General features: G+C 60.6%; 52 protein-coding genes and 3 pseudogenes (2 of these 55 cut by a window edge). 31 read left to right on the top strand and 24 right to left on the bottom strand.

What is annotated here, in order from left to right:
* From ACSFA5_RS24345 to ACSFA5_RS24355, 3 genes are all read left to right on the top strand, one after another.
* Positions 1 to 1,553 carry the 3' portion of a molybdopterin cofactor-binding domain-containing protein gene (locus ACSFA5_RS24345; RefSeq protein WP_435446621.1) on the top strand. 2,218 nt of this gene lie to the left of the window's left edge, so only the last 1,553 of its 3,771 coding nucleotides appear in the window; the start codon falls outside the window, past its left edge; it ends in the stop codon at positions 1,551 to 1,553.
* 108 nt (positions 1,554 to 1,661) lie between these two features.
* A complete protein-coding gene (locus ACSFA5_RS24350; protein ID WP_435446622.1) occupies positions 1,662 to 2,843 on the top strand; it encodes a fumarylacetoacetate hydrolase family protein in 1,182 nt (393 codons plus the stop codon).
* Positions 2,844 to 2,999: 156 nt separating this feature from the next.
* Positions 3,000 to 5,582: a hypothetical protein gene (locus tag ACSFA5_RS24355; protein ID WP_435446623.1), complete on the top strand. Its 2,583-nt coding sequence runs from the start codon at positions 3,000 to 3,002 to the stop codon at positions 5,580 to 5,582.
* Between the two features lie 12 nt (positions 5,583 to 5,594).
* On the opposite strand, the pseudogene ACSFA5_RS24360 reads toward ACSFA5_RS24355, so the two are convergent.
* Positions 5,595 to 6,014: pseudogene (locus ACSFA5_RS24360) on the bottom strand (magnesium chelatase subunit ChlI family protein); the annotation flags it as partial.
* Between the two features lie 453 nt (positions 6,015 to 6,467).
* Here ACSFA5_RS24360 and ACSFA5_RS24365 point away from each other — a divergent pair.
* Positions 6,468 to 7,634 carry a hypothetical protein gene (locus ACSFA5_RS24365; RefSeq protein ID WP_435446624.1) on the top strand — a complete coding sequence of 389 codons (1,167 nt, stop codon included), beginning with the start codon at positions 6,468 to 6,470 and terminating at the stop codon, positions 7,632 to 7,634.
* The gene (locus ACSFA5_RS24370) at positions 7,631 to 9,958 is read left to right on the top strand and encodes a hypothetical protein (RefSeq protein WP_435446625.1); all 2,328 of its coding nucleotides are present in this window, start codon (positions 7,631 to 7,633) and stop codon (positions 9,956 to 9,958) included. The genes ACSFA5_RS24365 and ACSFA5_RS24370 overlap by 4 nt, the downstream gene beginning before the upstream one ends.
* A gap of 389 nt (positions 9,959 to 10,347) precedes the next feature.
* Here the strand turns inward: ACSFA5_RS24370 and ACSFA5_RS24375 are convergent, their stop codons facing one another.
* Both ACSFA5_RS24375 and ACSFA5_RS24380 read right to left on the bottom strand, forming a co-directional pair.
* Positions 10,348 to 11,622, bottom strand: a complete 1,275-nt coding sequence (locus tag ACSFA5_RS24375) for a nucleoside triphosphate pyrophosphohydrolase family protein (protein ID WP_435446626.1) — start codon at positions 11,620 to 11,622, stop codon at positions 10,348 to 10,350.
* 129 nt (positions 11,623 to 11,751) lie between these two features.
* The gene (locus ACSFA5_RS24380; RefSeq protein WP_435446627.1) at positions 11,752 to 12,090 is read right to left on the bottom strand and encodes a helix-turn-helix domain-containing protein; all 339 of its coding nucleotides are present in this window, start codon (positions 12,088 to 12,090) and stop codon (positions 11,752 to 11,754) included.
* A gap of 29 nt (positions 12,091 to 12,119) precedes the next feature.
* Between ACSFA5_RS24380 and ACSFA5_RS24385 the strand changes: the two genes are divergently transcribed.
* Together ACSFA5_RS24385 and ACSFA5_RS24390 are read left to right on the top strand one after the other, a co-directional pair.
* On the top strand, positions 12,120 to 12,449 hold the full coding sequence (locus tag ACSFA5_RS24385) for a DUF4031 domain-containing protein (protein WP_435446628.1): 330 nt from the start codon (positions 12,120 to 12,122) through the stop codon (positions 12,447 to 12,449).
* A 16-nt stretch (positions 12,450 to 12,465) separates the two neighbouring features.
* A complete protein-coding gene (locus ACSFA5_RS24390; protein ID WP_435446629.1) occupies positions 12,466 to 13,137 on the top strand; it encodes a uracil-DNA glycosylase in 672 nt (223 codons plus the stop codon).
* Here the strand turns inward: ACSFA5_RS24390 and ACSFA5_RS24395 are convergent.
* The 5 genes from ACSFA5_RS24395 to ACSFA5_RS24415 are packed head-to-tail and all read right to left on the bottom strand — an operon-like array spanning position 13,134 to position 16,225.
* Positions 13,134 to 13,934 (bottom strand): thymidylate synthase family protein, encoded by an 801-nt coding sequence (locus tag ACSFA5_RS24395; RefSeq protein ID WP_435446630.1) that lies wholly within the window; start codon positions 13,932 to 13,934, stop codon positions 13,134 to 13,136. The two genes, ACSFA5_RS24390 and ACSFA5_RS24395, sit on opposite strands and share 4 nt — an antisense overlap.
* A gap of 11 nt (positions 13,935 to 13,945) precedes the next feature.
* Positions 13,946 to 14,581: a C1 family peptidase gene (locus tag ACSFA5_RS24400; protein ID WP_435446631.1), complete on the bottom strand. Its 636-nt coding sequence runs from the start codon at positions 14,579 to 14,581 to the stop codon at positions 13,946 to 13,948.
* Complete coding sequence (locus tag ACSFA5_RS24405) at positions 14,578 to 15,594, bottom strand: ImmA/IrrE family metallo-endopeptidase (RefSeq protein WP_435446632.1); 1,017 nt, start codon at positions 15,592 to 15,594, stop codon at positions 14,578 to 14,580. The genes ACSFA5_RS24400 and ACSFA5_RS24405 overlap by 4 nt, the downstream gene beginning before the upstream one ends.
* A complete protein-coding gene (locus tag ACSFA5_RS24410) occupies positions 15,591 to 15,956 on the bottom strand; it encodes a helix-turn-helix domain-containing protein (protein WP_435446633.1) in 366 nt (121 codons plus the stop codon). The genes ACSFA5_RS24405 and ACSFA5_RS24410 overlap by 4 nt, the downstream gene beginning before the upstream one ends.
* Positions 15,953 to 16,225, bottom strand: coding sequence for a PH domain-containing protein (locus ACSFA5_RS24415; protein ID WP_435446634.1), 273 nt, complete (start codon positions 16,223 to 16,225; stop codon positions 15,953 to 15,955). The genes ACSFA5_RS24410 and ACSFA5_RS24415 overlap by 4 nt, the downstream gene beginning before the upstream one ends.
* Before the next feature lie 130 nt (positions 16,226 to 16,355).
* Between ACSFA5_RS24415 and ACSFA5_RS24420 the strand changes: the two genes are divergently transcribed.
* The 8 genes from ACSFA5_RS24420 (at position 16,356) to ACSFA5_RS24455 (ending at position 28,876) form a co-directional block, all read left to right on the top strand.
* Positions 16,356 to 18,755 (top strand): tetratricopeptide repeat protein, encoded by a 2,400-nt coding sequence (locus ACSFA5_RS24420; protein ID WP_435446635.1) that lies wholly within the window; start codon positions 16,356 to 16,358, stop codon positions 18,753 to 18,755.
* A 214-nt stretch (positions 18,756 to 18,969) separates the two neighbouring features.
* Positions 18,970 to 19,944 (top strand): hypothetical protein, encoded by a 975-nt coding sequence (locus tag ACSFA5_RS24425; protein WP_435446636.1) that lies wholly within the window; start codon positions 18,970 to 18,972, stop codon positions 19,942 to 19,944.
* A gap of 367 nt (positions 19,945 to 20,311) precedes the next feature.
* Positions 20,312 to 20,686 (top strand): DUF5623 domain-containing protein, encoded by a 375-nt coding sequence (locus tag ACSFA5_RS24430; RefSeq protein WP_435446637.1) that lies wholly within the window; start codon positions 20,312 to 20,314, stop codon positions 20,684 to 20,686.
* Between the two features lie 387 nt (positions 20,687 to 21,073).
* On the top strand, positions 21,074 to 22,921 hold the full coding sequence (locus ACSFA5_RS24435; protein WP_435446638.1) for an ATP-dependent nuclease: 1,848 nt from the start codon (positions 21,074 to 21,076) through the stop codon (positions 22,919 to 22,921).
* The gene (locus ACSFA5_RS24440) at positions 22,918 to 24,636 is read left to right on the top strand and encodes a UvrD-helicase domain-containing protein (protein ID WP_435446639.1); all 1,719 of its coding nucleotides are present in this window, start codon (positions 22,918 to 22,920) and stop codon (positions 24,634 to 24,636) included. The genes ACSFA5_RS24435 and ACSFA5_RS24440 overlap by 4 nt, the downstream gene beginning before the upstream one ends.
* An 89-nt stretch (positions 24,637 to 24,725) precedes the next feature.
* On the top strand, positions 24,726 to 25,577 hold the full coding sequence (locus tag ACSFA5_RS24445; RefSeq protein ID WP_435446640.1) for a hypothetical protein: 852 nt from the start codon (positions 24,726 to 24,728) through the stop codon (positions 25,575 to 25,577).
* 368 nt (positions 25,578 to 25,945) lie between these two features.
* Positions 25,946 to 27,403 (top strand): toll/interleukin-1 receptor domain-containing protein, encoded by a 1,458-nt coding sequence (locus tag ACSFA5_RS24450; protein ID WP_435446641.1) that lies wholly within the window; start codon positions 25,946 to 25,948, stop codon positions 27,401 to 27,403.
* A 414-nt stretch (positions 27,404 to 27,817) separates the two neighbouring features.
* Complete coding sequence (locus ACSFA5_RS24455; protein ID WP_435446642.1) at positions 27,818 to 28,876, top strand: hypothetical protein; 1,059 nt, start codon at positions 27,818 to 27,820, stop codon at positions 28,874 to 28,876.
* Positions 28,877 to 29,044: 168 nt separating this feature from the next.
* Here the strand turns inward: ACSFA5_RS24455 and ACSFA5_RS24460 are convergent, their stop codons facing one another.
* The 8 genes and pseudogenes from ACSFA5_RS24460 to ACSFA5_RS24495 all read right to left on the bottom strand — a co-directional run bounded on the left by ACSFA5_RS24460 (position 29,045) and on the right by ACSFA5_RS24495 (position 35,766).
* Complete coding sequence (locus ACSFA5_RS24460; protein ID WP_435447070.1) at positions 29,045 to 30,046, bottom strand: hypothetical protein; 1,002 nt, start codon at positions 30,044 to 30,046, stop codon at positions 29,045 to 29,047.
* Between the two features lie 138 nt (positions 30,047 to 30,184).
* A pseudogene (locus ACSFA5_RS24465) lies at positions 30,185 to 30,619 on the bottom strand (TniQ family protein); the annotation flags it as partial.
* Complete coding sequence (locus tag ACSFA5_RS24470) at positions 30,561 to 31,685, bottom strand: TniQ family protein (RefSeq protein ID WP_435446643.1); 1,125 nt, start codon at positions 31,683 to 31,685, stop codon at positions 30,561 to 30,563. The gene ACSFA5_RS24470 and the pseudogene ACSFA5_RS24465, both read right to left, overlap by 59 nt.
* Entirely contained in the window at positions 31,672 to 32,592 is a 921-nt protein-coding gene (locus ACSFA5_RS24475) for a TniB family NTP-binding protein (protein ID WP_435446644.1), read from the bottom strand. Before ACSFA5_RS24475 ends, ACSFA5_RS24470 begins: the two co-directional genes overlap by 14 nt.
* Complete coding sequence (locus tag ACSFA5_RS24480) at positions 32,589 to 33,239, bottom strand: hypothetical protein (RefSeq protein ID WP_435446645.1); 651 nt, start codon at positions 33,237 to 33,239, stop codon at positions 32,589 to 32,591. Before ACSFA5_RS24480 ends, ACSFA5_RS24475 begins: the two co-directional genes overlap by 4 nt.
* 53 nt (positions 33,240 to 33,292) lie before the next feature.
* Positions 33,293 to 34,651: a DDE-type integrase/transposase/recombinase gene (locus tag ACSFA5_RS24485; protein WP_435446646.1), complete on the bottom strand. Its 1,359-nt coding sequence runs from the start codon at positions 34,649 to 34,651 to the stop codon at positions 33,293 to 33,295.
* Positions 34,626 to 35,327, bottom strand: coding sequence for a hypothetical protein (locus ACSFA5_RS24490; protein ID WP_435446647.1), 702 nt, complete (start codon positions 35,325 to 35,327; stop codon positions 34,626 to 34,628). Before ACSFA5_RS24490 ends, ACSFA5_RS24485 begins: the two co-directional genes overlap by 26 nt.
* 214 nt (positions 35,328 to 35,541) lie before the next feature.
* A complete protein-coding gene (locus ACSFA5_RS24495; protein ID WP_435446648.1) occupies positions 35,542 to 35,766 on the bottom strand; it encodes a hypothetical protein in 225 nt (74 codons plus the stop codon).
* Positions 35,767 to 36,955: 1,189 nt separating this feature from the next.
* On the opposite strand from ACSFA5_RS24495, the gene ACSFA5_RS24500 reads away from it, so the two are divergent.
* Together ACSFA5_RS24500 and ACSFA5_RS24505 are read left to right on the top strand one after the other, a co-directional pair.
* A complete protein-coding gene (locus ACSFA5_RS24500; RefSeq protein WP_435446649.1) occupies positions 36,956 to 37,201 on the top strand; it encodes a helix-turn-helix domain-containing protein in 246 nt (81 codons plus the stop codon).
* A 622-nt stretch (positions 37,202 to 37,823) separates the two neighbouring features.
* Positions 37,824 to 38,135 (top strand): hypothetical protein, encoded by a 312-nt coding sequence (locus ACSFA5_RS24505; RefSeq protein ID WP_435446650.1) that lies wholly within the window; start codon positions 37,824 to 37,826, stop codon positions 38,133 to 38,135.
* A gap of 149 nt (positions 38,136 to 38,284) precedes the next feature.
* On the opposite strand, the gene ACSFA5_RS24510 is transcribed toward ACSFA5_RS24505, so the two are convergent.
* Positions 38,285 to 38,929: a hypothetical protein gene (locus tag ACSFA5_RS24510; protein ID WP_435446651.1), complete on the bottom strand. Its 645-nt coding sequence runs from the start codon at positions 38,927 to 38,929 to the stop codon at positions 38,285 to 38,287.
* A gap of 582 nt (positions 38,930 to 39,511) precedes the next feature.
* Here ACSFA5_RS24510 and ACSFA5_RS24515 point away from each other — a divergent pair.
* Together ACSFA5_RS24515 and ACSFA5_RS24520 are read left to right on the top strand one after the other, a co-directional pair.
* Positions 39,512 to 40,231 (top strand): glycosyltransferase family 2 protein, encoded by a 720-nt coding sequence (locus ACSFA5_RS24515; protein ID WP_435446652.1) that lies wholly within the window; start codon positions 39,512 to 39,514, stop codon positions 40,229 to 40,231.
* 86 nt (positions 40,232 to 40,317) lie between these two features.
* On the top strand, positions 40,318 to 40,503 hold the full coding sequence (locus tag ACSFA5_RS24520) for a DUF3606 domain-containing protein (protein WP_435446653.1): 186 nt from the start codon (positions 40,318 to 40,320) through the stop codon (positions 40,501 to 40,503).
* A 158-nt stretch (positions 40,504 to 40,661) separates the two neighbouring features.
* Here ACSFA5_RS24520 and ACSFA5_RS24525 read toward each other — a convergent pair whose 3' ends face one another.
* Together ACSFA5_RS24525 and ACSFA5_RS24530 are read right to left on the bottom strand one after the other, a co-directional pair.
* Complete coding sequence (locus ACSFA5_RS24525) at positions 40,662 to 41,921, bottom strand: DUF2252 family protein (RefSeq protein WP_435446654.1); 1,260 nt, start codon at positions 41,919 to 41,921, stop codon at positions 40,662 to 40,664.
* Between the two features lie 175 nt (positions 41,922 to 42,096).
* Complete coding sequence (locus ACSFA5_RS24530; protein ID WP_435446655.1) at positions 42,097 to 42,468, bottom strand: response regulator; 372 nt, start codon at positions 42,466 to 42,468, stop codon at positions 42,097 to 42,099.
* Between the two features lie 70 nt (positions 42,469 to 42,538).
* Here ACSFA5_RS24530 and ACSFA5_RS24535 point away from each other — a divergent pair, with 70 nt between their 5' ends.
* From ACSFA5_RS24535 to ACSFA5_RS24550, 4 genes are all read left to right on the top strand, one after another.
* On the top strand, positions 42,539 to 43,669 hold the full coding sequence (locus ACSFA5_RS24535) for a sensor histidine kinase (RefSeq protein ID WP_435446656.1): 1,131 nt from the start codon (positions 42,539 to 42,541) through the stop codon (positions 43,667 to 43,669).
* Positions 43,670 to 43,924: 255 nt separating this feature from the next.
* A complete protein-coding gene (locus ACSFA5_RS24540; protein WP_435446657.1) occupies positions 43,925 to 44,467 on the top strand; it encodes a hypothetical protein in 543 nt (180 codons plus the stop codon).
* A gap of 172 nt (positions 44,468 to 44,639) precedes the next feature.
* A complete protein-coding gene (locus ACSFA5_RS24545) occupies positions 44,640 to 45,278 on the top strand; it encodes a hypothetical protein (protein WP_435446658.1) in 639 nt (212 codons plus the stop codon).
* A gap of 88 nt (positions 45,279 to 45,366) precedes the next feature.
* Positions 45,367 to 45,657 (top strand): barstar family protein, encoded by a 291-nt coding sequence (locus tag ACSFA5_RS24550; protein ID WP_435446659.1) that lies wholly within the window; start codon positions 45,367 to 45,369, stop codon positions 45,655 to 45,657.
* Between the two features lie 557 nt (positions 45,658 to 46,214).
* Here ACSFA5_RS24550 and ACSFA5_RS24555 read toward each other — a convergent pair.
* Positions 46,215 to 47,663, bottom strand: a complete 1,449-nt coding sequence (locus tag ACSFA5_RS24555; protein WP_435446660.1) for an IS1182 family transposase — start codon at positions 47,661 to 47,663, stop codon at positions 46,215 to 46,217.
* A 225-nt stretch (positions 47,664 to 47,888) separates the two neighbouring features.
* On the opposite strand from ACSFA5_RS24555, the gene ACSFA5_RS24560 reads away from it, so the two are divergent.
* The 7 genes from ACSFA5_RS24560 to ACSFA5_RS24590 all read left to right on the top strand — a co-directional run bounded on the left by ACSFA5_RS24560 (position 47,889) and on the right by ACSFA5_RS24590 (position 53,555).
* Complete coding sequence (locus ACSFA5_RS24560; protein WP_435446661.1) at positions 47,889 to 48,326, top strand: hypothetical protein; 438 nt, start codon at positions 47,889 to 47,891, stop codon at positions 48,324 to 48,326.
* Positions 48,327 to 48,453: 127 nt separating this feature from the next.
* A complete protein-coding gene (locus tag ACSFA5_RS24565; RefSeq protein ID WP_435446662.1) occupies positions 48,454 to 48,879 on the top strand; it encodes a hypothetical protein in 426 nt (141 codons plus the stop codon).
* A gap of 790 nt (positions 48,880 to 49,669) precedes the next feature.
* Positions 49,670 to 50,107: a hypothetical protein gene (locus ACSFA5_RS24570; RefSeq protein WP_435446663.1), complete on the top strand. Its 438-nt coding sequence runs from the start codon at positions 49,670 to 49,672 to the stop codon at positions 50,105 to 50,107.
* 46 nt (positions 50,108 to 50,153) lie between these two features.
* Positions 50,154 to 50,507, top strand: coding sequence for a hypothetical protein (locus tag ACSFA5_RS24575; protein ID WP_435446664.1), 354 nt, complete (start codon positions 50,154 to 50,156; stop codon positions 50,505 to 50,507).
* Positions 50,508 to 50,640: 133 nt separating this feature from the next.
* Entirely contained in the window at positions 50,641 to 50,988 is a 348-nt protein-coding gene (locus tag ACSFA5_RS24580; protein WP_435446665.1) for a DUF6678 family protein, read from the top strand.
* Between the two features lie 48 nt (positions 50,989 to 51,036).
* Complete coding sequence (locus ACSFA5_RS24585; protein WP_435446666.1) at positions 51,037 to 51,456, top strand: DUF4279 domain-containing protein; 420 nt, start codon at positions 51,037 to 51,039, stop codon at positions 51,454 to 51,456.
* A 395-nt stretch (positions 51,457 to 51,851) separates the two neighbouring features.
* A complete protein-coding gene (locus ACSFA5_RS24590; protein WP_435446667.1) occupies positions 51,852 to 53,555 on the top strand; it encodes a phage integrase family protein in 1,704 nt (567 codons plus the stop codon).
* A gap of 48 nt (positions 53,556 to 53,603) precedes the next feature.
* On the opposite strand, the gene ACSFA5_RS24595 is transcribed toward ACSFA5_RS24590, so the two are convergent.
* Together ACSFA5_RS24595 and ACSFA5_RS24600 are read right to left on the bottom strand one after the other, a co-directional pair.
* Positions 53,604 to 53,909 (bottom strand): hypothetical protein, encoded by a 306-nt coding sequence (locus tag ACSFA5_RS24595; protein WP_435446668.1) that lies wholly within the window; start codon positions 53,907 to 53,909, stop codon positions 53,604 to 53,606.
* A 124-nt stretch (positions 53,910 to 54,033) separates the two neighbouring features.
* Positions 54,034 to 54,174: pseudogene (locus ACSFA5_RS24600) on the bottom strand (transposase); the annotation flags it as partial.
* Positions 54,175 to 54,353: 179 nt separating this feature from the next.
* Here ACSFA5_RS24600 and ACSFA5_RS24605 point away from each other — a divergent pair.
* On the top strand, positions 54,354 to 54,899 hold the full coding sequence (locus ACSFA5_RS24605) for an MltR family transcriptional regulator (RefSeq protein ID WP_435446669.1): 546 nt from the start codon (positions 54,354 to 54,356) through the stop codon (positions 54,897 to 54,899).
* 72 nt (positions 54,900 to 54,971) lie between these two features.
* Here ACSFA5_RS24605 and ACSFA5_RS24610 read toward each other — a convergent pair whose 3' ends face one another.
* A complete protein-coding gene (locus ACSFA5_RS24610; RefSeq protein ID WP_435446670.1) occupies positions 54,972 to 55,358 on the bottom strand; it encodes a hypothetical protein in 387 nt (128 codons plus the stop codon).
* On the bottom strand, positions 55,343 to 55,970 hold the 3' portion of the coding sequence (locus ACSFA5_RS24615) for a hypothetical protein (protein WP_435446671.1). It continues 299 nt past the right edge of the window; only the last 628 of its 927 coding nucleotides appear in the window; its start codon lies beyond the right edge, outside the window; its stop codon occupies positions 55,343 to 55,345. The genes ACSFA5_RS24610 and ACSFA5_RS24615 overlap by 16 nt, the downstream gene beginning before the upstream one ends.

The following is a 55,970-nucleotide window of genomic DNA, read 5'->3' on the forward strand; positions in this document are numbered from 1 at the left end:
TGGGCGCGGGCGAGTCGTCGTCGGTGCCGGGCACGGCGGCCATTGCGAATGCGATCTTCGATGCGACGGGGGTGCGGTTCCGGTCGCCGCCGTTCACGCCGGAGACGGTGCTGGCGGAGTTGAACCGGGGTTTGCTCCCTCCCCCACTGGGGGAGGGCGGGGGTGGGGGCCAGCGGTGCTCGAATGGTGACGCAGCCGTGCCCCCATCCCAGCCTTCCCCCGGAAGGGGAAGGAGCAAGACCGACGCGGCTTGGCCGCGGAGGAAGGGCGCGTGGGCGACCGGCGCGGCGCTGGTCATCGGGGGCCTCGGCGTCGTCGCCGGCCTGCTCGGCTGGCGCTCCGCCATCGCGCCGGTGTCGCTCACCGCCCCGGTCTACAGCCAGTCCACCATCGAGCGCGGTCGCGTGCTCGCCGCGGCGGGCGATTGCGCCGTATGCCACACCGCGCCCGGCGGCACCGCCAACGCCGGCGGCCGTGCGATGGACACGCCCTTCGGCACGCTCTACACCACCAACCTCACGCCCGATGCCGACACGGGCCTGGGCCGCTGGTCGTTCAGCGCCTTCCAGCGCGCGATGCGCGAAGGCGTCTCGCGCGACGGGCACTACCTGTACCCGGCCTTTCCCTACACGGCCTTCGCCAGAACCAGCGACGACGACCTGCAGGCGCTCTACGCGTACTTCATGTCGATGCCCGCCGTGCACGCGCAAACGCCGAAGTCCGAACTCAAGTTTCCGTTCAGCATGCGGCCCCTGATGGCCGGCTGGAACGCGCTCTTCCACGACCCCGCGCCGATGCAGCCCGTTCCCACGCAAAGCGCGGAGTGGAACCGCGGCGCCTACCTCGTCAACGGCCTGGGCCATTGCGGCGCCTGCCACACGCCGCGCAACGCGCTGGGTGCGGAGCAGGGCGGCAGTGCGTTCCTGTCGGGCGCGATGGTCGACGGCTGGGAAGCCCCCGCGCTCACGCAACTGTCGAAGTCGGCCGTGCCGTGGGACGCCGACGCGCTGTACCGCTACCTGCGCGACGGCCACGCGCCAGGCCACGGCATGGCCGGCGGCCCGATGGCCGAGGTGGTACGCGAGCTGCAACAGGTGCCCGACGACGACGTGCGCGCCATGGCGACCTACCTGGGTTCGTTCAACCCCGCGCCTGCCGCAGACCCGAAGGCCGTGGCCCAGCAGGCGGTCGACAGCGCCGCGCGCACCCAGGGCCAACTGCTCGGTCCCGCGCAGCGCATGTTCGACAGCGCCTGCGCCTCGTGCCACCACGACGGCAACGGTCCCACGCTGCTGGGCGTGAACACGCCGCTCGCGCTCAACAGCAACCTCACGAGCGCACGGCCCGACAACCTGCTGCGCACCATCCTCGACGGCGTGCGCGCGCCCGCGACGCGCGACATCGGCTTCATGCCGGCGTTTCGCGAGGCGCTCGACGATCGGCAAATCGCCGAGCTGGCCGGCTACATGCGTGCGCGCTTCGCACCGCAGGCGCCCGCGTGGAAGAACCTGCCGGCCGAGGTGGCGCGCGTGCGGGCCACTCCGGGGCATTGACAGGGGCGTCGACGGGACTCTGACGCAAGCAGGGGCCATGGCTGGCCCGGCTTCGCGAATGCGCCGCTACGATGCCACGTAGCGCACCCATTCACGGAGACAAACGCCATGCCATTGAATCTTTCGACTTCTTCCAGCCTGCCCCGCGACGCCGAGCGCGCCACCCTTGTCGGGCGCCTGTGGCAGCCCGGCGTGGGCCCGGTGCTGGTGGCCGTGCACGACGGCGGCCTGCACGACCTGTCGAAGCTCGCGCCCACCATGAGCGACCTGCTCGAAGGCGATGAAGCGCCAGCAGAAGCCGTTCGCCGCGCATTGCAGAGCGCACCGCGCATCGCCTCGCTGGACGAAGCCATCGCCAACAGCGATGAAACGGCACGCGACACCAACAAGCCCTGGCTGCTCGCACCCTGCGACCTGCAGGCCATCAAGGCCAGCGGCGTGACCTTCGTCGCAAGCCTGCTGGAGCGCGTCATCGAGGAACAGGCGCGCGGCGACGCCTCGCGCGCCGAGGCCACGCGCGCGGCCATCGGCGGCGTGCTGGGCGACAACCTCGCCAACATCGTGCCCGGTTCGCCGGAGGCCATGAAGGTCAAGGAGGTGCTGATCGCGCAGGGCGTGTGGTCGCAGTACCTGGAGGTCGGCATCGGCCCCGACGCCGAGATCTTCACCAAGGCCCCGGTGCTGGCGGCCGTGGGCACGGGCGCCGATGTGGGCATTCATGCGGGCTCGGTGTGGAACAACCCCGAGCCCGAGGTGGTGCTGGCCGTCAACAGCCGCGGCCAGACGCTGGGCGCGGCCTTGGGCAACGACGTCAACCTGCGCGACTTCGAAGGCCGCAGCGCACTGCTGCTGGGCAAGGCCAAGGACAACAACGCCTCGTGCGCCATCGGCCCGTTCATCCGCCTGTTCGATGCGCACTTCGGCATCGCCGACGTGCGCCGCATCACCGTGGCACTGGAAGTGACGGGGCCCGAGGGCTTCACGCTCGAAGGCTCCAGCTCGTTGTCGAAGATCAGCCGCGACCCGCTGGACCTGGTCGCTCAGACCATCGGCAAGCACCACGCCTACCCGGACGGCTTCATGTTGTTTCTTGGAACCATGTTCGCACCGACACAAGACCGTCACGGGCCGGGGCAAGGGTTCACCCATGTGGTGGGAGACCGCGTGCGCATCGCCGCACCCGAGCTCGGCGCGTTGATCAATCGCGTGGTGCATGCGGACCAGGCACCGCGCTGGACTTTCGGTGTCGGCGCGTTGATGCGCAACCTGGGGCAACGCGGGCTGCTGTAGCCGTTGCGCCGACGTTCTGCGAATTGAACCCACTCGGGTGAACAACCTGTCGAGACGTCACGGCTAGGCCATAGGCGGTAGGCCGCCTCCTGCGTTTGCGGGATGGCGCTGCCTCGCGCCGCGGGCGAACAATGCGCTTCCCCGCAGGAGCACGCCATGAGCGCACCGCTTGAACCGCCACCGCCCGGCACGCCGCGAGCCGAGCGCGTGGCCGTCATCGCCATCCACGGCGTGGCGGACCAGAAGGCCGGCGACACGGCGCGCGCGATCGCTTCGCTCATGGTCAATGCCGGCGGACCGCGGGCGCGCTACAGCCGGGGCGATTGCGACAGCTACATCGTGGCCGTGCCGCCGCTGCTGTCGATGGTGGAAAGCGGATCGCACGCGGAAGGTGCGGCGCGCAAGCGCATGGCGTCGCGGGACCCTGGGCCGGGCGATGCCGCCGCGAAGAAGCCGTCGGCGTCATCGCTCGGAAAGGCCCTGCGCCAGTCGGTGCGCTCGGACTTCCTGCGCGAGAACTGGAGCACCGGGCAGGCGGCGCCGGCGCCCACGGCCAAAGCGGGAACCGCAGCGGCCATGGCCGCCACCGCCGGCGCCAGGCCCGGCAAGCCGCAGTCCGCCCCCGCGCGCCTCATGGCCGCCGACGCCGGCATCGCCTTCAGCGACTACCTGCTGTTCAAGTGGCAGGGCGCCGGCAAGGACGCCTACGAGGCCACGCGCATCCGCATGGTCCGCCAGGAGCCGGCCACCGGCACGACGCAGCACGTGGACGTGCACGAGATGTACTGGGCCGACCTGTCGCGCCTGTCGGGCGTGCTGCCGCGCATCGTCACCGAGCTGTTCACCATGGTGTTCCGCCTGTCGCAGCTGGGGCGCGACGCGGTCGACCGCGCGGGGCTCCACGCTGCCCGGCACAAGACGCCCGGTGCCTTTGCGTGGGGCTGGCTCGCCAGGCTGCAGATGGCGCTGGACTGGGCGTTTTCAGGCGTGCTGGCCAACCTGTTCCTGCAGCTGCTGATGGCCGGGCTGGTGATCGCCGGGCTGGGCCTGGCCGCGCCGCACGCGAGCGCGCTGCACATCGTGCTGGCGCTCCTGCTGCCGGCGCTTGCCGCGTGGTGGTACTGCTACCTGCATGTGGTGCGACCGGTCAAGCGCACCGGGGCCGTGGTGCTTGCCGTGGGGGCCGCGGTGCTGCTGTGCCTGGTGCCGGCGCCGTGGACGCACTGGCTCATCGGGCTGACCTGGCTGGCGCTGCTGGGCGTGCTCTTCAACTACGGCCTGCGCGTGGCCGACAGCCGCTTTCCCGCGATGCGCGCGGCGGGCCTGGTGTTTCTGGCCGCGATGGCGGCGACGCTGCTGGTGCATGTGGCCATGGCGTCCTTCGCCGCGTACGGCGCGGCCGACCTGCACGCCTGGGTGCAGGCCGGCCTGCGCACGGTCGAGTACCTGCTGCTGGGCATCGTGTGCTGGTGGCTGCTGGCGGGCGGCCTGCTCATTGCGTGGGCGGTGTTCGGCCAGCTCGCGGCGCGCGACGGCCCGCCCGCGCGGGCCAGCGTGGCCACCGGGCGGCTCGGGTTGCTGGTGTCGATCGCCTCGTTCGTGACGCTGGCCATGGCCATCTGGGCGCTGGTGACCACCATCGTGGAGCTGGGCGCGGCCCACACCGACTACGCGCCGCTGATCTTCACGAGCGGGCAGCTCTGCTTTCTGGACGGTGCGAGCTTTCTGCACCTGCGCTACCTGCGCAGCACCGAGACCTTCGCGCTGGCGGCGGGGCTCACGCTGGCGCTGGCGCTGTACCTCGTGGTGGTGCTGCTACCCAGCGTGCTCGCGGAGGTCAGAAAGACCGTGGGCACGTCGGTCGCGCTGGGCCGCTGGCTCACCGGCGGTTACGGGCGGCTCGACGGTTTCGTGACCGGGCTGACCTTCGCGAGCGTGCTCGTGGCCTGCGTCGTGGGCGTGCTGCTGGCGCTGGCGCGGCTCGATGTGCCGGCCGACAGCTGGATCGGCACCGTCGTGCGCGGCGTCGACATCCTCACCGGGCGCATCGGCGAAGTGTCGGAGTTCGTGCTCAAGCCGCTGGTGCTCACCGCTGCCACCGCGGCCGCGGCGCTGTCGGCCTTCGGCGGCGTGCTGTCGCGCTATGTGCCGTGGCTGCGCCTGCCGCTGGACGTGGCGCTGGACGTCGACAACCACTTCCGCGAATTTCCGCGCGGCGCCATTCCGCGCGCGCGCATCTTCTCGCGCTATGTCGCGCTGCTGGAGAGCATCGCGGCGCAGGGCTACGACCGCGTGGTGATCGTGGCGCACAGCCAGGGCACGGTGATCTCGGCGGAGCTGCTGCGCTACCTGCAGCACCGCGCGCGCTGGCTGGCGCAGCCATGCCCCGAAGACCGCGTGGTGAAGCTGTGGGCCAAGCTCGAAGGCAGGGTCGACCTGCTCACCGCGGGGTGCCCGCTGCGCCAGCTCTATGCGGCGCGCTTTCCGCGCCTGTACGAATGGGTGTCGACGGCCAGGGCGAGCGACATCGGCGTGCAGCGCTGGGTCAACGCCTATGCCACGGGCGACTATGTGGGCCGGTGGCTGTGGGCCGACCCGCCGCTGTACAAGCCCTCGCCGCCGGTGACCCTGATGACGGCGGCCGAACACGACGTGTGCCTGGGCAGCGGCGCGCACACGCACTACTTCGACCAGGAACAGGTGCTGGTGGCGCGCTGGATCGACGCGCTGGTGCGCTGATCGTCGGCGTTCTCAGCCCGGGCCGCGGCTCAGCGCCCTGCGGTACTGCACCGCTTCGGCCACGTGCACGGCCTGCACCGTGTCGGCCGCCGCCAGGTCGGCGATCGTGCGCGCCACCTTCAGCGCCCGGTGCGTGCTGCGCGCCGACCAGCCGAGTTTGTTCGCTGCGTTGAACATGAATTGGCGCGCCGTGTCGTCGAGCGCGGCATGCCGGTCGATGGCGCTGCCCTGCAGCGCCTGGTTGGCATGGCCCTGGCGCTGCATGGCGCGTTCGCGTGCATCGACCACGCGCGCACGGATGCTGTCGGTCGACTCGCCCGGCGGCGCGTCGAGCAGCAGCTGCGCCGACACCGCAGGCACCTCGATGTGCAGGTCGATGCGGTCCAGCAGGGGGCCGCTGAGCTTGCCCTGGTAGCGCGAGACCTGGTGTGGGGGGGCAAAATTGAGCGCCCTTGTACCTCAAGAAAATCAAGTACTTACGCACCAACTGTGCAACTGCAAGGCCGGGGCGCGTTTCAAAGTTACTTAACTTTCCCCCCAAACGGATCGAAGTTATTCGACCCCCTAAGTTTGCGCCAAAGTTGAAGAGTGACAGCAGTCGACATCAAGGCCGTTTCCCTGAGCGATTTTTCTCCCTGTCCTCTACAAGCGCCAAACCGCTGTCGGAATGCAGTGTTGCTCGCACGAATGAAGTCCAGGGTTAAATCCATTCAGAACTTCTATGCTCTGGTTGCGCCAAGCCCTCGAACTTGGCCGCGTACACCTCTGCGCTGCTAATGGGATGACAAAAGCTATGGGTACTTTGTCGGAGTTAGCTCGGTACTTTGTCAGGTACTATGACCGTACATGTAAGCGGCGGCTACAAACCACTTTCAGGCAGAGTTGATGAGCGTTGTGCAGGATTTTCGGCTTCAAGGTATCGATTCGCTGGAGCAGATTGAGGGCGGCCTCACGAGTGTCCTTGCCCATCGAAACTATGACCTTGCCCTCTACCCAAGTGCTTTAGACAAACGGCGCGGGCCCTTGAGGGATCCCGCCTACCTCCAGTTGCTGCTCACCTGGGCACGTCTGAGCCCGCGATCCAATCTGCGGCTGCTGATCAACCCTGCGCCCGATTCCCCACCAGTGCTCGAGCAGGCGTGTGGCTACTCGGTCGGCATTGCGACTATCGCCGTTGCGGGCGGCGTAAAGGTTGGCGACGTTCAAGTCCCGCGGCCTATCGCATTAGCGTTGGGAATTCCTCGCATGGATCACGCGTTCCATGGCAATTACGACGAGCTAATAAAGGGGCGCCAGGTCGATCTGCTTTGTGTGAGTGGCGCGGAGCGTCAGTATCTGAAACCGTTGTTCGACTCTCCCTCGCCCAAAGGCGTGAAGGACAAGTTTGGCCTGAAGACGACGGTGAAGGCGTTGGCAGCGCGAGCTGCACCGGGCGCTGAACTGGATGACCAGACCATCTCAGCGCTGGCGTTGCTCACGCATGAGTTGTTCGAGAACACCCAGGACCACGCCATCCGCCAGCTCGACGGCTCTGCTTACCGGCGCCACGTCGAATTGATGATGGCCGGCTGGCTGGTGATCTCGGACATCGAATCACAGAACGATTTGTTGGTGAATCAATCGCTGCGTGACTATTGGGCGGCGCTTGCGGCCATGCAGCGCCCGCAGCGACAGGTTCAAGGCCTGTGCTTCAGCTTCCTCGATTCCGGCCCAGGCATGGCTGCCCGGCTGACCGGAAGGGAGTATTTTGAAATGCCCCTGGAGGAAGAGCGTGAAGCGCTTCGCGCCTGCCTGCGAATGCACATGACCTCCAAGCGGGAGCATGCGACTGGAGGTGGCCTTCGGGCGGTGCTCACCGAGGTCTCGCAAGCTTGCGGATTCGTCAGGGTCAGATCAGGGCGGCAAGCGATTTTTAGAAGCTTCGCACCCGGCGTCGATCCTGGCGACGTTTGCGAGAACTTCGATGACTGGTTCGATGACGGTCGAGCGCTTGAACGCGTCGCGGGGACGCTGATTACAGTGTTCATTCCTGTCCCACGGTTGGCCGTATGAAGCGCAGCCTTTCCTTTCGCTGTCGTACGGCGTGCCTTGAGACGCATCAGTTCATCGACGTCCTCATTGTGTTTTTCGCCCGCGCCGCGTTCGACATGAGTGCGGTGGACGACGCGCTCCAAGATGCATTGAAAACCAATGATCCTCTTCCCGATTCCGTGGCACTCATATCGTTTGGAACTCATACCTCCAATCTGATCAAGGTGTGGACGGGCAGTAAGTTGCAAGCAGAGGGGCTCAAGCTAAGGGGAAGAACAACCACGGTCGATTACCTCAAGGAGCTATCGATCTGGACATTCGAGAATGGGAAGTTCGTTAAGAAGCATCGTGATGCGCATTCGCGATCGGACTTCAAACTCGACATGGCCGAGCTTGTGCAACTCGGTCTGGCAGATCGCGTCGACCGTCACAACGCGTTCCAGCAGGCACCTGCTGGCCATGTGTTTCGACATCCTTCCAAGCGTCAGTCCACCCATTTCCTGATGGCCAGCGAGCTATTGAAGGATGAAACCGATGCGTACTTCGTTGGTCTGGCCGTGTGCGCGGCTGCTTGGCCGCGCATCTGCCGAACCAAGACAGTGCATATCGACACCATGGGCATCTACAGCGTGGCTCGTGCAGTCGAAGACATTGCAAACGCCAGTGGATGCGAGTCGGGTGGCGCTTGGGAAATTGATAGCTTTCACTCTCACGGGGGAGTCAACGGCCTCTACAGCATCCTGCAGGAGCACGAGCTGATCCTGATCAGCGCGTCAACCACGGGGTCGATGGCCCGGCAGCTCGTGCAAGCACAGGTGCCCGAAGATGCGATCGTCACGTTGCTGGAGATGTCGCAGTTCGACCGCTGCGGCACGATCGTTTACGCCCGCGACCGGTACAGCAAACCCCAAGCGTCGTCTGCCCTATCGACTCAGGGTACTGCGGTCATTGAATTGGCTGGAGAGTACTTCGCAGCGCGAGGAAAGAAGCCACGCTCGGTCGTCCTTACGAAGGGTCACAAGCGTGAGGAGCTCGATACGCTTCTTTCTCATTTCAGCGATGCGAAGGCATGCGCACTGAACAGAAAGCGCGCTGGAGGCTTGGAGACGATTGATCTTGTCAGCTTGGACGAAGCTTCGGTCGCGAACAACCAGACCTTTAAAACATGGTTGTTCGACGAAATCCGGCTCAAGACGCCGATGAGCGTGACCCATGTGATCTATGTCGGCGGGGCCGCCGCGGAAGCTGTTGCCTGCCTTGCGGCTGCACACATTGCCGACTGCAGCGGCAAAGTTGCGCCAGTTGTCAACGCTGACGACCTATCGAGCTTGAACGCGACGTCGACGACAGGTGTTCTTGTATGTGCGCCCATCGTTGGCAATGGTCACACCCTGAGGTCGCTAGCTCGTGACCTCAGGGAGTTGGTGCCAGACGCGAGTCGACATTTCGTCGTCGGCATTTCGCTGCCGAGCACGTCGGAGGCATGGCAGCGCCTGATATTGTTTCTGACCCAGTCAGGTGACAAAGACCGTCCCTATCAGCTGTCGCGTTGGTCGGTGCTGCCAATGGGATCAGATCCGGGGCGGGGAGCGGCGTGGGGGCGTGCTGACATTGTGATGCAGCGCGTGGAGCTTCTCGGCCATGTCGCCGGATCCCCGTGGTCTAAGGAAGTCGTCGAAGCCTCGACCACATTGGCTGCGACAGCCTTGGAAAACTCCACTGCAGGCTTTCTACCGACGCCGACCGAAGGCGTACTGAAATTGACCGAAGGTTTCGTTTACTGGACGCCGAAAGAGGGTGAGCTCGACGCCTGTGATGCTGCGGCCACAAGTTTCGTATCCATGAGTACAGCGCTGCAGCACGCGCGAGAATTCCCTAATCCTGCGTTGAGGCTTGCTTCATCGCTTCACGAAACTGTCGTGCTGGACCCCGAGAACTTCCTGCGTTTCAACGATGGCGTTTTGCAGGCTAGTTTGCTAAGAGCTGCGCAACCCCACGAACTCGACTACTCGGGTGCGGCAGAGTTGAGCGAGATGACGAGGGAGTTTCTCGAGAAGGTGTTCCTCAACCACACCCGCAACTACGGAGAAGCGGCGTTGGAGTTCGCCTTCGCCCTCGCGTCAGGCCATCTGCGCTTAGCGCGAAAGGATGAACGCATCCTCATCGAAAAGGCTGCTGCTGCTCTAAGCCAGTCGGGCCCATTGGTGGGGCTGCTTTACTACTGGTGGTTCCAGATGGAGCCGCGAGAGCAAATGCAGTCTCTCATCGCTCAGGCCGCCAGCGTGCCTGAGGCGGTTGAAGCACCCAAAGCCACAGAAGTAGCCACGGCTGTAGCTCCCACGTGAGTTTTGCGCGCCTCCGAGGCCTTTCGTGATGGGCGCGCACAGGACGGCCGAAGGCAGAGATGGCACTTTAGCGCTTGACAATCAGTGCTTCAGGAATGGGGCAAAACGCTTGGCTATTTGCAAGCTTTTCGAGCGATCAAATGGGAGGCGAGGTGGAGGCCATACCTAGATCCAGACTAGTGTCCGCTGACGCGATAAAACGCGCATTACCTCGGGCTCAAGGTGTTGTCGAACTCCTGTTGGAGCTATAGATGCGGGCGTAAGACGTGAGTCCGCGCCCGACGCGAAAGAGGCCGTCTTTCATCTTGTCCTGGCAGTAGGGAGCCCTGTCAAACCGTCCTGTGAAAAATGTGCACTCAGTCGAGATCCGCGTTGCCGCCGGCGTGCATTTACAGATCTGTAGGTGGCATGCCACCAACCAGCGGCTCTCGCGGCCCCGGTACTGTCGGAAGTTCGACACGGCGCTCGGTCTTCGCGAACTCCAGCGTTCTGATATTGAGGTTGACGCGAACGATGCCGCCCCCGTGCTTCATCAGATCACGGAAGACTGAGAATCCGTCTAGGATGGCCAATTCCCATTGCCACAGAGGACAGCGTTCGACCTCGTAGCCGCTCACCATGCTGTGCACTTGCTTCAGGAGGTCGTAGTTCAGCCGGCCTGGTTTCTTGTCCGCAAAGAACTTGCGGGTGTAGGCGTGGTTAAAAATCCACGTCGAGATGGCCTCCTCGATGATCACGGCACGTGCGCCGTCTTGGTTCTCATCGACCTCGGGGTCGCTCTTGCGCTTAATCTTTAGCAGTGCGCGGATCACTGGCGACCAACCCAGATGAGTCATGTACGCGAGATGAAACACATCGTGAAAGCGATACCCGTCAGGGTCAGCGCGGTTGTCCGTCAGGCGATCACCGATGTTGATTCCGCGCAGGCGCTGAATGACGTACGGCGAGCCGCCGTCCTTTGGAGCAACTTCGATGTAGTGCATCTCGAATTCGCGGGGGAATTGCTCGAGTTCCAAGATGCGGTCGTCGAAGAGCGGTAGGTGCGTAGGGTTCTCACCTGGCCAGCGCGACTGAATCTTTCTTATGTTGGCCTCTGCGATGGCAGCCAACCGCTGCTTGAAGAGAGCCGCAACCATCGCGAGGTCCGCCAGCAAGTGGCCGAGGAGGTGCTGCGGCGGTTGACTTAGAAGATCCGTCGAATTCGGCTCCGAGCTAAGCAGCTGGCCGGCATGCGCTGCAAGTTCCCGCAGGTGCTGCAACTTGTCGACCTCGGTGAGTTTGCGATTAGAGAGTTGCAGCAGCGCGTCGAACTCTTCAAATGTGACATCGGTTGCGAATGCTCCCTTGATGCCCATGCGCGCTTGAAGTTCGCGCATCGCCTCGGCACCGGCGTCTTGCAAGCTGGTGCCGTACTTCTCGGCGACGTTGGCCAGATACCAGAGCGCGTCGCCGATCTCCTCGGTGATTGCATCGTGGTCGGCAGGCTCCAGGTCGCGGTGCTCCTTCTTGACTAGTGCCAATAGGCTGCCGACTTCACCGAACAAACCAAAGCGCAGCTGATCGCGAGCGTCTTCGCTATGCAGCTTGTTCGTCTTGAGCGCCGCCTGCGCATATGCCGCCACGGGCGTGTGCGGCTTGTCGTTTACTTGTGTGGCTTGAGCCAAGGTTTCCTCCCAGTCCAAATCGGCGTGTGTAGCCTGCTGCGGGTGTCCCGTCTAGTTGGCCTCCAGCATTGATTCTGAATGGAATGGGTGCGGAAAGCGAGCAGCTTGCGCGACCACGCGCCGCAGTTATCAGTTCGACATTTGAGCGAACGCCTTGAAGACAGCACGAAGGGCGACCGCTGCCCCCGGTTTTTCTCGGAGCAGCCGGTCTAAGCACGCGTGGAGCTCCTCCGGACTGCTGCCGTCCGAAGCGTCTGGATCGACTCCGACTAGATTGCACATATTTTGCACATTTGAATTCGCAAAACGAAACTTCCCGCGCTCGATCTTGGAAGCCTGCGTGTAGTGCATTTTGCATTGCGATGCCACTTGCTTCAGAGTCATGCCGCGCGCTTCCCGAGCAGTCCTCAAGAGGAGGCCAATTCTTATCGTTTCGACGGACCTCATCTTCCTTGTCATTTTGCACATTATGTGCTATTTTTGGTGTAGGAGGCAAAATGGCTGTTTATGTGGACAACGAGCGCATTGAGTGGCGCGGAAAGTTGTGGTGCCACTTGGTGGCCGATTCACTGGACGAGCTCCACGCATTCGCAGCGCGGATCGGGTTACGCAGAAGCTGGTTCCAAGACCGCGCCTCGTTCCCTCACTACGATGTCACGACCGATGTGCGCGAGCGGGCTTTGCGCGTGGGCGCCGTCGCATCCGGCAAGACGCAGATGCTCATCGCAGCGCGATTGCTCAAGTCAGAAATGGCTGATGGTTCGGCCAAGCCTCGCTCGGATGCGGCTGCCCGCCAAACATCGAGTCAGACTCTTCCGCTCTTCTAACCCAGGCTCGACAATCATGACACCAGCATCCTTTGTTCAAGCACTGGCGGCCATTCGCCTTCCCAATGTCTTCAATCCCTATGCGGAGCAGTGCGACGTGCACGACCGTGCGAATGCGCCTGCGCTGCGCCGTCGCTCTTTGCGCACTTACCTTGAAGCCGTTGTGGCCCTTGGCGCCGACACCATTTGGATGGGGCGGGATCTCGGTTATCGAGGCGGGCGCCGCACGGGCCTAGCCCTGACGGACGAGGCCCATCTGCCGCTGTTCGCACGCATCTACCCTGGGTCGGACGTCAGAAAGGCAACGCATGGTGCCATCGTTGCCGAGCGCACCGCGGCGGAAATTTGGGGGGTCTTGTCGCAGTTGGACGTTCCACCGCTGCTTTGGAACGTTTTCCCGTTCCATCCGCACGAGCCAGTGCAGCCGTTCACAAACCGAAAGTTCACGAGCCAAGAACTGCGAATGGTCGATGAGTTAAACGGCGAGTTGGTGCGCATGCTCGGTATCCGTCGGATCATCGCGATCGGCCAAGATGCGGGCAGCTACGCTACACAGTTCGGTGCCCCCATCGAGTGCGTGCGCCATCCCAGCTACGGCGGCGTCACCGAGTTCCGAGCGGGGATTTGCCGTCTTTACAAACTCTCCAAGGTCGCGCCGCGCTCGGCGGCACAACCGGCGCTGTTTTAAGCGTCTATTTGCAAAAGGAGCGCCTTGCCAGCAGGAACGCCGCCCCAGTTCTCGAAGTCAAGCGTCGCGTCCGTCGAGATGCAGGTCAATCGGCCGACCGCGAGCCCGGTTTGTTCCGCGACGAAGGTCAAGAGATGGGTGAGCCCGATCAGGTTGCCTAGTGCGCGCTGCGCGTAGTAGTGCGAGCGATAGATCGCCGTGAGGTCAACCGATTTCGCGTTCGTCAGCTTGAATGTGAGATGGCTCAGGCAAGGCATGTTTGATACCATGCCTCCGTCAAGTGCCGAGTCGAAAGTCGGCAACTCGCACGCGGCGAGCTCGAATGGCTCTCCTTCAAGGTCTTCGGCCAAATGCACGCCCATTTCGTAAACGGACTCGTACGGCTTGCCTTCGCCTGGCGTTGATGCCCTCTTGAGCTTGAAGATGACTTGCTCAAGAGGATTAAACGTATCGGCTGGGTTGCGGCCGCGTCGCTGCATCATGCGCATGGCATAGGTACCCCAGGTGCCCTTCTTCTTCGCGCGCTTCATGATTGTCAAGAAGCGCTTGTCAAGGCCATCGGCCCCGTGCTTGCGGTAGAGCCCCTGTGGAAAGATCGTGCCAGCCACCGTCAGCACGCTCAGGTCAGCGTGCTGACGAAGGGCAGTGTCTACAGCGGCGATTGCGCTCCGATCTTCAGCGGTGAGCAGTTGCGGGTGATCGATCTCCAGCACGAGGTTTCTCCCTCGTCGGCCGTGGATCTGGAGATGCTTGGCTGCTGCAAGCCAGGTCGGAACAATGCGGTCTTCGGCAAACACCTTTCCCATCCCTACCTCCCAAATGCCTGCAGAGTGTGCAAGTCGATGTAATCGATCGGCAACCAGGCATGCCCCTGATCGCCCCACTTCGTTCCCCAGCTGTTGCGGATGCGCACGTATTGCTGGCCCGCCGCGGTCGCGCCGAGCCCAACCGCGACGACCGCGTGCGCCCGCCCCGGCAAGATCATTGGAGAGAACGCGACGACACCATTGGTCGGTGCCATCAGGGTCGCTGTGCTCTCGATGATCAGTCCCACGACGTGCCCACTCTGCAACTCGGCCACGACGAAGTCTGAGGTCCGCTTGATCTCACGCAGCCCACTGCGATACATCTGGGCGCCAACAGGTTGCACAGGAACGGCCGCGGTCGTGCCGCTCGTCTGCTGATAGGGAAAGTCGCTTTCAAGCGGCTGGCCCGGCTTGTCTGCGACCATCAGTGTGGGAGCTAGGTAGAGCGCCCCTCCCGCAACCCAGCCAGGTGTGATGGCTCCAGAGTGCTGGTACAGGAATTCGGCGCTCAGCACGTCCGGCGCGGGCGCAAGGCGACGATTCACGTCAGACACAGCGAACGCCAAGCATGTGAGACGTTGACCTTGGTGGCGCGCGGCACCGAGGCTTGCTGAATGATCGATGACAGAGGAGATCATTGCTGCTGGATCTCCCGCTGGCGAGTACCCCCACTCAAGCCCTTCTCGGCCGGCTCGAACTGCAACTTCAGCGCCAGGGCAGATGCCGGATCATCATCAGTCACCCATGGTCGCGTCTCGCGGAGCTGGACTTCCGTGACGTTCTTCGTCTCGCCTTGGGCAGCCGGTCCAGAGAGGAAGTACCGGTCTTCACCGCCTCCACCAATCAGCGGCGGCCCCGCTCGCTTCTGCTGCCGAGCGTCCACAAGCACGGGGCTCAAAGTGAACCCCTCGCCTGCCAGTTCCTCGGCCGACCAGAGGTAGCCGGCGGTCGCGTGACTTGGTAGGTTGATCAAAAAACGATCGGTGCTGCGCGGCTCGATCACCCAATCCTTGTCATGCGAGTCCAGCACCCAGACATCAGCGTTCGTCGACAGCGATACCCCCGAGGGCAGCACCGCCTCTTTGAGTGCCTTCGGCTTTGCTGCCGCGAGTCCATTGGCGGTAGAGGACGAGATGAACTTCAAGCGGGCGAGGGCCCACACCATTGCTGTGAAGCTGATGCCCAAGCGCAAGGACAGTTGGTAGATGACGGCCGGCTGCAACAAGTCAGGTTTGCTCCAACCCTTAGCAAGGATCGCTCGAACAACAAGCCAGCGCGGCGCCATGAGCGAGTATGCGAACTGGTTGGCTTCCTGTTCGGTTGCAGAGTCGGACTCGCCGTAGTCGATGTGCTCGTCTGCCGTGGTGAGATGGCCCAGGAAGTAGTGGCCCAACTCGTGCGCACACGTCATGTGAATCATGCCGACAGGCCGCTCTGAGTTCAGCAGGATGCCGGCGCGCGACTCGCGCAGGAACGCGCCTAGGAGCTTGTCGAGCGGCTTGGACATGACCGCTACACCCGTGTCCTCCGCCAGCTTTAGCGGGTTGATCCGCGAGAAGCCACTCGCTATTCTGGCCTCGCTTCCTGCGTCGCGATGTACTTCCCCGGCCTTCTTCGAGGCATCCAGCAATCGCTGTCTGAGCGTCATCATCTGCCCTTTCGCGCACCCGAGCCGCTAGAGTTGCGCAGATAGTTGGCGAACTTGGTAACCTCTTCGAGGTCGCGCCCGCTCAAGCCGCTTAGGGCGCGAGCCGCGAATACGACCTTCTCGTCAACGGCGACCTCCTCTTCGCCAGAGAGGAAGTATGTGACGCTGCGACCGTACAGTCGCGCCATCTTGTCCAACTCGAGGGACTCGACCTTGCGGCTGCCAGACTCGATGTTGGTAACCGCTGGTCGGGAGACGCCAAGCGCAATGCCGACTTCCTCCTGCGAAAAGTTTAGGTACTCGCGCGCCTCCCGAAGACGCGCGCCCATCTCGACGCGTAGCGCGTCTGCGTCGTCGGCATTCATTTCTGGTGCTCCGCAACGTAGTCGAGGATCTTCTGCGTCAGCACGGTTACGAACTGGTCTTTGCTGTCGTACCCCCCGCGCCGGATGACCTCGCCCGATGGCAGATCCATGCCCACGATGGGCTCGATGTCCCCGAGAACGTCCGTAGCTGTGAATGAGTCCATCGCGGCGACCAAGTCATCGACGGTTTCAGTGCCGCCGACGTCCAATGTCTGTGACGCCCAAAAGGCCTCGAGCGCGGATGCGATCGTTTCGCCTAGCTTTTCCATAATGCGACCCCTCATGTGGTTCGATTCTCGAACAGCGTTGGTATGATTTTCGTACCAAAAGTACTGTATGTCAATACAGTTGTTGCTACCCATTTCCGATCGCGTTCCTTGCTGATCGAGGAACTGCTCGATGGGTCAGGATTTCATGGAAGTCACGATACCTCTTCAAATCGGACGGCGCGTCCGGTCGCAGATTGATAATCGCTCATCACCGGCATTCGGAGGGGCCTATGAAGAAAATGATTGGCATCTTGACAGCCTTGGTTGGCTTGATCGTTGCGCTGGCGGGGGCATATTCGAGTTTCAAGAAACCAGATACGGCGCAGTCCAGCTCCTCAAATTCGGACATGACGCAATCCACGACGGGCAAGAACTCGCCCATCATCAACAGCAATGGCGCCAACGGAACGTTCACTTTTGGGGACACCCAGAAATGAGGAAGTGGTGGATTCTCGTCTGGCTGCTTGGCGGATGTACGCTGAGCGTTGCCCAGATCCAGCAGCAGACTTTTGGAAGTTCGAGCCCGATCCTCAATATTTCTGGCCCTTCGGCGAACATCCAGATCTCCGCGCCTGTTCAGGTCACGAACACGACCAATATTTTCGCGGCCATCCGGGCTCTCGAATCCACCGACGACCAGGACTTGAAGAAGGTCCGTGTGCTCCTCCAGAAAGGCGAGTTCATCGACGCTCGGGCACTGCTTCAAGCATTCGCCGCCAAGCGGCACAAAAGCTTCCAAGAGGTTGCGGTGGCCAAGTTTTCGGAGGCACAAATCCTTATTGCCGACGAAGAGATGTCCCAAGCGGCAGAAGCCTTGAATGTCGCTCTCGCGCTAGACGCTGCGAATTGCCAGTACCGGGCGATGACAGGGATCTTTTATGTGTCAACGGGCCGATTCGACGAGGCCAGAGGCGTTCTGTACGCCCGGCCCGCTGCCAACGAGTGTGTGCTCAACGGCGAGCCGCGCGCCGCGGCAATGCTCTACCTCGCGCGCGTGAGACTGGCTGCGGAGCTGCGAAACGAGTCGGATGCCTTTAAGGATATGCAAGGCGCGTACGCGATCTTGCGTGCCTTGAAGGACCCGAAAGGGCGCGGGGACTTCGGCGTGAAGTGCTTGTTCCTCGATCTTGCCACCGGCTATTGGAACCGTAAGGCGGCGCAGCTCTGGCCTGATGCGGAATCGGCCTGCAAACAAGAGATGCTCAACGAACTGCCCGGGAGCTCGCCCACGGCAGTGGACGTCTTTGAGTTCTACAACGATCGAGGCTCTGCGCAGGAGATCTTGGGGATCGGCGATGCCATCTTCAACAGATATCATAGCTTTGACAACCAGACGTTGCTAGGGATCGATCGACTGCGCAAAAGGGCACTGTTTGCCCAGATGATGTCAGACCATGGTCTGCGAGTACTGTGGAGGCGTGGTGATCCGCCTGCAGCTGCGCGGCTCTATGCTGAGGCGTATGAGCTGATGACGCCCTTGATCGTCTCTGCGAGACCGTCGGTCCTCACCAGCTTTGCTCAGTTGGTGATTCGCATCAAGCACCTGGAAAAAGTCTCGACGGCTCGCGTGTTCCCGAACACTCCCCAGAAGCTCCAACCCGACCTGGAGAGAGCTGCAACCCTGGTCCGCGCAAGAGGGTCGGTGGTCAGTTGCGACGCCATCGGTCGCATTCGAGGCGCGGGCTGGACGCTTCTATCTGAATCCCAGCTTGTCGACCTTTGGGCACGCCAAGTCGCGTGCCTCTCTGCGGCTGCGCCGCAAGGTTCCTTCTCGGATCTTCGGTTGCGGTACACGTGGTGGGACACCGATGAGAAGCCTTTCATAGAGTCGTTGAATGTGCGAATTGGATTGGCGGAGCAACTTGAAGGTTTCCCGGTGATGGAAAACCTCCACGGGAAGAAGGCATTCGATCTGGCCTTGCGCGCCGACCTCACCCTGTTCGGCAAAGGAGAGGCCGACGTCGAGAGCCTTAAGCAAAATCAAAAAGAGATTGCATTGGCGATCGACGAAGCCTTGAAGGATCCACGCTCGCGTACGTCGAGACTGGTGTTGTCCACATGGCTCGTTCCTATGCCTGCCAGCGCAAACACAACTCGCGCGTTGAAGGTCCTGCTGGACGAGCCGGATGAGCAAGGCTCGGAGGTCTCTCCCTATGGAAGGTGCCTGGCGCAGAACGAGCGATTGCAGGAACTCGACACGGTTGGCGTCTTCAGCGCAGTGCACAAGGATGACGCTCTCAAAAGCCGAGCTTTGATGTTGCTGCGCGGCGCCGCTGCGCTAGGCAATCTGTGCACGACGATACCTCCCGAGCGCTCGATGGGCACCATAGAAATGACGGCCTCCGTGGATCGAGTGCTCCGCCAAGTCGAGCTCATCGATCAGATCGAAGGTATGAGGAATGCCTCCAAAACCGATGCAGATATCTTGAATGCGCCATTGACGCAGACCTGTCTTGTAAGTTGGACCCAAATCCGAGTCCCGCTTTGTATCTTCTATCTCCCAAAGGGGGCGAAGAAGCGCGCCGTGTAACGGAGACGGCGCGGCGTACCATGATGCCTCGGAGACAACGTGCCCGCGCGCGTCAAGAGCAGCGGTGGCAATTATTCACGGAGGTGAAGCATGAAAAGCGCGACCCTTCCATATCCGTCCCACCGGAGGATTACGCGGCCGCATGAAGGTCATAAGTGCGATAGCGGTAGGAGAACGCGTTTGTGCCAATACCAATTGAGGCTCGGATGCTTAAATGTATGCGCTCCGTTCTAAATTTCTCAATTCGAGAGCTATGGTGTCAAAAAACCTCCCAAGCTATTTCATCCGGCCAACACTAAGTGAAAAGCAGATTGAATCTGATGTTTCAACTTTTATGGGATGGTCCGCGACGGGCATGCCATTCAGGCTAAAAGATATTTCTGAGCCAATGACTGGGTCGGACAAATTGTTTGATCAGGGCAGCATGATTTATATGCAGTTCAAGAAATCCATGGGGCTTCAACCCGCAAAAAGGATTCCCGTCTCCAAAAGCAAGTTCAGAAGCTCGATGGAGGATATCAGAGAATATAGAAATAATCTCGAGCTCGATGATGATCCGACTTTGTTTTTCCGGCTTCATAAGAAGGCGGAAACCGCAGAAGATTTTCAGCATAATATTCTTTTAAGCTATGAGCGTCCTAATTGGTCGCGCGCAATTTACGTTGCACCACTAACTTTGGATAAGGGCAGGTATGAGAAAATTCTTTTCGACTCGACATGCCGATATCTCGAAGATCCTTTTTATTATGAGTTGAGCAAAACGATTTACCACGGTAACTGGAGAAGCGTCATTGGTGCTACGCCGTATCTCCGGGCCCATGTTTGTATTACGCCCCATGAACGTGTGGCGACGCATGAACACTACTTTGCATACTCTGAAAACGGGACTGATATCAGCTGGCATTCTCCAAGCTTCATAAGCGCCGGTCCTTCGAGGCTTTCAGATTTTTATGCGCGCACCCTTGCCGACAGTCTTCTGAATGCCGATCATTCTCGCCCAATTGAGGAGCTAGCGCATTCGACTCTGGAAATTGGCAAAGAAGCCGAATTGATTGTTGATCCTCGCGGGCTTGATTCGTTGCAACAACTGAGTGTCCACGCAAAGTTGTTGTACAGAAAATATGAGATAAAAAGCTTTATCTTGCTTTCTCGATCTGAGCAATTGAAAAATATACGAGAACGAATTTGATTTTTTCAGAAATCGTTCGCGATTAGCTAATCTTGGCTTGAAGTTGGCGGCCATAGCCACTCGCCGCTATCTATTCAGGCTGTCCAACATTTTGGACATTATTGCTTCCAGCGCGGTTTCGGGGAAATGATGCAGCACGGCGATGGCTGCCTCAGTAGGCGGGGTGGTACGTGATGGCCGCAAAGGGCCGCAGAACGGGCTCGATAGGCTTCGTCCAACCTAGAGCGCTCGATTTCCCAAGCTACTACGTATTTGATCGCATACTGGGCTGAGCGGTGGATACAGGCGGGAGCCATCGAGATTGGCTACTGGACATCGGCCAAATTTCGAGCGGCCAAAAGTTGGGCTTGGCGGAACTCTCCCAAGCATGATGCGGCCACTTGAACAACATCGCCAGCGGGTTGCCGGCCTCCTGAAGGCGGCTCACGCGGCCACCTTTCAGCGCAATGGTGTCTACAACCGCGTTGATGCCGTGCGCAGTGAATTGGATGAATGGGTCATGCGCGAATACACGCGTAGCGAACTATCGGCGGAGATCTTCCAGGATCTGTACTACGGCGCTGCGCCACAAACGTCCTTCGCGCGCTCGTTATCGCAACAGCATAAAGATAATATTGCAGCGGCGTTGAACGAAGTCAAATCGATACTGAGCGAGACTTACCCCGAGTGTGCGCCGTTGCACAGGTTGCTGAAGAAACTCGATGCTGCGCTGACTTCTCTCGACAGCTGGGCTATCGAGTAAACAAGCTGGCGTATCGGTAGCCGTCCCTCGGCAGCGAATTGCTTTGGGTTATGGGCAGGCCACACATCGCTGGCGACAAGCTCAAAATCGCCTTGTCCGTTGGTTGGGTGAATGGTTGCACGAGGCAATTCCTCGACTGCAGTCGTCGTCGTGACGGGAAAGCGGAAGACTATGCTGCAAACGGTCTATGGCAAGGCTTACCCGTTGACCTTCTAGCGCGCGCCTCTCTGCGGATCATGGCCGTATTCGCGGCGAGGAGTGCGACAAAAAGTCCAGGCAGCGAGCGCGATCCGGAGATGCTCAGACTCTCCGCTCAGAATACCGGGCAAGTAACCTCGGTCCCGTCTCCGGTAGCAGCGAACCCGCAAGCATAGAGAAAGAAAAAGAATGCATCTGGCCAAGCTGGTCATCAAGAACTTCCGCAAGCTCAAGCATGCTGAGCTGTCCTTTCAAGCCGGCTTAAACGTCCTAGTCGGCGGAAACAACGTCGGCAAAACGGCCGTGGTCGACGCGTTGCGTGCGCTGCTGGCAGGTCATGAAGAACCCTATCCTCGCCTCGGCGAAGACGATGTGCACGTGCCCCGCGGTGGCACGCCATCGGGTGACATCGTGTTCGAGTACGTATTTAGCGGGCTCAGCCTTGACGATGAAGCGGACTTCTTGGCCGCATTGGTGCCCAGCGCTTCCGGAGCGCTGGAGGCCCACATCAAGATCCGCTACTCGGACGCCGACAAGGCGGGCCGATTGCGCGCCAAACGCTGGTGTGGCGAGCACGAGGAGGTGGGTCTGACCGCGGACATGATGGAGAACCTGCGTGGCGTATACCTGCCGCCACTGCGGGATGCATCGCAAGGCCTGAAGCCGGGTCGCACCAGCCAGCTTGCGCGACTGCTGCAGCTGCTGGCCGACGATACTGGTATCGACGGCATAAACAAGGCGCTGCAGGAGCTTGATGGCAAGCTGAAGGCGCACCTGCCTATCGTCAACACGCATGGCGCCATCAACACTCGGCACCAGACGATGCTGGGGCCGCAGCTCGCGCAGCTTTTGGAGGTCGGCCTAAGTGGCACCGATTTCAAGAGCTTGAAGTCCAGGCTGTCGCTTCTGGTGGATTCATTTGAGATTGAGCAAAACGGGTTGGGCTTCAACAACTTGATCTACATGGCGGTCGTGCTCAGCGAGCTGACGAAGAACCCCGACTCCTGCTACCGCGGCTTGATCGTCGAGGAGCCCGAGGCGCACTTGCATCCCCAACTTCAGGCAGTGCTGCTTCAGTACCTGCAGTCCATCCAGGCGGTCGAAGGCGAAAAGCCTGTCCAGCTCTTCGTGACGAGCCACTCGCCGAACTTCGCGAGCATTGCCGATCTGGACAGCCTGGTGTGTCTGGTCGACACAGGCACAGCTGTAGAGACCTTTCTCCCGCGCAGCGTCGTCTTTAAAAAGGGCAGACGCGAGAAGCTGGAGCGCTACCTCGATGTCACGCGCGCAGAACTCTTTTTCGCCCGTCGTGTCATCTTCGTGGAGGGAGCGGCCGAGCTCATGATGGTCAACGCGCTGGCCAAGCGTATCGGCTTCGATCTGCGCCAGCACGGCGTGAGCGTCATTAGCGTCGAGGGGCTGAACTTCGACTCGTTCCTTCCCCTGTTCGGGGATAAAGCGTTGAAGATTCCAGTCGCAGTCCTGACCGACGCCGACCCTGTGCCGCCCAAAGCCGAACTCCAGACAGAGGCTGGCGCGGTAGCCGTGCCTGGCACGCCCCTGCCGGCGCCACCTGCCGAAAGTGCGGGCGGTTCTGAAGAGGAAGAGGAAGACGACGACAGCGAGCCCATGTACCCAGCACCCGGTGACGCCATCACTGTCTCGGCCAACACCGCCAAGATGAAGGACTGCGAGGACGCGCATGTCAAGGTTTTCCACGGGCTCAAGACCTTCGAGTACGACCTAGCACTGGAGGCTGTCAACCGCACGGCCATGCTCGATGCTCTGGCAGAGCTGCACCCGAGGATTGCCAAATCGTTGACCATCGCCGTCGATGCGCAAGTCGGTGATGCGGCCAAGGCCAAAGTGTTGTTCTGCGGCATGTTTGAACGCCCGAAGAAAAACGTCCAGAAAGGCAGCTTCGCTCAGTCACTGGCTCAGGTGATTTCGGAAGGAAAGATTCCCTTCACCGTACCGATGTATATCCAGGATGCCATCAAACATGCTTGCCAAGTGGCGGCCACTCCGAAGCCATGAGCGCGTTGACACCCGAGCAGCAGGCCATCGTCGACGCGCCGATGGTGCCGTTGTGCGTCGTCGCGTGTGCCGGTAGCGGCAAGACCAAGACAGCCGTGCACCGCCTCGTGCAGATGCGCCGCAATCTCGGCGATGCGCGCGGCCGTGTGGCGCTGCTGTCGTTCTCCAATGTGGCCGTCGACACCTTTCGCGAGGCGTACGAGGACTTGGCAAAAAGCCTGCTGCCCGGCGCCGGACGGTCGCGGGTCGATATCGACACGTTGGACGGCTTCATCACCACCAACATCATCCGACCGCATGGCCATCGGACCATGAAGTCCGCGTGCGCGGCCTTCCTGGTGACGGGCAGCGAAGCCTTTCTTGAGGGCTTCAAGTTCTCGACGTCTTCGTTTCCTCAACCGATCACCTCGCTACACCTTGCGTTCGTAGACGGTGACGAGGTCTATTTTCATGTCTACAACGACCAGATCGAGGTGGTGGACACGTACACAGCGCGCAACCTCATCGCTAAGCTTGGACGAACCGGTGCGTATACGCATGACCTGGGGCGGTATTGGGCATACCGTGCGCTGAACGAGCGGCCCGAACTGCTGGCAGTAGTGGCGCGGCGGTATCCACATATCCTGATCGATGAGGCGCAAGACATCGGCTCGGTGCACCAAGCCATCCTTGAGCTGCTAATCCGTGCTGGCTCATGCGTGACGCTGATCGGCGATCCCAACCAAGGCATCTATGAGTTCGCGGGCGCCGACGGCAAATTTCTGACCGACTACCTTAAGCGCGCTGGTGTGCAGCAACACTCGCTGCAACGGAATTTTCGGTCAGCTCCCAGCATCGTCGGGCTGGCCAACGGCCTATGCGGTCGCGGTGATGTTGCGGAGCGGCCCGCGCCCAGCACGCCTCATGGCGCCTTCTTTACGGGCTACAGGCGCAACCAGCACCCCCAGCTCATCACCGCGTTTCAAGGCGCAATGTCCGCCGCTGGCGCCGACGGCAAGCGCTCAGCTGTCCTCTGCCGAGGCAGAGGCTTGGCGCAGACGCTGCGCGGCGACGACGCGCCAGCTGGTCAAGGCCTCGTCAAATCGCTCGCTGCTGCCGCGGTTCTGCGTGACCGCAGAAAGGACTTCCTGAAGGCTTTCCAGCGCGTAGCCATCGCCGTGGTCGCATTGCTGGACAGCCCGCCCCACGGACTTGTGAGCCAGATCACGCAGCCCTCCCTCTACCCGCAGTATCGGGAGCTTCGGAAGGAGATCTGGGGATTCACCCGCGACGCGGCCAGCGGGCTCCCCTCCTCATCATTGGTCGCCGACACGCACTGGCACCCTTTGCTGGTAGTGCGCGTCAGGGTGCTACTCGCCCGGTTGGAAACGAAATTCGGCCTGAAGACGACCGACAACACTGGGCACAAGCTATCCAAGAAGGCGCTGCCGAACGTGCCACTCGCAAGCGCCGAAGACTTGGGGGAAAGCGATGCCACGGCGCTGCGGGTCGACACCGTGCACAAAGCGAAGGGAGAAAGCTTGGACGCCGTGCTGTACATCACCCTCAGAGAGCATGCGCAAGCACTCCTGGATGGCGTCGAGACCGAGGTCGGCCGCGTTGGCTACGTCGCGGCGACTCGGGCCCGAGACCTGCTGTGGGTGGCTGTGCCGCACAGTTCCCTGAAAGAACTGCGGCCCGCCCTCCTGGCAAGGGGATTCAAGGAGGCGGGATGAATTGCCTTGGCGTTCATTGCTCGCCATGACGCTTTCATTTTGTGCCCGATCGCCGTTCGGTAACAGCGCTGCTCACTAAGCCCGCGACGATGACCTATCTTCGATTCAACCGCCTCTACATCATTGAGTCCCTTGAGCCGCACGAGGTCAAGACTGGTCAGATCCTCTTTGAATACCTCCAACCGATTCTCGAAGAGGCTGACTTCGCCCTGCCGATGGGCTACTACACCACCGAAAGCGCCCAAGGTTTCAGAGACGTTCTAGCGGAACTGCTTGCAAACTCGCAGCAGGGCCACCTACCGTGGCTGCACATCGAATGTCATGGCTCTGATGAAGGCTTGGAGTTTGCCAATGGCAGCGAGATGGGTTGGCAAGAGCTTTGTGATCTCCTGCGCCCGATCAACCAAGCCTGTCAGTTTCAGCTTTTTATCATTCTGTCGTGTTGCCACGGTGCCGGGATCGTGAGCGGTATCGACACAGGTGATGGCGCACCCTGCCTCGGCTTGATCGGCCCATCGCACGAAGTTCAACCGGCTGAGCTACTCGGCCACTTCCGCGACTTCTACCGGCAGCTCATTGCAACGACCGACCTTGGCGCAGCTTTTCGGAGTTGGAGTAGTCGGAGCTTGAACAAAGGACAAATGGCAATCGTCACAGCTGAACTCTGGTGGCGGGAGTTGATGTCCGCGTATCTGGGCGAACATGCAACCAGGGACGGAATTGCGAAGTCAGCGCGGCGTCAAAGAAAAATTCAGGCGGCTCAAGGCGTCGCTGCTTCCATTGGATCCCTAAGACGCAAGTTCGTCCAACGACTTCCCCTTGTCATCGAGGACCGTTTCAAAGCCTATTTCATGCTCGATGAGGTACCAGAGAACGCTGCTCGCTTTGGAGAGACTTTCAAAGCTGTCCAGTCCGAAGTGAAAGAGCGACTAACCGGTTGACTCCTTCAAGTCACACCGTGTTGGTTCGATGACCGTTCGGCTGTGGCGACAGTATCCGGTTGCCTGGTCGGCGCGCACTCGCTTCGGAGTGCGGCGCAACTCTCAGAAGCGGTTTTTGCAACCGCCTTCCGCTTCGTCCAGCTGAGGACCCTGTCCATGCTTTCTACGGAACTTCACCGCGGCAGCACGCGAGTGCTTCAGCCTCGACTTGGTGCGCCATGCGGTTCGGACTACCGCGTCGCGTCGATACCGCACCTCGCGAAGCGGCGGATTGCGGTGGTACCGTTCGAGTTCTTGGTGGGTAATAGACGGAAAAGCCGTTCTGCTGGTCTCTCACCCATCGCCAACCGACCACCACCATTCCGAACATGAGCGCAACCAGTGAACACCCCAAAGTCTTCATCTCGTACAGCTGGACAGACGCCGAGCACGAGGCATTCGTGCTCGACTTCGCCATCGCTCTGCGAAATCACGGTGTCGATGCCGTGCTGGACAAATGGGATCTGAAGCCAGGTCAAGACAAGTTCGTGTTCATGGAGAGCATGGTGATCGAGCCTTCTGTCGTTCGAGTGCTGGTGATCTGCGATCGCAAGTACCAGGAGAAAGCCGACGCACGCATCGGCGGTGTCGGCACAGAGTCGCAAATCATCTCCCAGGAGCTGTACAGCAAGGTGCAGCAGACGAAGTTCATTCCCGTGGTACGCGAGTACGACGATGATGGCCAGCCTTGCCTGCCAGTGTTCATGAAGGGGCGGATTTACATCGATGTCTCCACCGATGAGAGGTATGGAGAGGGCCTTGATCAGGTCTTGAGGCTGATCTACGAGCAGCCTTTCCATGAGAAGCCCAAGCTCGGTGCGCCTCCGTCATTTGTGACCAGCAGCGCTGGGGCAAGCCATGTTAGAGAGCTGGGCGCCGCGCTGCGCGCCATCCAGGAGGGAAAGGCGAACCGTCAGGGCTTGGAAGCAATCTTCGTGAAGAGTTTGCTGTCCGAAATCGACAAGCTGTATGTCCAGCCTGAGGGGACCGACTATGACGAAGAGGTGTACAAAGCCATCGAGCGAACAAAGGGGCTTCGGGATCAGGTGGCCGAATATGCCGAAGCCGTGGCTGCATTTTCGGCAGACGACCCGGCCGCCTTGCGCAGTTTCATCAAGCTGATGGAAGGGCTGGGCGAGCATTTCGGCCCACCGGCCACTGCGGGGCGGTACAACCCTGGATGGAGCGAAATTTACTCATTTTTTGCGCTTGAGATACTGCTCATCCAGACAGCAGCTCTCGCTCGCCATGAACGCTGGAAATCATTGCGCCGGCTGTTTACCACCACGTTCATCGTGAGCGACAGTCAAGGCCAACCGAAACCGTCTAACTACTTTGCTTTCGGTGGGCATTTGAACTCCTTGGACGAGCACCGGAACAAGCGGCTGCAGCTCAATCGCGTCTCTGTGACTGCGGACCTTCTCAAAGAGCGTTGCTCGCCCGACAAGACTACCTTCTCAGAACTCGCCGAGGCCGATGTTCTCCTGTGCCTTGAATCCGTTGTCCGTGCCGGCGCTGATTCGACCGAGACGTGGCCGCGGTTCTGGTCGCCGCGGACCAATGTCTACTACTCGTATGCGAGCAAGCTGCCTCTGTTCATGAGGGCCGCCGACGTCGAGATCCGAAACGGGATTCGCTCCGTGATTGGCGTGAGCACCGGCGCTGAGTTGAAAAACAGGCTGGAAAGCGCAAGCAAACAGCTCGATGGATTTTCTCGGCTTAAGCGCGGCATGTTCAGCGACTTCGACTTTCTGGTAGCGATCAACGCCAACGAACTCACCCGATAGCCGGCGGGTGGTCTTGGAAGCAGAACGCCCTAGGCGGCCTCCAGCGAAAACTCGCTCAAGCCGTCGTGCCTAATTAATGTTTTGTTTGTGTGCGGCTAAATCTTCGCCTCATTCGTTTGAAGTGGATTTCGGAACTCGATTCGATGAACGAAACGGTTAGCCGCGTGACGCACTGGCCCGAAATGCGCAGGCCCGTGGGGCACGCTAGCGCTTTACCTCGAAGAACCGTGGTTAGTGCGTGGATGTTCGGGTGGGCTTCGGCTAGCAGCTTCTTCAGGTTGTTGTTCTTAGCCCGCCTTGATGAATCATGCGGCACTTCCGCTCGGCCCTGACGAACCGCCGAGATCCCCCGACTTGATAGAGTCAAGCACGCTAGTTGGGGGAAGATCACGTATGGAGAAAGAACATTCCGGGATGAACTACAAAGTAAGAAAAAGGGACATGCGGCACCGATCATCTCAGCAGGCGAGTGATGGTGTACCTCAAGCGTTCCCTGAACTTCCACCTGCGTCAGATGAGTCGCCAAAAAAAAGGAAGACGTCTTGGTTAACGGACCATTGGTCACAAGCGCTTGTTCTCTGCTTGAGTTTGGTGACTGCAGCGTGCTACCTTGTTGGCCGCGCGAAGTTGCTCGGCTGGTACGACGCCGCGGGCATTCCGCAGCTGATGTTTTCATGGTCCGCTCAGGACCTAGTGATTAAAGGGCTCGTAGAAAGTGAGACGTGGCTTCTGCTTTTGGCCGGTGTGGCCGGATTCGCATGTCTGTCTGCTGCCATGGACATTGCAACGGCAGGAATGCGTCGGCTTTTGCTCGAGCGTTCGCGACTTCAGCTCAGGGGTGAAGCCTGTGACCGACTCGGATTGAGAAAGCGCATGGCGCGCGAGGCCCGCCGCCTCCGGAAAGCAAAGGACGCGCGTGCGCTGCAGGCCACCCGGCACTGGCAGATGCTTGAGAAGCGAGGCGTTTTTCGCAAAGCGCCCAAGAAGAGTTTGCGCAAGCCGACCCACTGGGCTTCTTCTGATGCATACAAGAGTCTGCTGCTGTTGCCCATCTTGTTCTTGTTGATGATGGCGTACCTGCTAGTTAACGCCTTCTATGCTTGGTCCTATCGGAATGGAGCCAGGAGCTACTGGATGGAGTACGCTGCCGCGACCAACAATTGGCCCCCGTCTAGAGTGGCCGGAGGATGGAAGCCGAAGGAGACGGACCGCGTGTTGCTGGAAGAACTCGCAAAGGGAGGGAGGGAGCGCCTTCGTGAATATGCGTATGTGCACGTGCGGCGCCTGGAAGCCGATCCGAAAGACGATCCAAGGAGCTCGGACCAGCCCATTTGCGGGTGGATGATGCAGGCATCTGGTAACGTTCTGGTGCTGCTCAACGCATCAGGCCTGCTGGTTGTGAATTTCTCCGACTCACCGTACCGATGGTCCAGCGTTCCACACGACGCATGCGCGACGAAATCGCTGGAGTAAGCCGAAACGCTCGCAGCTGATAACGAGTGAGTTCAACCCGCGCTTGTCCTTATGGCTGGTCGCTCACCGTTCAAAGACTCAGCTATGTGTAGTCGTCACTTGCACGGCCCCGAGCTCGGTTCACATTGCTGCACACACTGCTCATTTTCCGATGCGCGTCGTGCGGGGTTAGTCTCTCGGCTTCGCCGTTAGAAGCCGTGATCCCAGCGGCCATTCGCTGATGCGTGCGCGGCGCAGCAGATCTGCAAAGCGTGGGACTAAACCGAACCCTTGCGATGGAACGCCGTAGCGCGTCAGAAAAAGCGCTTGCCGTGGCAGGTCGTAGCGCTCGAAGCGACTGCGCGTTCGACACAGATAGCACTCCATCCAAGACAAATAGTACTGGGCGAGCTGGCTGCGGACCCCTTCCATGCGCGCCGCCGCATTCCACTCTTCCAGCAACGCTTCGCCGTCGATTATCGACAGGCGTGCGACGGCCTTAAGAGGCACCCTCAGCCATGCTGCTGCGGCGATGCTGCACGCATCGCGCAGGAGACTTGCCCGTGCATCTCTGGCGGTCGAGGTGATGCTCAAGTCGGCATTCAAGAGCTGCACCACGGCGAGCAATTCCGCGCTGGAGAGGCAGCGCAGAATCGGGGCCCCAATGACGTTCAGTGCCTTCCCCTGCGTTACCCCGAGAAGGCGCTTGACGGCGTGCTTGGAGACCTGCCGATTGGTACTCATTAGCAGCGCGACAGCGCCGGCCACTTCTGTCACGCTAGGCCAGTAATGTTTTTTTTCGAGATGCCGCTTGCAAACCGACCACAGCCAGTACGGCATTTCGATTTCCGAGGTGCTGAATTCGCTGTGCGTGATGCGCGCATTGTTCATGCATCTGACAAATCGGGTTGGCCACTCCTTCGTGAGCCAATCGATCAGATCCAGCATTCGGTGGCGCGTCTCCAGCGGCTGGTGATCGAACGGCATGCGTTGCCCGGCAGTCAGGCGAGCTAAAACGGGGGCGAAGCGCCTAGGCAGACCTGACTGTTGCAGCTTCCTGGCGAATTGCGCACGGCTCAGCACGTTCAACAGCACACGCACACCGTCCCACCAGAGCTTGCTGTGAGCGACGGAAACCGGAAGGCAAGCGCGCCGCAATTCGTGCGCGGGGACCATGCGCCACTTCGACACGCGTGGAGCAACCTGTGGAGTCACCTTGACATGCAGCGCTTGACCGCACTGCTCGCAGTGCCTCAGCGATGCCATTCGCGTGCCCGTGAGGACCAGGGGGCCTGCGCAGCCCGAGCAGGTGTCAACAAGAAGATGCCTGTGTACAGGGCAAATGGTGCTCACCGAAAGCCGCCAGGCGCTGCGCCAGTATGGCCTTGAATCCTCCGCGAGGCACGCTGGGCAGACTGCAAACCTGCATCCTCGACCGCTGCTCGGCATTAACCAACGCCCTGCGGTGCTGCATGGGCTCCCGGTCATGGCCACGAGCACAGCGTTCAACGTGTGCTTCTGCAGCAATGGGACGCACACGCCTGAGAGCTGCTGCAGCCGCGCAAGCAACGCCCAACGCTCAGGCTCCAAGTCGACCAGCGTGCGTGCCGACAGGGCGATGTCAGCGTTGTGCATCAGTTCGCCATATGTGGCGAAGCCATTGGCCGAAGCCAACCTGTAAATCCAAGAGGTGAGCGATTCGGGCTCAGACTGACCTGCGATCGGTGCAGGCCTGACGAGCAGGCGATCGGGCTGAAATCTCATTGCGGCACTCAATCAGGGGGGCTGCCAGCGCTTCTTGAACTGCGTTGTGTGAGTCCTTTTTTTCCGCGCAAATCGAGTGAAACTCGGCAAGCCAATCAAGAACGTTAGTGCCGCTCTGGATCAGCTTGTCGAAATCCTGGGGGCGACGGCGTGCGAAGTCTTCCACAAGGAAAGCAGCACGCCAGCGTATTTCAATAGGCTGGCAAACGAACAAATCGACGAATCGAAGGCTAACTTCTTTGCGCAAGCCGGCACGAATCCGAAGATCCGAGATTGACTCCAGCGACGTCTGTTCGGCCCCTGCTGAGCAACCCAGCGCCAGAAGCCTGCGAAGACATCGACAGGGCCATCCCCGTGACGGCGTAGCCATACTGTCTGGGTCGGTGTAGATCTGGCGAATCTTTTTTTGGATGAGTCGGCCGGTAGGGGCATCGCCTTTCGGACTTACGAGCCGCAGGTCTAAGCCGCAGCCGTCGCAGTGACTCAACGGACAAGAGCCAAGCCGCGGTATGGCGAAGCCGCTCTGACAATGGGGGCAACTCTCAATCATGCGGGTGTCATGAACGTCGCAGCAGACGGTCGTTGCAAACCGCCAGCTTTTTCGCCAGTACGCAACCTCGTCTTGTGCGAGGCAGATCGGGCATATGACATGACGACAACGATTTGCTAAAGACCTGGCAGGCCTCGGCTGCAGCGCCCATGAGCGCAAGACGAAACTACTTTTGGCTTGCGTCATCTGGGTATCACGCAAGGACAGGAACATCGGTCCGATTTCCTGCATGCTGCGCCCGCTGAGGCGGCTCCAAGCGCTCACGGCCAACTCGAAATGCGGGGGGCAATCGACGAACGCGAAGGTGAAAAATCCGGCTCTCGCCATCAGCAATTTCAAGCGCAAAATCTGGTTGGCTTTCTGGAGACGACAAATCCACGACGCGAGCGATTCGGCATGACTGGGATTGGCGCCGGTCGTACCAATAGGGCGCGTGCGAATCAGCGAGATTGGAAAGCCTCCGGCGGGCGGCAGTCCTGCGCCAGGATCCAGATAGCTGCGGTTAACCTTGCCCATACCCTGCATCCTCCCCATGGTTGTCGCCATCCAGATAGGTTGGTTCGTGAATCTCGCCAACCCGGTTGAGCCTGCGCATGGCAAACGACTTGTGGAATGGGTTGAGGACCGCAGGCACATTGGGCCAGTAGTGGCGCGCGAACATTTTCTCGAGGGTGACGTAGTCGAGTTTTCTCGCGTCGCCGGCCAAGCGGGCCATGCGCTTGACCATGAAAGCGATGGAGCGGTGAACGCCATCGCTCGCATAGAACATGCGCGTCGCCACCTCGGGGCTGGCGAGCCACTTGCGATTTTCATCGCTCATGTCGCACGCGAGTTCGTGTAAAAACCCGCGCAACTGCGCGAATCCGCCCTCCAGGTCAAAGGGGTAGAGCCGGAGTGTTTCGGGTACGCGCGAGCGCAACTGGTTGTTGTGCGTAAACAGGATCTGTGCGCGCGGAGCACCCCCGTACGCGACGGGGATCATCAGCAAGTCGAGCATCTCTTTCAGCGCATCTGCAGCTGCGGCAAAAGTTCTTGCCTGACCGCGGTCGATCAGGTGCTGAACCTCGTCGACACAAACAAATTCGACGCAGCATTGCGTGTAGAGAAATTTTGCGCGGTCGCGCAGCGAGTCAGCTGATCCTGGCCCTACTTGGATCTGTACTGCGTGGAGAAAGGCCCTGAAGATCGACCGGCGCGTCGGCTTCGACGGAATTTTGACGCACACCACAGGCAGGCGCGTAACTTCGTCCCCGTGGACCGGTGGGTTGCGCAGGCAATATTCCTTGAAAACGAAGGATTTGCCCACACCCGAAACGCCGAACAGCCGCATGCTCTGAGGGTTGTCGTCCACCCCACTGTCGGCATGGCAGCTGGCCAGGCGTTCCATGGCATCCTGGAATGCAAGCGTTTCGATGCAGATCATGGCTGCTCCCCGTCAGTCCTTGCCTGGCGCACGACGGTAGTGAGGATCGGCAGGTCGTCGTCCTGTGGGATGGCCGGCTGCCGCTCGACGGCTTCGACCAATTTGCCCTCAGTGAAATTCCTGTTTGCGACACGGTGCTTGCGCGAGCCAGCCCGCCGAGCCGGTGGCGCTGCGATCACCACTTCTGTTGCGATCCTCGGCTCGGGAGGAAGGGTCATCAGCTTCAGCGCCCGGCGCCTGGCGCTTTGCGTCGTCGCCATCTCAAGCGAGCGGACCACCTCGCGCGACCTTTTGAGGGCCTGCGCAATGGTGATCTTCTGGCCTTGGTCGCATCCCTTGAGCTGCATCGCACGGGCAACCTTGATCTGGTAGGCGCTGAGCTCTGCTTTGACGGAGTCAATGTTTGGCACCTGCAGCCGCTCGTTGGTGCGGGGGTCCGTCACCCAGATGAACGCCATGAGCGATCGATTGACGCGGACCTGAACCGGCACGCTCATGGTTTTCGAATTGGCGCCCTTGGGCGCTTGTCGCAGGATGCCTTGCAGCAAGCGGCTGTTAAACGTGCAGTTGTCCAGCTCGATGCCCCGTGTGGTTAGAGTGCAGTTGACGGTGTCGCTGCAGATCACGTCCAGTTCGTTCGCATCCACGGGGAGGCGAACAGGCGTGACCGCTGAGGCGCTGCGCCAGAGTTCGTATGGGCTCATGCCAACCCCCTGTGATCGCGCGCCATGTACACGTCAACGATCCAGAGGTGCAAGAGGCGCTGCAACTGTTTGAGATCAATCAGCGCGCCGGCGGCGGGGTCGTAGTCCTTTGGGCGCGTGTAGAAGTGCGAGCCGGTCGCGCCTGGCAAGCCCATCAGCGCCTGCGTGCTGAACGTCCGGAAGAATCGCTCCACGCGCGCCTTATACCAGGGCTCCTTGATTGGGCAGTACTGCAGGTCAATGCCGAGCTCGAAGCACGCCTGTTTGAGCGAGTGGGAGTGAAACTCCGGCCCGTTGTCGCATTTCAAAACCATCGGAATACCGTGGCATGGCCAGTCGCCCTGAACGTCGGGGTATTTTTCGCGCAGGTACGACTTTGGAAGAATGGCGTGCTTCAGGCAGTCCAGCGTCGCTTGCGCGGAGGTGCCGCTGAAACCGACGTCAAAGCCCATGACCGAGCGGCTGTAATGCTCAATGGCCATGGTGACGCGTGGGCGCCCGAGTGGCAGGCCGCTCTCCTCGTCCACCACGAACAGGTCCAGCGGCGTGTGGTCGATTTCCCAGCATTCGTTGAGCCCATGCATTTCGGTGTTTCTGCCGGTCGAGCGAAAAACTGAAAGTGCATGTACCGCACCTTCGCGCGCGGCCACGACATCGAAACCTGAACGCCGGCGCAGGCACCGAACAAAGGTCGAGTACGAAGGAATCGTGAAGGCCTGGTGATGGGGGCGCCACTTGTTTTTCTCCAGAAGCTCGCCCTCAAATACTTCGTAGGCAGCCCTGATCGAGTACCGCTCCGTCGTGAGATAGAAGTTGTCGAGCACTGCGTTCAGTGCCTGCTTAACTTCGTCACGCATGCGCTGTTTCCCGGGCGCCCCGCGGCGCTCGAAATATGGCAGGCACGCCGCAGGATCACCGCCTTGCGCGTTGAGCTGCGCACGCCAGCGCTTCAGGGTGCTCAGACAGGGCGCGCGTCGTTCGCCGAGCGTCTGACGCACCGCCTCCAGCACTTCGCGCAGGGCGACGCTGTCCGAGCGCACTCTCAATCCCGCGCGTTCGATGGCCCCCAGATACTGCTGTCGTGCATAACCCTGAATTTTTGCCGCTTCGCTGACGTCGCCCGCAAGGCGAACTGCCACGCAGACTTTTCGCTCCTGAGGCTGGCGCCGGGCGCTTTTGATGCCCTTCAGGTTGCCTGCGCGATAGTGGATGTGTAGGGTGGCGATTTCCCAGAGGCGTTCGTTGCCCTCCTCGTCGGCCAGCATGATGCGATCGGCGTCGATGATCGAGCGGACCGTGACGACCTTCTGGAACAGCACGAACTGCCTGTTAGGCGTAAATGAAGTCAGCTGCATCGAAGTGCTCCTGAAGGTCAAATGTCAGCGGCGTGGTGGCTCCAAGGTGTTGATGCACGTCGAAGTAAGCATGGCCCGACGCGAGCATGCGAAGAGACGCGGCGCGTCCCAGCAGCTTCTCAAGGTGGTAGAAGGTCGTCGGGCCGTTCTTGGCCAGCCGCCTGCAGTCCTCGACGTCGTAATCGCTCGGCTGGCCGCTGCGCAACGCCTGCGCGAGTGTTCGGGCGTTTGTGCGTGCGACGGGATGATGCAATTGGGCTTCGCTGACAGCTTGGAACAGAACGTCCAGCCCCGCCAGATGCGTGCGAATGGCGGTGTGGCGCGCCGCCAATGTCCTATCCGCCTTCTGCGTGTCCGGTACGCATTCAAGGCAGACCATCAGCTCGTCGCGCCGCATCGCCACGGCATGCGGCGTGTATCGGAAGCTTGTGCCGTCCCCCAAGATGATGCTCATCATGGCGGGGCGGCTGCAAGCGTCCGCGACCAGCCAGGATGCCTCCAGCCGGTACATGAGGTCCCACTGGAGGCTCGATTCCCACTGCATTGAGCAGTTGAAACGCGTGGACGCAAAGATGCCGCGCACGCGGTGCCCGTTGCGGGTAATTCCGCGCGGCGCTCGATAGGATGATTGCTGCCCCGTCAATCGGGCAAAGCGAAGCCTTAGAGATGTCGTCATGCGACCTCCATCAAATCAATTTGGCAAAAGAAGAACGTGGGCGACGCGCTCGAAAGCGCCCGCCTTATGGCCCCAGGCTTGACTTGATGAATAACCGAATGAGATACTGAAAGTGCCCGACCAGGCCCGTCAGTAAAACGGCGGACTCACGCCGTCTAGCCTTCGTGGTTAGATGGCGTGTTTTATTTCATGATGGCTCCTTAGAACACATGCCTCAAGCGGCAATGCTTTCGGGGTGGTGCTTGTCTGAGACGCAGGGCAACGTCCTGTCCTGCTCCACGCGTTCCAGCACCTGCGCGATTTCGTTTGTCAATGCGAAGATTCCGCGGCGGTGCTCAATCCTGATAGGCGAAAAAGGCAAGCTGCCTCGGCTGCGGGCCGTGTTAAGCGCGGTAGTGCTGGGGTAGTGCAAGACCTTGCAAAGCGCTTTTGCATCCATGATCGGGCCGTAGGTGGCCCATAGAAATTCATGAATGTTTGGGGGCATAAGATGTCCGGATGCCTTTCAATAGCGTTGGATGCTGTTTGTTTTCGGCAGTATTGGGCGAGACGGATATGAATCGTAGGCTTGCTTTCTGAAAAGTCAACGCCGAGGTTCGTTGGCGTTTGCGCCCGGGTACGGTCTTACCCCGGTTATTGAGTTTTCGGTTGTCAATTAGGTTGTCTATTAAATGATCAGGTGTGCGACAAGCATTTTTTACAGGTGCGCTTACCTCTGAAAATGGCATTCTTCTTTGTCAGCACACTGTTGTGAGTGCAAAGAACGAATTTTTGGCGGTAGTTGATACGACGTTGTGGTCATCGTCGATTCGAACGCAGCTTGTAAAAATCTCCATTCGGATTCGTGTTTGTCATGCGAGCGCGAAGCGCTTGAGCTGTTAGCTCAGGCCGAAATGTGCAGAGCGAGCTTCAGGCTATGGCCTTGAGCGCGTGCACCCACTGTGCTCACGCGTGTCGGCCCACTGCCGACATCCCTGTATGACACCGGCGAGCGCCAGCCAAGATTCCTGTGCGAAAAAGCAATCTCGCGCGGCTCCAAACGTCCAGAGCGGTGACGTGCTTCGGACTCGTAATACGGCTATGCCACGCTCACGACGTGCAATCAAGGCGAGGTTCGGATATTCCTGTGTCCCGCCAGTGCTCGGATACCCGCACGACATCCGTCAGTTCCATCCCAGACATGGGTTCTAGATAGTTGCCCTGCTCAGTCTCGAACAACCATGGCGAACGCTGTTGCCCGCCGAGGGCGCGACATCGCCACAAGGATGTGCACCGCGTGAACGCTGGGTCACTTCCTCCTGTCATGTAGGCAGGGAGTAATGCATACAGACGTGACCGCTGCCAGTGCCCCGTGTCTAGGATGCAAAGTAGATCGTCAACACGCGTCACCAGAAAACGACGCCAGAATTGGCCGCCGTCCTCTGACGGCGGCGGCAAAACCTCCGCGTACCAAACAGGCCCGGTCAAACAGTGTTCGACCCACGGGAAAGAGTGCAGATGCGTCTCGTCGATCCCGGGAAATGGCGGCATCTCGATCTCGAACCGTTGGTCTACTTGCAGCATGAGGCAACTGTGATGTGGAATATCGTCCGTGGTGCAATAGTACGCATGGCGGGACCATTTTGTCCATGCCGGCCCCCTCTCCTAAATATGCGCGCGATCCTGCGCTGGTGGCGCTCGGCAATGCCGTGCGGCATTTGCGCAAGGCGAGGGGAATTTCTCAGGAAGAGCTCGCCCATCGAAGTCAAGTTGACCGCTCGTACATGAGCAGCGTGGAACGCGGCGTGCAGAACCCCGGAATCATGTTGGTGGTGGCAATTGCCAGAGGGATCGGGGTCTCAGTTGCAGAGCTCGCTTCGCAAGCTGATCTCTAGTCTTGCTTGCGTGACCTCTCTCGAGGTTCCTGCCGAACGACACTGATCTTGCGTCAATGCGACATCGAATCTTTGTGGATGAGACACGTGGCGCCCGACGCCGTTCCGCTGCATCCCGCTGCCGTGCCGTGCGACCGCCGCAAAATGCGACAGGCCGGAGTCGGCCGAGGCTGTGTGAAAACGCTGGTGCTGTGCCCCTTGCGTGAAAGTCGACCTCTCAGATCGCGCCAGGATCGACGATCGAGGCTTCGGGAATGGTTTGGCTACCCATGAAAACATGACCTTCGAACGTTTTCACACAGCCTCGGCCAGGAGCGGACGGTCGCGTCCGAACGCCAAAAGCGCGTGCGCACTAACCACGTCGTGAGGAACAATCACCCGATGAACTGCCAGATTTGCGGTCGCACGCTGGACCAAAAGGATGACCCGTTGTCGCTTGACTGTGGCGGTGACTGCTGGGCGTGTGTTGGCGAGGCCGAGGCCGCCATGGGCTGGGAGCCATCGTTGAAGAAGGTGCGCGAGGAGTTCGCACTAGGCCTTCGCCCGAACTGGACAGACCCGTCCACCGGCGGCTGACGGCCATTTGCAGACCTTAGATGTCCACCTTTTCCGCCAGCTTCCCATGAAAAATATCCAGGTCATCGATGGCGCAAGGAACTGCGTGTACGACATCTTTGCGGCCACCGAAGAGGAGTTCGCGCTGATCTTTCCCGATGGCCAGGACATTGCTTTCATCGACGAGGTTTATGAGCGCGGGGTAGACGAAGCGGCTCTCAACACCGCGTTCGAGGCGCTGTGGACGCGACGGTTGGTCAAAGCGCAAGCGATGGGAATCCATGGGCAGCTTTTCTACCAACTCGACGAGAAGAAGCCGTTCTACCCGACGAGGCGCGACGAGGAGGCGGAGAACCCGGGTGGCTCCCGCCTTCGATAGGACGTCGCCTGTGGCAGCAGGCGGCCAACACCAGACGCTCAACTACACGGCTGGTAGTCGGCCCAGACCATTGCGGAAATGGCTCATCGTGAAGTTCCTAGCCGGAGCAAGACATTCTCAGTCCAGCCTCGTAGTTACGTCGCCTGCCCTCAGTCCACCCGCACGGACTGCTCCACGCGCTGGAACAGCGGTCGCTGCGTTGCTGCTTCGGCTTCCTGGAACACCAGGGTGAAGAGCAGCGTCTGAGTCGTCGTTGCGACGATGTATTGGCGCTGAACTAGGTTCCCGTACTTCGATGTACGCACCGACTCGCTGGTGAGGGCACGCTGGCCACCGAACGTGACTACCCGCATTGGAGTCACCGAGATTAATGTGTTGCCCAAGTGACGCGCGTACTCCCTCAAATTGTCCTCCATGCGAGGGGCCAGGGCTTTCAGCGTTTCGTCCGTTGCCCCGGCGATGTACGCCCGGGTAATGGTCGGGGGCTGTTGACTCGTCACTTTGATCTGCGATGACGTACGGTCCTCGAACTGCCCTACTGCCAGCAGCACCGCCTTGGTTTTCACCTGGTCGCCAACCGTTCCAGCAATCCCCGGCTTTCCTGCGTCGGCCGCTCGAATGCGCTCCTCCATTTCGACTAGAGCATGCTGTGAACGCCACTCGCGCGGCACAGAGATATGAACACCACGTCCGATGTCCCTAGGTAGAAGCTCGGTCTCCGTGCCTGCCAGCGCACTACTTGCGCACACCAGGACGGAGAGAGAAATTGCCGCAACTCCCGAGATCTTGACCATCGCTGTACCTCCCATCAACGCGACTGTAACCGGATGGTCTGTCTGGCTAAGGGCGCGCGATGCAGGGGCAGTGCTTTATGCGCTGGTTCACTGTCCCTGCCCGTTGGCGTCTTGGACAACCACATCACCGTTGAGCAGTGGAGCAATTTCTGCTCAATGTCCGCTTTCGACGAAGGCGAACTTCCGGTGAGGGCCCGTTCACGACAGCGGCGCGACCGGCTACAGTCGGCCACAACCAGACATTCAGATCAACCGCCCAATTTGGAGTGAACGCCGGTGCCCATGTTCAAGCGGTGCCGCGGCAGCGCGGGTAGTCCGAACATCCACAGAACTCCTGGCCGGCGTTGATGCCCTTTCGCGCTGTACGTCGCACCATGGATCGTGCGCATTTGAAGCAGGTCGGCGCGGCTGTCTTCGCCGCTTGGGGTGCTCTTTTTCGTTCGGCAACGCGCCATTGAGCTTTCGTCGCTGACACGCTCGCCTACAGCAGCATCGCGCGCGCGCTGACGCCACCCGTGTGGCGCCCGGCCCAATCTCTACGCTGGCAATCCCGGCCCAACCCGCCATCCACAGAGACCACGAATGATCGGCATCGTTGTTCCCGCCCACAATGAAGAGGCCTGCATCGGCGCCTGCCTGGATGCCTTGCGCGAAGCCGCCCGCCACCCCGGCCTGGCGGGCGAAACCGTCGAGATCGTCGTGGTGCTGGACGCATGCACGGACGCGACGGGCGTGCTCGCCAATGCCGCTGCGGCGATGACGCTTAGCGTTCGCGCGCGCAATGTCGGCATGGCGCGCGCCGTGGGCGCCCAGGTGCTTCTGGTTCGCGGCGCGCGCTGGCTCGCGTTCACCGATGCCGACACGGTGGTTTCGCCGTCGTGGCTGGTGGACCAGCTATCGCTGCGCGCCGACGTCGTTTGCGGAACGGTTGGAGTGGCCGACTGGACGCCGCACGGTGGCAATGCGCCATTACTGGCCAGGCACTTTCAACAGACCTACACCGATGGCGACGGGCACTCGCATGTGCACGGCGCCAACCTCGGTGTCTGCGCGGCCGCGTACGAGCGCGCGGGGGGCTTCCGGCACCTGGAGTGCAGCGAGGATGTGGCGTTGGTCAATGCGCTGGTCGCTTCCGGCGCATCCGTGGCGTGGAGCGCGAAGCCCCGGGTGGTCACCAGCGCACGAAAGGAGGCAAGGGCAGTGGGGGGATTTGCAGACGCGCTGATTCAGGCAGTGGCCCGGCAGCTAGACGTTGCTGTCCAGCCGGTTCATTCTGCTGCACCAGTCTCGCTCACCACATAGCCCAAGCAAGCTTCAGAGAAGTTCAGCATCGGTTGCTCCGCAGTGGAGCGATGTAGATGCAGACGCCGCGGCATTGGAGGAAAGTCATGGTTCTGAAAAAGGAAAGGGAGCCTCGCTATATTGCGACGCCCTCCCCTGCATTGGCGAAGGAATGGGCTAAGCGGCTCGGGTGCACACCAGCTGAGCTTCGTATCGCGCTACGCGCTGTGGGAGATTCAACCGAGCGCGTGCGGGCGTACCTTGAAGCCCTCAACCAACGCCACCCCAGCTGACGCTCAAGCAAGGCACGGCACCGAAGTGCAGCTTCCCGAACAACCCCTCGGGCGCCTTTTTGGAGGCATCTGAGGCCGTTGACGGTGCAGATCGCATTCAACACCGCTGTCGGCCTATGGGACAGAGATGACCCGCACATCGAATGTTGCTGTCGTGTTTACGCCGTCTCCAGCGCGTAACGCCGGCAGTGGTCTAGATAGCCGCGTTCATGGGAGGCCACAAGGTCAACGACGCTGGACCACAGCCACGGCGGCGCATCAATGACTTTCGAATGATTTTGCGTGAGTGCCGATCGCCAAGCTCGTCGGGTGGCACCATCCATCTGGCGGGCGTGGGCGGCCCCGACCGTTCGTGCCAAGAAATAGGCAACTCGCGTTGCTTCGTCTGAGCTCAACTGCTCAAACTCCAGCTTCAAATCTTGAGGAAGCAGTTCTCGCACAAAAACTGAACGTCGACCGACTTGCCCGGCCCTCATGCGCGATCCCAGGAACGGCGACATCGCCTGAGCACCTGCAACTACGCGGGCGCCGTGTTCGTCTGGCATCCGATCAGCATAGCTCTCATGAGGCGCCAAGGCTTTGATCGCCTCCTTGATGTCTAAAAGACAGAAGTCGCGGCCGCGCGCGACGGCCTTGCCCACCTCCATCAGCACGGCATACCGCAGTCTGCCGAGCGAGCTGCAGCCTTTCATCCAATAGGCGGTGTCGAGCATCACCACCTTGGCATCGTCCCGCCTGTGCTGCAGCCCGGTCACCAGCTGTCGCACGTCTCGAGAAAGGACCAATCGAGAAATGTCGTCTTGCTCGGTTTCCGCGACCGGCCAAAAGCGAGGTCCATGCGGGATGGCCATGGTCTCGCCGCCCAAGCGCTCCGCTGCCAAGTGCCGCCAAGTTCGATTGCGCGCTTGGGTGAGGCTTCGGCTGATTGCAGCGGGTGGCGGCAGAGTGGAAAGTGCCCGCTTGGGAGCAAAGGCATCGGTATAACCCGCCACGACCTGCTCAATCATCCGCGCGGTGATTACCCCCGGCAGATCAGATCCTCGAGCAGCCGAAGCCAGTGATAGAGCGAGCCGCACGATGTCGTGTGCAGGGTTGCCGATGACGGTCTGGTCAAAATCGCGGATTTCGATCGCCAGTTCACCTTCGGTGTTGGCCACCGGCCCTAAATTGCCTATGTGACAGTCGCCGCAGATCCAGATTGGCGGACCGTCTGGCAGAGACGCCGGAGCGACAGAGTCGAGCCACTCGTAAAAGCGGAGCGTGTTACCACGGACATAGGCGTGCGCGGAGCGCGCCATCTTGAGATTGCGCGCCGCGGAAAGCGCAGGTTGACGGGTCTCGGGATTCGGTACCGAAAACCTCGAAAGCCGCTTCTTAGTGTTATGCATAGGGCCTTGGAGTAAGCGCTCCAATTTCATCACCTTGTCACAAAGATGATGCAGGCAAATACCGCTTGGCGTTGTGCGATTTCGAGCGGCTGTTCACGCCTCAATCACGGCGGGCGCCAGCCCCCGCTAATCCGGAAGCTCCTTGGCGTGGAATCGGACTGAGGGGCGGTTGAGGATGGGCTGTTATGTGTACGGATCGGACTTCTCAAACCTGACCGTTCAGCAGCTTGACCAGGGTCGCCATGTCGACCGGCTTGCTCAGCAGGTGGTTGAAAGGCCCCTCCTGCCCGAGCGCGTCAAGCTTCGAAACATTGCCGGAAAGTGCGATCAGGAGAGGGGGCACCTCCGGCCAGGTCAGGCGCAACTCCCGCGCCGCGCCTGCACCACCAAGTCCGGCCATCTCCAAATCGAAAATTGCGACGCTCGGCCGCTTTTCTTTCGCCAGCTTCACGGCTTCCTCACCGCTGAAGGCCACCCGGATCGATGCTTCGGGGAAATACATGGCCAATAATTCAGACATCATTCCGGCGACTTCGGGTTCGTCGTCAAGAATCAAAAGTTCAAAAATACGTGTCATTTCTTGTTGTGATCCCGCGAAAATCGTGTGAAAAGAACGTCCTCCAACCACTTCGAGTCAAGAACGCCGCATGCAAATCGCCAATTTCCTGGAATCCGCCAGAGGTGAAATCCTGGCCGAATCCATCGCGTATGCCAGGACCATCCTGAGGCTCAAGGATGAAGACGAGGCAACGCTGCGGGATCATTTGCCCTCGGTGCTGGAAGCGATTTCGCGAGACTTGCGCACTGCGCAAAGTAGGACGGAGTCGATCCACAAGTCGCACGGCTTGTCGAGCGTGGCTGCCGGGCCAGACTCAGCTGCCGAAACCCATGGCGTGCTGCGGGCCCGCAGCGGCCTGACCATCGAGCAGGTTTTCGCAGAATACAGGTCGCTCCGGTCCTGCGTGCTGCGTCTTTGGGCGGACAACGCACCGCACGGTCCGGACGCGGTACGCGACGTGGGCCGGTTCAATGAAGCCATCGATCAGGCGCTGGCCGAGTCAGTGCGCACCTACGCGGGCGAAGTGGAGCGTTGGCAGCAAATCTTCCTTGGCGTCCTTGGACATGACCTGCGCGGCCCTCTGAATGCCATCGCGCTGTCCGCCGAACTGATCGCTGCGAAAGCGCCTCCCGAGCTTGGCCTTCCCACTGCGACGCTGTCAAAGAGCACCCGGCGAATGGCTTCGCTGATGGACTCGCTCCTCCAGTACAACATGGCAGGCTTGAGCGGTGGGATGCCGGTCGAACGCAAGCCAACCGACCTTGAAGTGGCGTGCAAGGAAGAATTGGAGATGCTTCGGGCCGCGCTACCTGGCGCGCAGATCGAGCTGGTCACGCAGGGAAATACACGAGGCGAGTTTGACGCCTCTCGAGTGCGGGAGGCGGTGGGCAACCTCGTTACGAATGCGGTGAAGCACGGGGTTCCAGGTGCGCCAGTGATTGTCAGGATCGACGGCGACGATGCGACTGCGCGCCTGAGCGTGGAAAACGCTACCGCGCATGACATTACGTCCAATGAAATGGAGCAGCTCTTTGAACCCCTGCGGCGGGGCGCCGCCAAAGGCCCGGGGTCGGACCGCTCGAATCTTGGACTCGGGCTGTTCATCGTCAGGCAGATCGCCAAAGTGCATGGGGGCGATGTGCACGGCGAGTGCGTGTCCAAACGCGTGAAGTTCACCATGACGCTGCCCAAGGTGGCGCCTGCTGCGGAACGCCAGTGAACCTCAGCGGCTAAACCTCTGGGCCCTCCTTTGCTGCACCGCTAGCGCCATCCGACCTTCGCGCAGCGCGCCGTTGAACCTTCGCAGATTTCGATTTCCAGCCATTGGATCCGCGCGTATGTCCCGCTCTCGCACCGATCTGGGCTCGTGCACGGCTGCTTCGAGCGAGGTGCAATGCCTCAAATTGGCCCGTCTACGACCGCGGCGCGACCGACTACAGTCGGCCATAACCGGACCTTCCTTCCTCGAAACCAAATGGGCGCCACGTACAGATTCATTGCCGATCCGAGCAAGCCTTCACCTGTTCTCGAATGGTTTCGTGGCTTGGCCTCGTCGCCAAGGGAGATGGACACCTCAAGGGCGACTGTTTTCCATTTCGAGAGCATGGGTCAACTTTTTACAAGGGCCGACGGGGCTTTCGATACCAAGAACTCGCCACTGGTCAATGTGTTCTCTCCACAGATCAAGCGCGGCGCTCTTTGGACGGTAGGTGAAGTTCACTTTCTCCCTACGCCGCTGAGGCAGAACTTCCCGCAACTCGAAGCGACAAGTCGAGCGTTTGCGACATGGCTGAAGAAGCAGGAGTGCGTGTTCTCAAATAAGGCGGGCTGCGAGAACGAGTTCGATTACTACCTCGAAGGGTCGGTACGCAACTACGACCCGCCGGTTTATGCGTTTCCCGCTGGCCTTGCGGCGCTGCATCAAGGGCGGTACTTCGTGGGGGATGACGACGGCGACTCTCGATTGGACAAAATCTGTAGTGCGCTGCGACTCCGTGGAGTTGAGTGCTCCAACTGACCTGAGCGACCGCTTTCGAGCAGGTTCACTGACTGCTTCGGGCCCCAATGCGCCGACGTGGCGACGTGGCGACGTGCGACGTGGCGACGTGGCGACAGGCTACAGTCGGCCAAAAGCGGTCGGTCGCTGAGCCCGGCCAAACTGGCTCAATGCAACACTCGCACTTCTGAAAATGCCAACCGATCTGAAATGTCCGAGCTGCGACCTCAGGGTCTCCATCGGCGGCTACTTCACCAGTCCTAATGACGGCTTCAGCGGCAGAAGTCTCGTTCCTTGTGGAGCGTGCGGGACGCAACACTCGATCAAGCATGGGATACGCGACTCCGGCCCAGAGTACTTTGACATTCAGAAGATCATTGTTGACTCTTTCCCGCTGGGCTCCCTTGATCGAGTCGTGGTGCGAATTCAGAAGTTCCGCAAGCCAAAAGTGACGCTACCGGAAGCGCTAGCGATTGCGAGGAATGCGCCATTCACGCTCGTCGAATCCATCTCCACTAGCCAAGCCATCCAGATCGTAGAAGATCTCGAGCAGGTCAAGATCCAATCGCATCGGGAGACCGTCGGCCGCAAGCGAAACCCACTCTTCGGTCTGGCGCAAGCTGACCGTCTCGCATATCGCGCTCGCCCCCAGCATGGTGATGTGGAGCCTCCATGGCTAGAAACAGAAGAGACGGTGCCGGCGGAAGTCTCAGCGATGCGTTGCATGGCGTGCGGTTGCTTTGGAACCTTGCTGCTCACGCCCCCTGCAGCCCTTTGCTGCCCGGCGTGCGGAAGAGAAAATTTGGCCGAGGCAGGCTTTTGGCTTACCTAGTCGTTAACAACGAACGGCTCGGTTCGGCCAGGAGCCGACCTTCGACAGCGGCTCTCAGTGGTGCCGGAAATGAGGAGATTGGAACAGCATGGTGGCGCGTAAAGACGAGGTGACGGTAGAGCTGAGCGATGTGAGCAGTTCGCTCGAACTTCAGAACCGACTGATGCGCTTGCTCGACTTTCCAGGGTGGTACGGCCGGAACTGGGATGCTTTCTGGGACGCAATCACCGGGTTGGTGGAAATGCCGCACCGGCTGCGATTTGTCGGCTGGGCCGACTTCGCAGACCGCAATCCGCGCGATGCTAAGCAACTCCGTGAGTGCCTTTCCAGGCTGCGAGCCGAACTGCCAACCCATGCCGCAACTGTTGCCTATGACTAGGGGGCGGGACGCGGCCAGGAGCGGTCCTTCGAGCAGCTCTCTCAAATCATGAAGAAGTTTTCGCACCATTCGTACTTTTCCAAGCCCGAGCAGGATCAGCGGCGCTTGTTCCCTCACGTCTGCTTCGTTTGTCGCAAGTCCTACAAGAAGCCCATGCGGACGCTAACCCGACTCTGCCCACAGTGTCACGGGCCGATGGTGATGCTTAGCCGCAAGTTCGCAGCACCCAAGATGACCGATTTAGATCAGTGGCGCAAGGTTGAGTTCTTGGTCAGTCACGGCTTTCGCTTCCAATCGATCCACGAACAGCCGAGCGGATCATTTGTTCAGTACCCAGCGACCCTGGCCGAGGCGAAGGGGTTCGTTGAGCGGTACGAGAGAAGAGCCCGGTAGCGGCCGAGGCTGTGTGGAAACGCCTTCGGCGCTCCAGTATGCCGAGCATTCGCGTCGCGAGCGCCACAGCCAGCCTCGCAGGCCATCCAGTAGTCGCAAGCGGGCACGAACGGATTTGATGCCTCGAGGGCTCTCTGCGCGCCGCTGACGCGCCGTAAAGAGGCTCACGCCCCCACCAGCCGCACCGCCTTCATCGTTTTCTTCATGCCCAGGATGGCGATCACCCGCTTGAGGTTGTAAGCCAGCACATGCAGGCTCATCTCGGTGCCCACGTGCGCCAGCGTCTTCGTCAGGAAGTGCGTCGAGCCCATCCAGTGCTTCAACGTCCCGAAGACATGCTCCACGGTGCGCCGTCGCAAGGTCATGGCCTCGGGCTTCTTGTCCAGGCGCTGCTGCACACGCTCGAGCACTTCTTCATGCTCCCATCGACGGATGCGCCGGTAGTCGGCTGTCGTGCATTGGCCTTTGATCGCGCAGTCGGGGCAGGCACTGGTCCAGTAGACATGGGCGTTGAGCCCGTTCTTCTCCAGCGTGCTGAACCGGTAGATGGCCCGCTCGCCCGCAGGGCATTGGTACTCATCGTCCTTCGCGATGTAGATGAAGTCGCTCTTGTCGAAGCGCCCCTCGGCCCTGGCGTTCGAAGTCATGGGCTTGGGAACGAAGGCCGTGATGCACGCGTCCTCGCAGGCCTTGAGCTCGGTGCCGTTGAAGTAGCCACGGTCGGCGAAGGCCTGCAGCTTCTTCGTGCCCATGGCCTCACGTGCAGCCTTGGCCATCTTGCTCAGCTGCGCCCGGTCGTTGCCGATGTTCGTCACCTCGTGCGCCACGATGAGATGGTGTTTGGCATCTACCGCCGTCTGCACGTTGTAGCCCACCAGGCCAGAGCCCTTGGCCTGCGAGTTCATCGAGCGGGCATCGGTGTCGGTGGTGGAGATCTGCCCGTCGGGCACCTTCTTCAATTGCTCCTGGGTCTCGTCGAGCTGGCGCATCTGCGCGCGCAGGGTTCGGATCTTGTCCTGCAGGCGCTCGGTCTTCGCTTCGACCTCAGCAGGCTGTGTGCGATCCGCCGTCTCCAGCGCATCCAGGTAGCGCTGGATGCTCTGCTCGATCTGGCGCTGGCGCGCATCGATCTTGGCGGGCGTGACGTTGCGATCCCGGCTGTTGACGGCCTTGAACTTGCTGCCATCGATGGCCACGATGGCTTGCGTGAAGAGTTTGAGCTCGCGGCACAGACCGATGAAGCGACGGCAGACATTGCGAATGCCCGCGCCGTTGTCGTGGCGGAAGTCGGCGATGGTCTTGAAGTCGGGCGTCAAGCGGCCGGTCAACCACATGAGCTCGACGTTGCGCTGGGCTTCGCGCTCAAGGCGGCGGCTGGACTGGATGCGGTTCAGATAGCCGTAGATGTAGAGCTTGAGCAGCACGCCCGGGTGGTACGCCGGGCGCCCGGTGAGTGCAGGGTCGGCGCCACCGAAGCCCAGCGAGAGGAGATCGAGTTCCTCGACGAAGGCATCTACGATGCGCACCGGGTTGTCCTGGCCGATATAGTCGTCAAGGCATTCGGCCAGCAAGGTGACTTGCTCGCGCGACTCGCCTTGGATGAATCGCTTCATGGGGCACCTCGCTTTGAACGGGTGCACCGATTTTAATTTTGGAAGAGCGGGACTGGAAGTCTTTTCACACGGCCTCGGCCAAGACCGGACTTTCCGTGAGCGGTCGGAATCGAGGTGGCTTGAGAGGCATCAAGTGTTCGGCTGGAGACGATGATTCACGTATTGGCCAACTAAAAGGAGCCGTTTGTGGTCCATGTTGCGGGACATAGACTGGAATATTCGGTCGTGCAGTGGTCTTATGACTGGGACCCATCACTCTTTGATTTGCTTGACCGTATGCCCGAATTGGTTCTCGGGCGATATGTGGTAATTGCTTCAAGTGACAGCGGCCCATACAAGCCAACCGACGCCGAGCTGGAGTGCGGTTGGGAAGTTGTGAACGGAGTTGCCGTAAGCCCGAAGATAGTCCGTGTATCCGACCTGCCTACGCCCGGTTTTGATGAGTGGTACGTTTACGAAGAGCGTCCGAGGACGTACTGCTATCACGCATCAGTGAACCACTTCGGCTTCGCGCCGCTGCCGCCGGACCAAGCTACAGGATTTTGGGCTCAAGTTGAGGCCGCGCTGCCGCTGCATGTCTTGGGTGCCGGAACTCCTACGATGTTTCTGGCGACGCGAGACAGGAAATCGTTTGACCAAGCAGTGAGTCTTGGTGACTTCTGACCGACTACCATCGGCCAAAAGCGGAAGTACGGCTCGGGCCTCCAGTTCACCGTCCACGCAGCACATCAACGGCACGGGCCTGAAACGAATCACCTTGCACCCCCTTGGGCACCTCCCTGAATGAACTATGACGGCGACGCTTGATTTCATCCGCGAGCGAGACGGGGGATTCACCCGCGTGTCTACGGTAAGCAGCTATGGGACCTCACAGGCCCTATTGCTCAAGTCCTTCGGCTTGGAACCTCAGGCAGACGCGCTGTCCGAAGTGACGCGCGAGGTAGCGGCGGCCTGCATCTCTGCGCTCCTGTGGCGAGACATGGCGTACAGCAGCACCGAATTCATGCCCAAGCAAAAGGCCGAGGGCTATGCGCAAGGTTTTTTGGAGGAGTACGCAGCTGAGGGCGCACGATTCTTCACCAACGGACGATGGGACCAATTTCACGGCAGCTCGGGCTTCCCATACTCGCCGCTCACGGGAGCGACGTTCAGCGCGGTCGTCTTGGTGGCGTGCCCCGGAGTGGCCACGTGCCTTCTCGTGGAAGACGAGGACTGATGGATTTGCGCGGACCTGGCGTCCCGTAGCGGTCCGCGGCCAGGTCCCGCGCCTCACACCTGCGACCGGCTACAGTCGGCCAAGAGCGGTCGGTCGTGCCACCACCGAAACTGTCCGTTCTTAGACTGTCCTGAACGTCAGTTGGGGTACTGTCAGGAAATGGATTCGACCGACACAAACCGCCCGTTGACCGCCGCTGAGCACACCCTGGCTCGGTGGATGTTGGAGAACGGCCTCCCGGAGGCTCAGGCATTTATTGAGCAGCTGGATGAGGCCGAAGTAACGCCGTGGCGATGCCCGTGCGGTTGCGCAAGCATCAATCTGCGAATCAGGGGGCGTCCTGCGGCGCCACCGGGCGTCCATGTTCTTGGCGACTATCTATGCGGTCCAGTCGACGCGCCGGCGGGTGCCTTCATTTTCGAAAGCGACGGCGTACTCGCTGGAATTGAGGTGTACTCGCTTGCCAGCGATGCGCCCTCAACGCTGCCTTATCCTCCATTGAGGCAATTTGGATAGGCCGGCTCGCGGCCGAGGCTGTGTGAAAACGCTGGTGTTGCGTCCTTCGCGTGAATGTCGACCTCTCAGATCGCGCCAGGATCGACGATCAAGGCTTCGAGAATGGTTTTGGTACCCTCGAAAACACGCCCTTCGAGCGTTTTCACACAGCCTCGGCCAAAACCGGACCTTCGTCACTGTCCTCTGATTTCGCCGCAGAGCGGCGCCATGGCTAAAGTCGACGCCTTTCGACCCGGCGTTTCCGCCCGTTCACCCGCAAGCAGGCTAAACCATCATGACAACGCCGCACCTGACATTGAACACGACGACCCGTACGGCCTACGGTGAGAACGACGAGCTGCAAGTTGCCCTTGCAGTTGTCGGGGCCTCGCTCTCCGGTGGCGTCGTTGCGTTCGACGACCCTCAAAAGCTCATGGCGATTTGCGACGCGCTGGCCGGTTTTCCGAAGCACGCGGGTGATGCGGCATCCTTTGAGTACGGGATCTTCGACAGGGTCAAGGTCCGTTTTGCCACGGACGCCAAGGGGCACGTAAGCGCGACCGTGCTGCTCGAAAAGTACGAGGGGCATCCTACGGACAGCTATCCTGAATCACTGTCTGTGCGGTTCTGGTGCGACCCATCGAGCGTTAACGAATTTCGCGCCTCCATCGGCGGTTTCGTCCCAGGCGAGCTTGGCGAAGCTAAGCTCGTCGGGCGGTCACCGAATTTTTGACGCCTGACGGCAAGGACCAGTCATTCGACCTTAGCCTCCTACTTCGATGAAATCTGCGCTTTCCGTGAACGCCGCGCTCGACGAACTGGCGACCTTGGCGGGCCAGGACATCGCCTTGGTGGGCATCCTGCGCTTCGAGTTCGAGGGGACAGCTTTAGACCATTTCCCCAAGGCCGAGCGCCGCGATGCAGAAGATTTCGGTCCACTCGAGCCATCGAGCGTGTGGCTGAGCGTTGGGTCTGGAGCCCTTCAATTCAATGAAGAACAGCTTCGGCGATGGCACGGAAAGCGAGTAACAGTGCTCGGCACCTTGCTCGGTCCCGCTGAAAAGCTCGGAGGGTGTGGTCATTTCTCAGCATTTCCCGCCGAGGTAGTGGCTCGCTCCATCGAGCGGCTCTAGTCGGCCAGAAGCCGACCTTCGAGGGCGCCGCAGAATCCAGTCGGGGCCACGCATTGGACTTGGAGTAACTGTGACCATTGAGCATAAATTTGGATGGGGCCCAAAGACGATGCCTTTGCCGAGCGAGGCGGACATGAAGCGTCTGGCAAGCATGGTTGTGCGCGGTGAACTGCACCCAGTGCTCAATCACACAAAGTGGGCGGAGCTTCGTACCGAGATGCTCGCGGCGCCGTCCGAGCAGCATCCCAAGTTCCGGGCTCGCAGCATATTCGCGCCGCCTGACTTCTGCACTGCGTGGGACGGCGAGTTTTACCACCACGTCCATCCCGTTGCCGAGCTTGAGTGGATGGAGCTTCAAGCCGTGTCTTCGGTCTGGCTACGCGACACCCTCCAGCGTCACAGCATCCCATATTCACTTGAAGCAGGGGTTGTGCGGGTGTGGGGGTACACGCGGCCCGGTCCGCAACCAGAATGGCAGTAAGCGGCCAATAGCCGACAACGAAATGCGCACTTCCAAGCCCAGACAATTTTGAACTGCACCGAACTCATCTTTTGCCGAGACACTGTTGACCCTGACTTTGTCACTCACACACTCGAGCTCCAGCCAACGCATAGCTATAAGGTGGGGGATGTCGTTGCAGTTGGCGACATACAGCGACCATCCTATGTGGGCATGTGGAAGTTGCGCCTTCCTGACTCCCAAGCAGATGAAACCGTTGAGGAGCAACTTGCGCGATGGTTGACGATGCTCGGCACCAAGCGCGAGCGAATGGGTCGTCTGCGCCAGCTTGGATACTCGCCGTATCTTGATTGCCGAGCGGAAAAAGGCTCTCTTTCTTTGTGCATCGAACCTGTAGTTTTTGCCGGCTTGGGGATGTTGGGCATTGCGCTCAGCGTGTGGCTCCCTGAGGCGCCGGCCGCGAAATCAACGTCTGTGAGTGACCGCTAAGGAGCGCAGCGTACGGCCGCTTTGGGCCCATTCGAGACATTGGACCTCACCCAAAGCAGCCAGTCGCGAGCCCAGATCGGTGCGAGAGCGGCACACATCGCGCGGATTCACTGGCGAGAAATCGAAATTTGCGACGGTTCAACGGCGCGAGGCGCGAAGGTCTGATGGCGCCAGCGTTGCAACAAAGGACGGCCCGGAGTGCTAGCCGCTAAAGTTCACTGGCGTTCCGCAGTTAGGACTTCGGATCGCACACCTTACACGGCCAGTGCACAGCTAGAACTCCGCTGCCTTGCGAAAAACAACTTATAGGTACCATTCGCTTTTTCATCTCAAGGGATGCTATTGAGATAATCCTTCTTATCGCAATAGCTGTGCTGTATCGCTAAACTCGATTCATGAAAAATGGCCTGCTTGCGCAAAGCACGGGAGAGACTGTGCACAGTTTCCCCGGAGCCTCAGCGCTCGCGGCGCTGCGCGCCTGGTATGCGGGGATGAGCACAACCGACGCCGTCGCGCAGTACTTGCGGCATGGCATCGAACGAGGGTTGTCCTCCCGGGTCGTGCTGACGGATATCAGGCGGCAGCTGGAGGGCCACGCCCGCCGCTGTCGTCGTGACGACCTGGCGCAGCTGATCCGTCATCCCGCTTCCGAACGGCAAAAGCGTGGCCGCGCGGTGATGGCCGCGATCGACGAACTGCGAGGTCTCTCGGTGCCGCAACCGCTGGTGACGGATGCGATCGAACGCTGGCTGCCGCTCCGCTTGGCCAAACCCATGCGCGACCACGGATTGCGCACGCTTGCCGACCTGACTGTGCGCGTCCCACGTCGACGGCGCTGGTGGACCGCTGTGCCTGGTCTCGGCGCCACCGGTGCCGGCCAGGTCGAAGCCTTCTTTGCCGCCCATCCGACCTTGACGGCGCAGGCCCACGCGCTTTTGCCTCTCACCCTGCAGCAGGATGTAGTCCCGCTGGAGCGCCTCTGCGTGCCGAACGACGTGGATGGCTCGCGCGGCGCGTTCCGAGCGCCGGCCGCAACATGCATTCTTGGCGCAGGCAACGACTATGAGGCGGTGCAAGCCTGGTTGTCGCTGCACGAGTCGACTGCGACCCAGCGCGCATACCGCAAGGAAGCCGAGCGCCTGATCCTCTGGGCCATCGTGGAGCGTCGCAAGGCCCTGTCGTCGCTGACGACAGAAGACGCTGTGGCCTATCGGGCCTTCCTGCGCCAACCCTCGCCGCGCGGGCTATGGGTAGGGCCAGCTGCTGCGCGGTCTTCACCGGATTGGCGCCCGTTCGCTGGAGCTCTCTCCGCACGTTCGATTGCCTACGCGCTGTCCGTGGCTGGCGCTCTATTCCGCTGGCTGATCCAGCAACGCTACGTGCTCGCTAATCCTTTTGCGGGCATCAAGGTTCGAGGGGCCTCGGCCGCTGCGCCATCGGCGCTCGTACGGGTCTTCAGCGAAGGGGAGTGGGGAATTGTGCAGGCTGTGGCACAGGGCCTTGAGTGGATGCATGGCTGGGAACCACCAGCCGCACAACGTTTGCGCTTCGTGCTGGACTTTTCCTACGCGACGGGGCTGCGCATCGGCGAGTTGGTCAGCGGGCGGCTCGAACAGCTCGAGACCGACGTTCACGGCGATCATTGGCTTCGCCTGATGGGTAAGGGTGGCAAGATCGGCAAGGTGGCCCTGCCGCCCCTTGCGCGCTCTGCCTTGGATCGATATCTTGTGCAGCGGCAGCTGCCGACCGCGCCAGCTCGACGGAACCCGAAGACGCCACTCGTCGGTAGCCTCGATCTCGACAGCGACGCCGGGATCACTGCCACGCGGATCTGGAGCGTCATGCGACGCTTTTTCATGCAAGTCGCGGGGGTCATTGAGGCGGACAGTCCTGCGCTTGCAGAAAAGCTTCGTCGCGCCAGCCCGCACTGGATGCGTCACACCCATGCGACCCATGCACTTGCGCGCGGGGCCGATTTGACCACTGTGCGCGACAACCTTCGTCATGCGTCGATCGCGACCACCTCAATCTACCTGCATGGTGACGAGGTCAAGCGGGCGCGACAGATGGATGCGGCGTTTGCCGCGCGGGACGCCTGAGTAGCTCACAGGGTGGCATCCTGAGGCAACTCGCGTGGACTGCGCGCTCTATGAATCGGGTGAACCTGGTGCTTTACGCAGGGCTTGTAGTTCCATACGCGCAGAATCGCGGATTTCCTGCCTATCAAGCTCAACTACGTTTTCGTCGATGCAGGATTTCCAGTGGCTTTCGAGCCAGGGTTCTCGTGTGTCAAAGCATTCGACTGCATAGTCGAGCCAGCTGTTGTAGCCGTCAGGTGGCGGCAGCGGTTTTTGAATGGTGAAGAGAAATACTCCTTGGTGAACTGGGACCTCCAGCGCGTACACGGTATTCCACAAGTTGCCCAAGATCAATACCTGCAGCAGGCCTCGCATGCAGAGGCTCCAGCGATAGACCTGCGAGCCTGCCGAGGAAAAGTGACAGCGGTCGACATCAAGGCGGTCCCTGAGCAGTTTTTTCTCTCCCCCCTCTACCAGCGCCGAGCGCAACAGTCCCGGCCAGGCCCGTAGCCTGGCGCAGGCCCAGCCCAAACATGCACTTCAAGGTCAGGCAGAACTGGATCGCAGCATCGCCGAACACAGCAGGCCGGTCTGAGCGACCACTGGTAGGGGCCCGCCATTGAAGGTCGGCATCGAGCCAGCCTCGATCTGAGGCCACTCCCGCAGAGTTATGCAACAGCAGATCTATCAGGGGATAGACTGGGTTTTACACGCTATTGCCGAATTTTGTGACTCGCGGCCATTCTTTATATGAACAGCACAATCTCTAGAGTGCCCGGTTCCGATGACGACTTCGCCGGTCGAGCCGGGCGCTCCCACATGGATGCGCTTAATCGTTTGCTCAGCCTAGTTCCGATGCATGACGAACGCGGCCGGGTCTTGTGCCTTGCGTCTTTTACCGAGGAAGCGCTCGGACGGTTGCTACTGGGCTATCTCAGAGAAGCCAAGCAGGCAAAGGAACTGGTTGAAGGCTTCAATGCGCCCCTCGGTACTTTGTCGACGCGGATCAAGGCGGCATTTGCGATGGGGCTCATCACTCGGGAACAGCACGACGACCTGGAGATCCTGCGCCGCGTCAGGAACGCGTTCGCGCACAACTGGGAAGGCGTGTCTCTTGCGGAGGGCGATCTCAAGAGCCTGATTGGCAAGCTGCATGGCTACACGTTCGGCAACCAGAAGGCGACCGGCGACGAGAAGTCACGGCTTACAACGGCCATCAGTACGATCCTGGTGGAGCTGACCCTGATCGAGCGCGAGAACGCGAAGAACAACCGCGTGGCTCCGCTCGTTGGCTTCCGTCTGACGACCCAGCCGCCGGTACACGCGACGATTGTCAAGTTTGATGGTGGCGAGGCAGCAGGCTGATCGACGCCGCGGTTCGGGTGTCGAGCGTGCGCCCACCCCGTCGCTCACCGTCGGCTTCGCGATCAATTTGACCTAGCTCTGCTTGCCGACGCCGCTTGACGGCACCAACTTCACAAGCTGGCCAACGACCTTGGTCAGCGCATGGGCCTCGACATCGTCGCTCGATGGCGTCTTGGCGTCGGCATGCGACTTGGCCGTGAGCAGCGTAGTCGCAAACGCCGCCCTCGCGGCAGGCTCATTCAGCGCCCAGACCAACTCGATCGCGACCTTCTGGTTCGCGGCACTATTGAGCTTCTCCTGATAGATGCGGATCTCCTCCAGCGTCGATCGGTACAGCCGCAGGAAGAAGGAGAAGATCTCGATGAAGCCCACGAGGGCTAGGCGAGAAATGTAGTGCGCGAGGACATCGACGATCGAATCGAATTTCCGATCACTCGTGAAGCCTAAAAAGGTACCCACTCCGTTTCCTGCAGGGGCTTCCCCTCGACCACAGTGCTGCACTTAACGAATTTGGGCGAGTGAGGGTCGGTTCCTGCAGGAAGCTCCAGTTCGCTCCAAGGCATGGCAAGCTGGACTGCAACAATTTCTGGCATGTCGCCTTGGACCGTCACCGAGCTTCCAACGGCAACCAGTCCGTACGGGTCCACATACTGGCCGTTGTGATCGTAAAGGTAAGCGCCCTTCTCGCTGGCAAAAAAACACAGAACACCGCCGCTGCGGCCGTTCATGAAGGCGAAGTCGACGCGTCCATCGATGTTGATCTGGGCCTTCCCACCTACGACGCTTCGCGAGAACACGAAGTCGCGCTGGAAGGCGGAGGGCTGCTGAGTGCCGGCTGGAGTGCCAGGGTTGTTGAAGTCGAAGCCCACAGCAGGACCAGCCGGCGGGCCCCACGGAATCTCTTTTCCATTGAGGTCGGTGAAGATGAGTCCACCCGGAGACGCCGGCGGTGATGTGGGCGTCGTATGGGGGTTGCCCGTGCCTGGATTATTTATCAGGTCGGTTCCGATCCCCTGTAGCGTGTCATTGAAGAGGTCCCGTGCGTTCTTCTCAATGACGTCAGGCGCGCAA

The organism is Variovorax monticola (genome assembly GCF_051216855.1).
GTDB lineage: Bacteria > Pseudomonadota > Gammaproteobacteria > Burkholderiales > Burkholderiaceae_C > Variovorax.

Excerpts from the sequence above, each read along its gene's own strand:
- ACSFA5_RS24520 (WP_435446653.1), top strand. The coding sequence starts at position 40,318 with ATGGTTCTGAAAAAGGAAAGGGAGCCTCGCTATATTGCGACGCCCTCC.
- ACSFA5_RS24420 (WP_435446635.1), top strand. The coding sequence starts at position 16,356 with ATGGGTCAGGATTTCATGGAAGTCACGATACCTCTTCAAATCGGACGG.
- ACSFA5_RS24580 (WP_435446665.1), top strand. The coding sequence starts at position 50,641 with ATGAAGCGTCTGGCAAGCATGGTTGTGCGCGGTGAACTGCACCCAGTG.
- ACSFA5_RS24495 (WP_435446648.1), bottom strand. The coding sequence starts at position 35,766 with ATGGATGCAAAAGCGCTTTGCAAGGTCTTGCACTACCCCAGCACTACC.
- ACSFA5_RS24535 (WP_435446656.1), top strand. The coding sequence starts at position 42,539 with ATGCAAATCGCCAATTTCCTGGAATCCGCCAGAGGTGAAATCCTGGCC.
- ACSFA5_RS24595 (WP_435446668.1), bottom strand. The coding sequence starts at position 53,909 with ATGCGAGGCCTGCTGCAGGTATTGATCTTGGGCAACTTGTGGAATACC.
- ACSFA5_RS24505 (WP_435446650.1), top strand. The coding sequence starts at position 37,824 with ATGAAAAATATCCAGGTCATCGATGGCGCAAGGAACTGCGTGTACGAC.
- ACSFA5_RS24380 (WP_435446627.1), bottom strand. The coding sequence starts at position 12,090 with ATGTGCAAAATGACAAGGAAGATGAGGTCCGTCGAAACGATAAGAATT.
- ACSFA5_RS24525 (WP_435446654.1), bottom strand. The coding sequence starts at position 41,921 with ATGAAATTGGAGCGCTTACTCCAAGGCCCTATGCATAACACTAAGAAG.
- ACSFA5_RS24410 (WP_435446633.1), bottom strand. The coding sequence starts at position 15,956 with ATGAATGCCGACGACGCAGACGCGCTACGCGTCGAGATGGGCGCGCGT.
- ACSFA5_RS24550 (WP_435446659.1), top strand. The coding sequence starts at position 45,367 with ATGGTGGCGCGTAAAGACGAGGTGACGGTAGAGCTGAGCGATGTGAGC.
- ACSFA5_RS24455 (WP_435446642.1), top strand. The coding sequence starts at position 27,818 with ATGAACTACAAAGTAAGAAAAAGGGACATGCGGCACCGATCATCTCAG.
- ACSFA5_RS24500 (WP_435446649.1), top strand. The coding sequence starts at position 36,956 with ATGCCGGCCCCCTCTCCTAAATATGCGCGCGATCCTGCGCTGGTGGCG.
- ACSFA5_RS24405 (WP_435446632.1), bottom strand. The coding sequence starts at position 15,594 with ATGATGACGCTCAGACAGCGATTGCTGGATGCCTCGAAGAAGGCCGGG.
- ACSFA5_RS24475 (WP_435446644.1), bottom strand. The coding sequence starts at position 32,592 with ATGATCTGCATCGAAACGCTTGCATTCCAGGATGCCATGGAACGCCTG.
- ACSFA5_RS24385 (WP_435446628.1), top strand. The coding sequence starts at position 12,120 with ATGGCTGTTTATGTGGACAACGAGCGCATTGAGTGGCGCGGAAAGTTG.
- ACSFA5_RS24440 (WP_435446639.1), top strand. The coding sequence starts at position 22,918 with ATGAGCGCGTTGACACCCGAGCAGCAGGCCATCGTCGACGCGCCGATG.
- ACSFA5_RS24365 (WP_435446624.1), top strand. The coding sequence starts at position 6,468 with ATGAGCGTTGTGCAGGATTTTCGGCTTCAAGGTATCGATTCGCTGGAG.
- ACSFA5_RS24530 (WP_435446655.1), bottom strand. The coding sequence starts at position 42,468 with ATGACACGTATTTTTGAACTTTTGATTCTTGACGACGAACCCGAAGTC.
- ACSFA5_RS24370 (WP_435446625.1), top strand. The coding sequence starts at position 7,631 with ATGAAGCGCAGCCTTTCCTTTCGCTGTCGTACGGCGTGCCTTGAGACG.
- ACSFA5_RS24390 (WP_435446629.1), top strand. The coding sequence starts at position 12,466 with ATGACACCAGCATCCTTTGTTCAAGCACTGGCGGCCATTCGCCTTCCC.
- ACSFA5_RS24605 (WP_435446669.1), top strand. The coding sequence starts at position 54,354 with ATGGATGCGCTTAATCGTTTGCTCAGCCTAGTTCCGATGCATGACGAA.
- ACSFA5_RS24445 (WP_435446640.1), top strand. The coding sequence starts at position 24,726 with ATGACCTATCTTCGATTCAACCGCCTCTACATCATTGAGTCCCTTGAG.
- ACSFA5_RS24400 (WP_435446631.1), bottom strand. The coding sequence starts at position 14,581 with ATGATCTCCTCTGTCATCGATCATTCAGCAAGCCTCGGTGCCGCGCGC.
- ACSFA5_RS24430 (WP_435446637.1), top strand. The coding sequence starts at position 20,312 with ATGATGCGGCCACTTGAACAACATCGCCAGCGGGTTGCCGGCCTCCTG.
- ACSFA5_RS24515 (WP_435446652.1), top strand. The coding sequence starts at position 39,512 with ATGATCGGCATCGTTGTTCCCGCCCACAATGAAGAGGCCTGCATCGGC.
- ACSFA5_RS24570 (WP_435446663.1), top strand. The coding sequence starts at position 49,670 with ATGACAACGCCGCACCTGACATTGAACACGACGACCCGTACGGCCTAC.
- ACSFA5_RS24355 (WP_435446623.1), top strand. The coding sequence starts at position 3,000 with ATGAGCGCACCGCTTGAACCGCCACCGCCCGGCACGCCGCGAGCCGAG.
- ACSFA5_RS24545 (WP_435446658.1), top strand. The coding sequence starts at position 44,640 with ATGCCAACCGATCTGAAATGTCCGAGCTGCGACCTCAGGGTCTCCATC.
- ACSFA5_RS24575 (WP_435446664.1), top strand. The coding sequence starts at position 50,154 with ATGAAATCTGCGCTTTCCGTGAACGCCGCGCTCGACGAACTGGCGACC.
- ACSFA5_RS24415 (WP_435446634.1), bottom strand. The coding sequence starts at position 16,225 with ATGGAAAAGCTAGGCGAAACGATCGCATCCGCGCTCGAGGCCTTTTGG.
- ACSFA5_RS24435 (WP_435446638.1), top strand. The coding sequence starts at position 21,074 with ATGCATCTGGCCAAGCTGGTCATCAAGAACTTCCGCAAGCTCAAGCAT.
- ACSFA5_RS24425 (WP_435446636.1), top strand. The coding sequence starts at position 18,970 with ATGTATGCGCTCCGTTCTAAATTTCTCAATTCGAGAGCTATGGTGTCA.
- ACSFA5_RS24485 (WP_435446646.1), bottom strand. The coding sequence starts at position 34,651 with ATGCAGCTGACTTCATTTACGCCTAACAGGCAGTTCGTGCTGTTCCAG.
- ACSFA5_RS24470 (WP_435446643.1), bottom strand. The coding sequence starts at position 31,685 with ATGGGCAAGGTTAACCGCAGCTATCTGGATCCTGGCGCAGGACTGCCG.
- ACSFA5_RS24450 (WP_435446641.1), top strand. The coding sequence starts at position 25,946 with ATGAGCGCAACCAGTGAACACCCCAAAGTCTTCATCTCGTACAGCTGG.
- ACSFA5_RS24555 (WP_435446660.1), bottom strand. The coding sequence starts at position 47,663 with ATGAAGCGATTCATCCAAGGCGAGTCGCGCGAGCAAGTCACCTTGCTG.
- ACSFA5_RS24540 (WP_435446657.1), top strand. The coding sequence starts at position 43,925 with ATGGGCGCCACGTACAGATTCATTGCCGATCCGAGCAAGCCTTCACCT.
- ACSFA5_RS24565 (WP_435446662.1), top strand. The coding sequence starts at position 48,454 with ATGACGGCGACGCTTGATTTCATCCGCGAGCGAGACGGGGGATTCACC.
- ACSFA5_RS24510 (WP_435446651.1), bottom strand. The coding sequence starts at position 38,929 with ATGGTCAAGATCTCGGGAGTTGCGGCAATTTCTCTCTCCGTCCTGGTG.
- ACSFA5_RS24590 (WP_435446667.1), top strand. The coding sequence starts at position 51,852 with ATGAAAAATGGCCTGCTTGCGCAAAGCACGGGAGAGACTGTGCACAGT.
- ACSFA5_RS24490 (WP_435446647.1), bottom strand. The coding sequence starts at position 35,327 with ATGACGACATCTCTAAGGCTTCGCTTTGCCCGATTGACGGGGCAGCAA.
- ACSFA5_RS24350 (WP_435446622.1), top strand. The coding sequence starts at position 1,662 with ATGCCATTGAATCTTTCGACTTCTTCCAGCCTGCCCCGCGACGCCGAG.